Raw genomic sequence first — 41302 nt, forward strand, 5'->3', positions numbered from 1 at the left:
AAACCTTAAACTATAAACTTTAAACCACTGAAGTGCAGCTTGCGAAACTTCAGTTTATTATATTAGAGCAGGATGAAATTTTCAGAATTAGCAATTTGGGGTATGGCAGTGTTGTCGGTGTCATGTATCCGGGAAGAGCCTTTGAATGCGGAATGCGACATCACTTCGGTGACGTTGCCGGGTGACGTGCTCAACCGGCAGCCATTGATAGAGAACGACAAGATTACTCTTATAGTGAAGAACGACGTCTCCGTCATGTCGTTGGCTCCGGAATTTGAATTGACCCCCGGTGCGACAATTGAACCGGCGAGCGGAACGGTGCGTAATTTCCTGTTGCCGCAGACGTATAAGGTTACGTCTGAAGATGGAGAATGGAGCAAGACTTACACCGTCAGTGTGGAACGCAATAATTCCATCAACCTGAACTATAGCTTTGAAAATGTAAGGCAAGTGTCGGCATTGGGTGGAGCGTGCTCCTACGACGTATTTTATGAAACCTCCCCATCGGGTGCGGTATCCCTTGAATGGGCAAGCGCAAACCAGGCGTTTGCAATGTCGTTCCAGGCATCAACACCGAATACGTTCCCTACCTATCAGGGTGAGGATGGCGTGGACGGATGCTGTGCAGTGCTCGTGACAAGAAGCACCGGAAAATGGGGGCAGAATTTAGGAAAGCCTATAGCTTCCGGAAATCTGTTTTTCGGTAAGTTTGATATGACGGATGCAATAAATCATCCGTTGGAGGCAACTCATTTCGGCATACCGTTCACAAATGTGCCCACTCGCTTCAGCGGATACTACAAATATACACCCGGACCGGAGTACTGTGCTCCTGATGCCGATGGTAAGCTGCAGCCGGTAGAGGGTATGGTGGATTTGTTTAGCCTGTATGCGGTATTATATGAGACTACCGAGACTCACGAGTGGCTTGACGGCACGAATGTGCTTGCTCCGGATAATGACCTCATAATATCCACGGCGGAGATTCCCGATCGTCACGCATCTGAGGAATGGGTGGAATTTTCAGTTCCGTTCACGTATCGTCCGGGAAAATCCATCGATCCTGAGAAACTAAAGGCAGGGAAATATAATATTGCCGTAGTGATGGGTTCAAGCAAGGATGGCGACCGTTTCTGTGGTGCTGTCGGCAGCACTCTAAAGGTGGATGAGGTGTCGATATCATGTTCGTCGGATTCTAAAAACTGAAAGTAATGAAATTAAAAAGTATAAAAAGATTATTATTGCTGCAGGTATTCCTGTTTGCTATGTCGCTGGAGTCGTATGCGGGAGATAATGTGTCGGGATTCGTTCAGTTTTTCCGCGACATGGAATATGAGGTGAATGCCGGTACTAATATCGGAGGGGCATCCCCGTTGCCTCTCCCGGCAGAGATACGCAAGATTGATTCCTATAACCCGGATCTAAACCTGCAGATCGGTGCCACTGTGAGGCGTTGGCTTGATGCTGACAGACGTTGGGGCGTCGGTCTCGGTCTGAGATTTGAGACGAAAGGTATGCGCACGAAAGCTACCGTGAAGAACTATGGTATGGAGATAATCGACAATGGTAAGACGCTGAAGGGGCGTTGGACCGGTCGTGTGCAGACAAAATATCATTCGCAGCAGCTCGTCATACCGATCACGGCTCTCTATCGTCTTAACCGTCGTGTGGTTTTCAATGCGGGTCCATATCTGTCGTATGCCTTCACCAATGATTTCGACGGCTTTGTCTCCGACGGCTATCTTCGTGAAGGGGATCCGACGGGGGAGAAAATCAGCTTTGCCGGCGACTCCAAGGCTTCATACGACTTCGGGAGGGACTTGCGTAAATTCCAGTGGGGCGGACAGATAGGCGTGTCATGGCTTGCCTACAAGCGGCTATCCATCAACGCCAATCTTGAATGGGGTTTCAACAGCATCTTCAATTCATCATTCAAGACGATAAGCTTCAGTCTCTACCCGATATATCTTAATTTAGGATTCGGCTACAACTTCTGACGCCAGGTCTATTCCGTCAGAATGTAGTGATGCATACAGGCATCGTCCGGCAATGGAATAAAGTCATTTTTTCAGATTCCATACCGGACGATGCTGTTCTTTTTTCATAAAAATAGGCTAATTTGATAATTTTTAGGAGTTTTTTACGAAAAAGGATAAATTTTGTTGATTTTTTTGTAATTTTGTAACTGTTTAAGAGTCTATAAGATATTGGGGAATTACTAAACTGCATTTGTATTGATGTGTTTTCAAGATAGCCCATATAATACAGAACAATAACAACCTAAAGCTTCATACAATGAAATTATTGCGACATTGCCTTATCTGGGGAGGAATTCCCTTGATTATGGCATCCTGTAGTCAGGAGACTCCTTGGGGATCCGGTACGGATTCCGGAGAGGGGGGTATAAATGTCAGGCTCACGGCGTTGACCGACGTGAAGGCGGCAGTGCCGTCAGTTCGGGCAGAGAATGGAGAGCTTGTTCCTCCCCCCGCAGAAGAGTTTCAGATAAGGCTGACCAAGAACGACGGATCTTATACGAAATCATGGTCTTCTTTGGAGGAATTTGCTAAGGAGGAGAGCTTTTCAGTGGGCGATTACCAATTGTCGGCATTCTATGGCAGTGAGACTTCGCAGGGTATAGCCGGCAACAAGGGGTATGAGACTGCATATTATTATGGCAGTCAGGACGTGACTGTGCGTGAAGGGCAGACCTCCGAAGTGCAGCTGCAGCCCTCACTTGCCAATGCTGTGCTTGTGATTGAATATACTGATGCATTCAAGAATTATTTCCCGTATTATTCCACCACCGTGCAGACCGAGGGTCATGATGCTGTGAATCTCGGAAATCTTGACGGTGCATATAATTATGTGGTGCCGGGAAATCTTGACATCACGATCGAGGCACAGTTGCAGAATGGCAACCGTGTGCATCTGACGCCGGCAAGTTTTCCGACTGAGGCAAAGCACATGTATAAGTTGCGTTTCACCGTCTACGATGGAGAAATTGGCAAGGCGGATCAGTTGGGCATATCGTTTGATGAGTCGTTGACCACTGATGAGGTTCGTGTGGATCTTTCAGATGATGTGTTGAATGGGGAGGCTCCGGTGGTGGCTGCTTCCGGTTTCACAAGTGGAGATGTGATGGACGTGCAGAAGAATATTGATTTCAAGAGGAATTTGAAATTCAATGTGGTGGCACGTGGAGGAATGAAGACTGCGAAGCTGACCATAGAGTCGGATACGTATAGCCCTGCCTATCTCACTAATGGAGTCGTTGATCTTTGTTCGCTGGACGACGCGAAGAGATCGGAGATGGAGGCTGCCGGAATAGTGATGCGAGGATTCCGCGAACCGGAGGGTGAGATGGCGAATCTGGATCTTACGGGTCTTGTGGCAAATCTTCCTGACGGTGTGCATAAGTTTTCGCTTGCTGTGACCGACAAACATACAAATTCCAGTGAACCGGTTGATGTTACGGTCCGTCTTTATGAGCTTCACATGTCGATGGAGGCAAATGGTGAGGCACCCTTTGGCGAGGGTTATGCAGAGGTGGCTGTGACGTATGACGGTCCGGATCCTACAGATCCTGCCAACACGCAATTCTATTTCCGTGCTGAGAATAATTATGGCTCGTATAACGATTGTGAGGTATTATCTGTGACGGCAGAGAATCCTACCCGTGTGTTTGAGAAGAAACGCTATATTTATAAGGTGTCGGTGCCGTTCGTTGACAAGGATGTGTTTAACGTGCGTGCCTATTGGGGATTGTCGGGCATGGAGCCGGATATGGAGGCACCTGTCGCGTTCAGTTATCCCGACTATAAGGTGCAGCTTGACCCCATGTCGCGCAAATTGCGTCTGAAAGTTGATTTTGATGATCCTAAGAAGCAAGATCTGTTCTTCAGAAAGATTCACGTATTCATGAACGGTAAGAAAGTGGATGAGTCAGACCGTGAGAAATTTTCACGTGATGAGCCGACACATTTCATCGCCATATATGAATTGAATCCGGAGGCAGAATATTATGTTCAGACCACATTGCAGTCATCAGCCGAGCCTACAAAGTGGGGCAGCAATGATAATGTAATTATGGAAGCAGCGGAACCGGTGCCCAATGGTGATTTCTCACAGTTGAAGGATAAGGTCTCTGTTACGTTGAATGCCGGCGGTAAGTATAGGGTTTCACCAGTTGATTATCAGCATAAATGTCCTATCAGTTATCAGGAAGCGGAGAGTTGGGCAACCCTGAATGCAAAGACATTCTTTGATAATGGGGATGCAAATAATAATACTTGGTTCAGGGTTCCGTCTGTGACTGTGAGGAATGGAAGTGCGGAGATAAGGACTGTGGCATATAGTAATAAGGGTGGTTCAATTGAACGGTCTGGTACTGCATTTAATACTAAATATTATTGTGAAAATGCACCTTCTACATCTGATATGGTATATGCGCCGGGAGAATTATTCCTTGGCACATACGGCTATAGTTGGAATACTTCAATGGCAAATGGAGAGGGAACGGAAACAAGAGTGTATGGCGTGCCATTCAATTCCCGACCGACATCCTTCACGTTTGATTATACCTACATACCATACGATGCGCCTGACCGTGCTCAGGTGAAGGTGGAGATATTGGCTGCTGATGGGAGTGTGCTTTCAGAAAGGGAGGCTTATCTGTATTCTAAAGAATCTACAGAGAAGTACACCATCATAATGCCGCGTTACTATAACTTCGGGGTGAAAGCTGCGAGTCTTAGAATTCGTTTCGTATCATCAACACAGGCAACAAATTGGGTATATTTCCGTAAAAATACAGAACTTAATGAAGGTCAGGGTCTGGGAAATAAGACTCTTCCGGAGAATAGCACGAAGGCAGTTGCAACCGGCTCGGTGCTCACTGTTTCCAATCTACAATTTCAATATGGTGAAATACAGTAATTTGAAATCATGAAAAGGTTTATTAAGATATTTATGGCGGCGTTGATGGCTGTGGGGGCTGTCTCATGTGGTAAGGAGGCACCCTTCTCCGCCGACACGAGCCAAGATAAGGGACGCCTGTTGGCGACCTCTTTCAAATTGTCGCTCAATATAGCAGAGAATATGGTGCGTTCGAATGCGGATGCTCCAGATGTCAGCGATTTCGATGTCGCATTCTATAAGGATGGTGAGGCTGATCCTGAATTCTCATATAAATATGGGGAGATGCCGGAGATAGTTCTTCTCCCTGTCGGCTCATACGTGGTGCGTGCAAGCTATGGTGGAGAGTATGGCGATGGGGTGAAGGCTGCTTTCGATGCTCCGTTCTATCAGGGAGAGTCGGATACGTTTGAAATAGAGAAGGACAAGGTGACTGACAACATCGGCACCGTTGTATGTCGGCTATCAAATGTGAAGGTTTCAATAATATTTGATCCTGAATTGAAGGCAGTGATGGATGCAGATGCGAAAGTATCGGTCAAGGTCGGGGAGAATGGCACGGCCCTTGATTTCAGGCGCGATAATGAACGGAGCGGTTATTTTGAATTTGCAGAGGGTAGCACTACACTCGCAGCAACTTTCTCAGGAAATGTGGAGGATGAGCCGACTACTGAGACAAAGACTTACGATAATGTCAGTCCGGGCAATCATTACCGTATCACGTTCAAACTTCATCGCGTAGATCCTACTGATCCGGGTGATATTGGCGGTGATATAAAAGTGGATGCCTCAGTGACGATTGATGATAAGGGTGAGATAAGCTCTGATCCGGAAGAGGAACCACTTCCAGATGACCGTTATCCGGAAGAGGATCCGAAAGATCCGGATAATCCCGAAAATCCTGATACACCGGATAATCCTGATGTGCCGAAACCTGGTGCCGGACCCACTGTTGATGGAGGCGATTTGAATCTTGAAGGTGTGAATGAAGTTAATTCCGCTTCTACAGTGAAGCTGACTGTTACCACTGAATCTCAATTCAAAAAATTTGAGGTGACAATCATTTCAGATGCCCTTACTCCGGATGAATTGGCAGGTGTGGGACTTGCACAGCAATTTGATCTAATTGACCCTAAAGACACTGCTGGGAATAGTATTGCCGAAATGCTTAATGGACTTGGATTGCCCACAGGAGATGCTATAACGGGATCAAAGAGCGTGGAATTCGATATAAGCGGATTTATGATGCTTTTGGGTGCATTCGGAGAGATGCAGCATGATTTCAAACTTGCTGTTACGGATGAATCCGGCACCAGAGAAGTGACACTTCAGCTTTTATATAAAGAATAAAGTGCTGACTAATAATTGAAATAGAATGAAGACAATAAGAAAATATATATCGGTTTTAGCTTGTGCTGCGATTATAGCCGGTGCATTCTCTTCCTGTAAGGATGAGACTCCTTTCAGTGAGTCTGATGGGGAGGGACTTGTGAGACTGAGTGTGTCAGTCAATTCCAAGCTTACGCGCAGCATGGCAACCAAAGCGGAAACTCCCGACAATGAGGCAGAGTTGAGAGATAATTGCCGCATCTATATCTCAAATGCCAAAGGTGTGCTTCATAAATGGATAGGGGTGGATGATATGCCGGAAAGCATATATCTCCGCTATGGCAGTTATGTGGCGGAGGCAATGGCTGGCGATTCGGTGAGTGCATCCTTTGATAAGAAATACTTCAAGGGTATGTCGCCTTTTGAGGTGAGTGCCACAAATGCCACAACTCAGGTGAGCGTGGCATGCAAGCTTGCTAATGTTGTGGCTTCGATTGAGCAGTCTACTGTTGATTCAAAATATGTGAGAGACCTTGTACTGACGGTAAGTAACAGCCGTGGAGAATTGGTGTTTGACAATTCCCGATACATGGATAAGGGCTATTTCATGATGCCGAATGGAGACTCTGAACTTAACTATACTGTAGAGGGTAAGAATCTGGCTGGAGATACTTTCAAGGAGACTGGAACGATAGCGAATGTCAAACCGGCTCACGATTATCGCTTCAACTTTGAATTCAATCCCAGTGAATCTGTTGATGGTGGTGCGTTTGTGGACATAATAATAGAGGATGTGCCTCTGATAGAATCTGACGTGGTGATTCAGGCGAAACCCACATTTGTATGGTCAAACAGTGATCTTGCCATAGATGACCAGATTCAGGGTGTAAAAGGGGATTTCTCTGATATGAAACTGCTTATCGGCACTTTCGGCGATGCTAAAACAGTAGTGTTGTCTACGTCTATACCTAATCTGTTGGGCAGCAATATGTCGTTGGATCTGCTGGGTAATCCGGAAGCTATATCCGCAACAGGCATAAGACTGGAGGATCTTGGCAATAAGATGGTGAATGGCGTGCTTACCCATAGATACTCTGTGGATTTTGCCGCCGATTGGTTCAATAATCTTGCTGAGTCTACGGATGAATATGTGGTGAATGTCGCAGTAGAGGATAGCAACGGAAAGACGGCACGTATGGATGTGCGTGTGGCAAATATGAAAGAAGCTTATACTTATAAGGCTCCTGTAATCGTCAATATAGAGCTGCTCCGTAGTGATTTTATGGCGGTGGGTGCGAGATCGATGACAGTGCCTGTAGAGGTGGTAGCTGAGGTCGGCACAAATTACTGTGTGGAATATTGCAAGGATGGCGAGAATGATTGGACTTCTGTGCCGGCACAGTTTGACACCCGTGCTGCCGGAATAGGTTATGCGCGTCTGACTGGTCTGACTCCGGGCACTACTTATAAGTTGCGTACAAGCTATGAGATAAATGGAGCCAAGACAGAATCCTCATCTGTGAATATCATCACAGAATCGGAGTTTGATATTCCGAATGCCGGCTTTGAGGAATGGAGCACTTATTCGGCAAAGACAATGCTCGGGACGAAGAATGTGGTGCTTCCGTTTGCCGGTGGCGATAAAATGACAGCATTCTGGGGGTCCGGCAATGAGGGTGCGGCAACAGCGAATATGACTCTTACGGATAAAAACGCAGAGATGCTACATTCAGGTACCTATTCCGCGCGTCTGGAATCAAAGGCAGCTATGGGTATAATTGCAGCCGGAAATATTTTCGTTGGGCATTATGACAGAACTGATGGAACTAATGGTGTGCTTCAGGTAGGTCGGGAATATAACGGCAGTCATCCGGCGAAACTCCGTGTTTATGCCAACTATCGTCCTGCATCCGGAGCGCAGGTCAAGGATAACGGAGGAGGTGTCGTAGGGATAGAGGCGGGAGGACTTGATCAAGGTCAGATCTACGTGGCTTTGACTACCGCTCCGCGTGAGATTCGCACGAAGGCAACCGATCGTCAGCTATTTGATCGTGATGATGAATCTGTCCTGGCATACGGAGAGGTGACATGGAAAGGTAATTTTGGAGCAGACGGTCAACTTGAGTTGGTGGAGATTCCGCTTGAATATAAGGACAGCGCGAAGACCACAGAGCTGACGCATCTTGTGATTGTATGTTCTGCCTCGAAGTTCGGTGATTACTTCTGTGGTAGTACAGGCTCCGTGATGTATCTTGATGACTTTGAACTTGTTTACGAGTGATGACTTCGCAGCATGGTTCATAAAAAATTTTACAGGGTTATCCTTATATTAATTGCGGCGATTCTTTCAGAAGTGTCGGCTAAGGGAGCTGAGCCGCTCCCTGCCGACACAATCGCAGGGAGTGATGCTCCGGAAGTGAAGGAGTTTGATCGCGATATAGAGTCAGTGGTGTTCATTCCCAAAGGTCAGTGGATCACGGGAGTGAACATATCCTATACCCAATCCAACCAGAATGACTACCAATTCCTGATATTCCAGGGGATTTCAGGCGATACCTACAGTTTCAAGGTGTCGCCTATGCTCATGTATGCCATTGCGCCAGATCTTGCACTTGGTGGACGATTCTCTTATGCCCGACAGCTTACAAAATTGGAGAAAGCTGACATTGTGCTTGATTCAGAGACGGAATACAACGTGGATCATCTCTACAGGTTAAGCCATAATTATTACGGCACCGTGATGATGCGTAATTATTTCTCGATAGGTAATTCCAAGCGTTTCGGATTTTTCAGCGAGCTGCAGCTTCAGATGGGTGGAGGTCAGTCAAAGATTACTACCGGTGTTGGAAAGGATCTGACCGGCACGTATGAGCGTAATCTCTCTTTCGACGTGGGTCTGGCTCCGGGTATATGCGTATTCCTTAGCAATTATTCCGCGCTTGAGGTGAATGTCGGTGTCCTTGGATTCAGCTATGTCCATACTAAGGCGATACGTGATCAGATCTACGTGTCGCACCGTAAGGCAAAGTCTGCAAATTTTCGTATTAATCTGTTTTCCATATCATTCGGTATGGCATTTTATCTGTGACGATTATGAAAAGAATGATTACAACAGCTTTTCTCTGTCTTATGGTTGCCGCAGCCGGATGGTCGGGTAATAGAGAGCCTGACAATGGCGATGGGAAAAAGAGGGCAATCGTGAAGACCGACACCATAATCCGTAAAACCACCATACTGCGCAAGGAGATCATTCTCCGCACGGATTCGGTGATAGAGTCGGATTCAGTGGTGCGTCATGGTGTGTTCAGGATTGTAGACGGAGAGCGTAAGGATCCGGAACGTGTGGATAATCCGGTTCCGAGTATTTCGGCTGTTTCACCTGTTTCACCTGTTTCACCTGTTTCAAGTGTTTCACCTGTTTCATCCGTATCACCCGATACAAGAGTATCGGATGTAAATTTGCCGGAGAATAATGCGGAGAAGCGTGATTCGGTTGCCGGAGATATTGGTGAAAATGAGATACGTGTGCCGGAAAGAATAGGTGGAAACTATTTGTGGGTGCCAGATTCGTTGAAAGATGCAGTATCGGTTCTGCTGAAGGGGCATTCCAAGGTGGTTGACGACGAGAAGAAAATCGACAGCAGTGAGCTTGTCACGTTTCGGGGCGACACCCTGAAGATGATTCTTCGAGACAGGAATCTCGGACGGTTTGACAGGGGACTGTTCAACTATCTTTTCATACCGAAAGGTATATGGCAATTCGGTATCACGGCATCGTATGGCGAGATAGATACAAAAGACCTTGAGGTGTTTGATCTCATGTCGGACATTGACATCAACGGACATATATTCTCGGTGCGGCCATACGTGTCTTATTTCATAAGAAGCAACATGGGTCTTGGATTGCGTCTCGGATATACTTCCGGTAAGGGGAGTGTAGGCTCGTTTAAGATGGATATTGATGATGATATGAATTTCAATCTGAAGGATATCACTTACCGTAGCGAGTCTTATGCCGCAGAATTTATCTTTACCCAGTATTTCGGTATGGCTCGTCGGGGCAGGTTCGGCATATTTAATGAGGTTGCCCTTGCCCTCTCTTCGGGCAATTCGGATTTTATCCGTCCGTATGCCGGCGAATTGAAGCAGACGCATACCAATACGTTGAAGGCGGCTCTTAATTTCTCGCCGGGTGTAAGTATCTTCATCATGAAGGAGGTGTCGTTCAACGTGTCGTTCGGTGTGTTCGGGTTCAGCCTGAAGAATGAGAAACAGACTGAGAATGGTGTCAGCACGGGAAACCGTCTTACCTCAGGCATGAACTTCAGATTCAATATCTTTAATATTAATCTGGGTATTGCGGTAAGTATTTGACATTATTGACAATACTGACAATAATGTCAATGCTGATAATAATGACAGAAATGAAAAAATAGAGTAAATGCGGAAATTAGAGGGATATATATTGATCGTTATCGGGATTCTCTTTTTGCAAGGATGCATAAAGAATGATCTTCCGTATCCTATTATCCAACAGAATATAACATCGCTTGAGGCTGTGGGGGAGATACGTGGTGCCACGATTGACTCAACGGATTTCTCGGCTGTGGTTTATCTTGGAGAGGAGGTTGATATTGAGAATGTGAAGTTCTCCGTATTCACTGTAAGTGAAGGTGGGGTAGCTGTTCCGGATCTGTTGGAGGGGGTATATGACCTGTCGCATCCTATTGTGGTCAATATCGACCGTTATCAGAATTACCAGTGGGTGGTGAAGGCGGAACAGCCGATAGAACGTTATTTTACGATTGAAGGACAGGTGGGTGAGTCGGTTGTGGATTATATAGGTAAACGTGTCATTGTCAATGTGCCTCAGACGGCAGATCTCTCGCAACTCCGTATCACGTCGGTAAAGCTTGGGGCTGCGGGCGTTTCCACCATGACGCCTGATCTGATGGCTGGAGAGGAATATGATTTCTCACGACCGGTGAGGATCAACGTTTCGACATTCGGACGCACCGATGAATGGACCATTTATGTGGAGCGGGTGGAGATGCTTGTGAATACGGATAGGGTTGATGCCTGGAGCCGCGTGATATGGGCTTACGGCAGCTGTCCGTCGGATATGAGCGGAGGTTTCCAGTATCGTAAGGCATCGGATACGGAATGGATTGACGTGCCCACTTCCGACGTGACGCAGACTTCGGGTGCGGTAGTGGGTTGCATAAAGCATCTCTCGCCACTTACGGAGTATGTGGTCAGGGCTGTGGCTGCAACTAATATCGGTAATGAGGTGAAAGTGACTACGGATGCGACAGCTGATATCCCGGATGGATCGTTTGATCAATGGTGGCTTAAGAACAATAAGATATGGTGTCCGTGGAATGAGGATGGCAATCAGTATTGGGATACGGGCAATACCGGTGCGGCTACACTCGGACAAAGCAATGTGGTACCCACGGATCACACGTCGACGGGAAAGGGTCAGGCGGCAGAACTCAATACTAAATTCGTTGGTATCGGTCCGGTCGGGAAGTTGGCGGCTGGGTCGATATATACCGGTTCGTTTGTGAAGGTTGACGGTACGAACGGCATACTTGATTTTGGTCGCCCGTGGTCATTGCGTCCCACCAGATTGAGAGGATATTATCAATATAAGACGGCAGAGATCAATTATGCAAGTTCGGAATTTGCGGATTTGAAAGGTCGTCCGGATTCGTGTCATATTTATGTGGCACTCACTGACTGGACCGCTCCGTTTGAGATACGCACGAATCCGAAGAACAGGCAACTGTTTGACAAGAATGCCGACTACGTCATAGCCTACGGCGAATTAATCTATAGCGGCACGATGGATGATTACCAGCCGTTTGAGATAGAATTGAAATACAGAAGCACCTCAAAGGCACCGTCCTATCTGCTGATCACGAATGCAGCCTCCAAATATGGCGATTACTTCACCGGAGGAGCCGGTGCCGTTCTCTACGTGGATGAATACTCATTCGATTGGGATTACTGACATGGCAAAATTCTGAAGTTGGACATTAATTATATGCTTCAAACAGAATCTGAGTTAAGGTGTTAATTTTTGAAGAAATGAGACGTGTAAAGCCATTTGACTTTTTAAAATGGGAGTCAAGTGGCTTTGTATATCAATAAAAATTTGTAACTTTGCAGCCGAATATCAACGACTTTATATGCAAGACATCCGCAACATCGCGATAATCGCGCATGTCGACCATGGCAAGACTACGCTGGTCGACAAGATGCTTCTCGCCGGACATCTCTTCCGAGACAATCAATCTACCGGCGAACTGATTCTCGACAATAATGACTTGGAACGAGAAAGAGGTATCACAATTCTTTCTAAGAACGTATCAATCAATTATAAGGGTACAAAGATCAATATAATAGACACCCCGGGGCACGCCGATTTCGGTGGCGAAGTGGAGCGTGTGCTTAATATGGCTGACGGATGTCTGCTGCTCGTGGATGCTTTCGAGGGTCCGATGCCTCAGACGAGGTTTGTGCTTCAGAAAGCTATTCAGATGGGTCTGAAGCCGGTGGTGGTGGTCAACAAGGTTGACAAACCCAACTGCCGTCCCGATGAGGTCAATGAGATGGTTTTCGACCTCATGTTTAATCTGAACGCTACGGAAGACCAGCTTGACTTCCCTACAATCTACGGCTCTGCGAAACAGAACTGGATGTCGACTGATTGGCGTAAGCCGACGGAGGATATCACTGCCGTATTGGATGCCATAATCGAATATATCCCTGCTCCGACCCAGATAGAGGGTGATCCGCAGATGCTTATCACGAGCCTTGACTTCAGCAGCTATGTCGGACGTATCGCTGTGGGGCGTGTGCATCGCGGCACTCTGCGTGAGGGTATGGACATTGCGTTGTGCAAGAAAGACGGTAGCGTTGTGAAGCAGCGCATCAAGGAGCTGCACACATTCGAGGGAATGGGACGCAAGAAGGTGCAGGAGGTGAGCAGCGGCGATATCTGCGCAATTGTCGGACTTGACAATTTTGAGATCGGCGACACTGTTTCTGACATCAATAATCCCGAACCACTCCCCAGAATAGCTATCGATGAGCCCACAATGTCGATGACCTTCACGATCAACGATTCACCTTTCTTCGGAAAGGATGGTAAGTTTGTCACTTCCCGTCATATCGCTGACCGTCTGGAGAGAGAGCTCGACAGAAACCTCGCGCTTCGTGTTAAGAAGGGTGATAATGAAGACAAGTGGTCGGTGTTTGGACGTGGTGTGCTTCATCTTTCAATCCTCATAGAGACTATGCGTCGTGAGGGCTACGAGTTGCAGGTGGGTCAGCCGCAGGTAATCATCAAGGAGATCGACGGCAAAAAATGTGAGCCGGTTGAGTCGTTGACCATCAATGTGCCGGAGGAATATAGCTCTAAGGTGATCGATATGGTTACCCGTCGTAAGGGTGATATCCTTTCGATGGAGACTCAGAACGACCGTATCAATATCGAGTTTGTGATTCCGTCACGCGGCATCATCGGACTCCGGAATAATGTGCTGACCGCTACAGCCGGAGAGGCTATCATGGCTCACCGATTCCTGGAGTATCAGCCGTGGAAAGGGGATATAGAGCGCAGAACCAACGGATCGCTTATCGCCATGGAGGCAGGCACAGCCTACGCCTACGCAATCGACAAGCTTCAAGATCGTGGCAAGTTCTTCATCTTCCCGCAGGAAGAGGTGTATGCCGGCCAGGTGGTGGGTGAGAACGCCAAGGATAATGATATCGTTGTCAACGTGACGAAATCAAAGAAACTCACCAATATGCGTGCGTCGGGAGCCGACGATAAGGCGCGTATTGTTCCGCCGATTGTGTTCTCGCTTGAGGAGGCTCTTGAGTATATCAAGGAGGATGAGTATGTGGAGGTTACTCCCAACCATCTGCGTCTGAGAAAGATTATACTCGATGAGAATGAGCGCAAGCGTGCCAACCGCTCGTGAGCCATTGTTAACCAATTATAAGTAGCAGAAAGTGGATCTTACGATCAACATACGGGGGAGACTCATGGATTTCCGTGTGCCGAAGGTGATGGGAATAGTCAATGCCACCCCCGACAGCTTCTATAAGGGAAGCCGCACATCATCAGCCGCCGATATCCGCACAAGAGTTGCGGGTATGGTGGCTGATGGCGTAGATATACTTGATGTCGGGGGGTATTCGTCGCGTCCGGGTGCTACCGACGTTAGTGCCACGGAGGAATATTCCCGTCTGGCAGTCGCGCTTGAAGTGATAAGGGATGTGGCTCCGGATATACCTGTGAGCGTTGACACGTTCCGTGCCTCGGTGGCGAGACGTTGTGTGGAGGAATGGAATGTAGACATAATCAACGATATCGGTGGCGGCACACTTGACCCGGAGATTCAACAGGCAGTGGCTGATATGAGAGTGGCATACGTGCTTATGCATCTGCGCGGCAATCCCTCCACTATGCAGTCGCTGACAGATTACGCCGACGTGACGGCGGAGGTGATAACCGACCTTTCAAAGAAGACATACGAGTTGAGGGGGATGGGTGTAAACGACATTATCATCGACCCCGGTTTCGGATTTGCAAAGACTGTGGAACAGAATTTCCGGCTGCTGGATGAATTGGGGGAATTTGTGAAGATGGGTATGCCTGTGCTTGCGGGAATATCCAGAAAGACCATGATTTGGCGCACTCTCGGCATCACTCCTGACGAGAGCCTTGGCGGAACTGTTGCCCTCGATGCGATTGCCATAGACAGGGGGGCAAATATAATCCGTGTGCATGACGTGCGCCCTGCTGTGCAGACTGTACGTCTGATGACGGCGCTCAGAGAGAGTCGGGGCTGATGCTTCCGGGCATCTTGATTAAAAAGAATTTTCAACTAATTTAGCGACATGATAAATTTCGGAATAAAAGATATAGTCGATATCCTTATAATCGCGTTACTCCTGTTTTACGTCTACAGGATGATGAAAAACAGTGGCACTCTGAGTCTGTTCTACGGAGTGCTGGTGTTTTTCGTTTTGTGGGTACTGGCATCTGAGATTTTCGACATGCGGCTGACCGGCTCTATCCTCGACAAGTTTATGAGCATAGGGGTGATAGTCCTTGTCATTCTTTTTCAGGATCAGATCAAGCGTTTCCTTATCGACATAGGCTCTCACGGGCGTCTGAAATTTATCAAGCGTCTTTTCCGTCATGAGAAGGGGAATGATGAGGCGAGTCATGCACGTGTCATGGCAGTGGTGTATGCCTGCATGAGCATGAGCAAGAGCAAGACGGGCGCGTTGATTGTGTTTCAGCGCAAGATGCCTCTGACTGTCTATGAGAAGACCGGTGATATCATAGATGCCGCCATAAATATGCGTCTCATAGAGAATATATTTTTCAAGAACTCCCCGCTGCATGACGGTGCCATGATAATAGCATCCAACCGGATCACTTCAGTGGGGTGTATCCTTCCTGTAAGTCATGACATGGATATCCCGAAGAATCTCGGTCTGCGCCATAGGGCGGCACTCGGCATGAGCCAGGAGACGGATGCCGTGTGCGTCATCGTAAGCGAGGAGACCGGAGGTATCTCTGTAGCCAAGGATGGAGTGATAACGGTGAGGGTGAGCACACAGGATCTGGAGCATATCCTATCGTCGTCATTGACGGAGTGACGCTCTGTCGCACCAAGATTTTATGATAGGGGCGTAGATTCCGGCGTATTGCAGGGTCAGAAAGGCTTACGGTATTTATCTGCGCCTGCCTCTTCCGAAGCCTCCTCAAGAATGGATAGATATGATGCATATCGGCTTTCGGCGATATAGTGTTCTTCCACGGCGGGAATGACTGCGCATCCCGGTTCGCCCGTATGCTTGCAGTCGCTGTAACGGCAGTCGCGCGAGATGCGGAATATCTCCGGGAAGAAATGCCCCACCTCTTCCGGCTTGAAATCTATTGTGCCGAAACCTCTGACTCCCGGTATGTCGATTAACGCGCCGCCTCCGGAAAGATCTATCATCTCGGAGAATGTCGTTGTGTGTGTGCCGGTGTGATGTATGTCGGATATCTCTCCGGTGCGCAGGTCGGCTCCGGGGACAATGGCATTTATCAACGATGACTTGCCCACGCCGCTGTTGCCTGCCAGCAGAGTGATTTTCCCGGATAGGAATGAGGTTATCTCCGGAATCCCTTTCCCGGAGGATGCCGATGCGAAGAACACCGGATATCCGATTGATTCGTAAAGGTTCTTTAAGGCATCGGCGAGTTCACAGTCGATTTCGTCCCAGAGGTCCTCCTTGTTGATGATGAGTGCGCTTTTCACGGAATATGCTTCCGCAGTGGCGAGAAACCGGTCGATAAAAGTGGTTGTCGTGACGGGTTCGCGCAGAGTCGCCACAAGCACGGCGAGGTCGATGTTGGATGCGAGTATATGGCTCTCCTTCGATAGGTTTGACGCCCGGCGTATGATATAGTTGGAGCGTGGAGCTATCGCCGTGATATAGTCGGCATCGTCAGCCGCCTTTGCTACGGTCACAATGTCGCCTACCGCCACAGGATTTGTGGTGCGTATCCCCTTAATGCGGAAGTTGCCTTTAATGCGGCATTGCAGCTCGTCGCCATTGTCGAGGCGCACGATATAGGAGCTACCCGTATTTCTAATCACCCTTCCTTCGCCTATCACTGCCGACCGGAGAGGTGCAGATGTCTTTTTCTTGCTCATAGAGAAAAATTCCCATTGTTAAAAATTCGCGTGTTGCAAAATTATATAAATGGATTGAGATGCACAATAGACAACAAAATATGATGTAAGATTGTTGAAAGATAAAGGGGGTGTTGTCAGTCATGCCTGGGAATGGCATGGAATGATGCCCTCGCTTGTGTGCATGCCGATTGTGCGTGGGAGTGTAAAGTATAAATTCAGAAGTTATTAACAAAATAAATTATCAAAACTATGGACATTGATTCAATTGGAACATGGGCAGGAGAGGTCTATAAGGCGCTTGAAAAATCAGATACCCGTTCACTTGGTCTCAAACAAATCAAAAAAGCAACAAAATTGAAAAAAGATGAAATCATGGCAGCCTTCGGATGGCTTGGCCGTGAGGGTAAGATTGTCATCACTCAGCTTGACGAGGATATCGTTGCAGCGCTGGTGGAATAATTGCGGATGGATGCGGATGCCGCTACATCTCATTGGAAATAAAAAGGATTGGCCTCACGGTCAATCCTTTTTCTGTGCTAAAAATCAAAACTATTCAATATGATGTTGTAAAAAGCTAACAATTTGCAACTGTCGGAGACATCCGGGGATTCATTTCCTGAATGGCACCGCGCAGATCACTCTTACGGGGACCGCCCGACCCTCGATCTTGCCGGGCACCCAAGCCGGCATCTTTGAGAAGATGCGCATCGCCTCTTTGTTGAGAGAGGGCTCAACCCCGCGTAGAACGGAGACATGGCTGACCTTGCCGTCGGCATTTATGACGAATGCACAAGTCACCCTGCCTTCCACCCCTTTAGAGTATGCTTCCGCAGGATAGCGTCGCGTCTCGTTGATATAATTCAGGAGAGCTGCGCCGCCGCCGGGGAATTTGGGCTTCTCCTCTACATAGTCAAACTCATAAACCTCCTTGAAGGTCATGTAGCCTTCGGAGTTTACTCCGGAAGCAATACGGCACGTCTGGGCTGATGCCATAGATGGAGCGATAGCTCCGAGGGTTGTACCGATTAGGAATAGAAGTGTATGAATTTTCATTTATGTAGTTTGGAAAATTTGATGATGCAAATATAGAACCGCTGTTTTTATTTTCCAAAAAATATGGCATAAGAATTTGGTAATTTAAAATAGTTTTACATTTATTCACAGTTCGGGGGTGTTTTGAGGGGAGATAATGCCAAAAAATGGTCGGGAAGGGGATGAGGTGAGGGTGAGCGACACGGGTGGGGCAATAGGGATGCCGGATGGTACAATAGAATGTGGATGTTGACGTTTTAGAATTAGTCAGATGGTGCAAAATATCTCTTTGATCTGACATTTGCTGAATGAAACTTACGCGAACCAAAACAATGATATTGCTTGCGCTCGCCGCATGCAGCGCGACCGCCCAGACCGGGCGTTCTGCCTACGAATTTCTTGATGTGCCCACTTCAAGCCATGCCTTTGCGCTTGGAGGCGGAGGAATAGCCTTGATAGATGATGACGTGGCGCTTGCCCAGGAGAATCCCGCCTTGCTCGGTCAGGAGGTCGACAGGCAGGTGGCGGTGAGCTACATGCATTATATGGGTAGCGCGAATTTCGCCGGGGTGCGTTTCGGTATGGGAGTGGGAGAGCGTGGTGCATGGGCTGCCGGGGTGAGGTATCTCAACTATGGCGAGATCGCCGGCTATCTTCCCGATGGTACTCCTACGGGGAGTTTCACGCCGACGGATATAGTGTTTGAGGGCACTTATTCCCATGATATCACCGACCGTCTGCGTGGAGGCATCAATCTGAAGATGATCTACAGTGGCTACGAGCAATATTCTGCATTTGCAATGGCTGCGGATGTCGGCATCAACTATTATAATGATGAGCGGGATTTGTCATTGTCGTTTGTCCTGAAAAACATGGGCGGACAGCTAAAGCGTTTTGAGGAGAGCTATGACCGTCTGCCTTTCGACGTGCAGTTCGGATTCATGAAGGGGATAGGGGAGTCGCCATTCTCAATCGGAATCACAGCCCATAATCTCACGAAATGGAATCTCCCTTATTATGGGCATTCCGCTGATGAGGGGGAGGAGGGCGACCTGAAGCCGAAATCAAGCTTCGGAAGCAATCTTTTCCGGCATCTGATATTTGGGGTGCAATACGTGCCGACTGATAGGTTCTACGTGGATCTTGCCTATAATTATAAGACCCGCACCGACATGAGTGCGTATCAGCGCAATTTCCTTTCCGGATTCTCAGCGGGTATAGGGATAAAGGTGCGCACATTCTCCTTAGGCGTGGCATATTCCATGCCCCACAAGAGCGCATCCTCGATAATGCTTAATCTCGGATTGAACATAGGGGAGTTGATTTAGCAGACTTCCCAACCCCCTAAAGGGGGAGTTATGGTAGATAGTTTGACCATAAACTATCCACTATCAACGATAAACTATCACAAACACTTGCATAAGTGAGGGAAAAATAGTAACTTTGCACCGAATTTGTAATCTCTGGCGAGACACGGTGGCTCGTTACATTGCAAGTAATACATAAAATCTCAATAACACAATGGATTTGATCAAAATCGCGGAGGAGGCATTTGCCACTCCCAAAAAGCAGTTTGATGAGTTTGGCCCCGGTGACACTATCACAGTAGCTTACCGTATCAAAGAGGGTAACAAGGAGCGTATCCAGCAGTATCGTGGTGTGGTTATCCGCATCAACGGTAGCGAGGACAAGAAGCGTTTCACAGTGCGTAAGATCTCAGACGGTATCGGCGTGGAGAGAATCTTCCCTATCGAGTCTCCGTTTATCGAGTCAATCACTGTCAACAAATACGGCAAGGTACGTCGTGCGAAACTTTACTACCTCCGCAATCTTACAGGTAAGAAGGCTCGTATCAAAGAGCGTATCGTTAAGAAGGCTGACAAATAATCAGTCGGTCAGGCTTAGACATCATCTCATAAGGCAGTCCCCAAATGTGGGATTGTCTTTTTTTTACATTTTAAACAACTTCAACAACTTTTATCCGCCGAATTTTCGTTGAGATTGAAAAATTATGAGTATTTTTGCAAAACAATTAGTATTGCAGCCCACTTGTCTCAACGGGCGTAAGAAGTAGAAAGATAAAAATTTAGAATAAACAATAAAGTTATGTCAAACAAAGCATTACTTATCATCCTCGATGGATATGGTCTGGGCGACCATGCCAAGGATGATGCGATTTTTAACACCCCGACACCTTATATGGACAGCCTGTTTGCCAACTATCCCAATTCAAAGCTTCAGGCAAGCGGCGAGAATGTAGGTCTGCCCGACGGACAGATGGGTAACTCTGAGGTGGGTCACTTGAATATCGGTGCCGGACGTGTGGTATATCAGGATCTTGTGAAGATCAACCGTGCCATCGCCGACGGGTCATTTGCCGAGAATCCTGAGATTAAGGCTGCATTCTCTTACGCACGTCGGCACAACGTGCCTATCCATTTCATGGGTCTTGCATCTGCTGGTGGTGTACACTCCAGCCTTGACCATCTCTATGCCCTTTGCGACACTGCCAAGGCTTACGATCTCCAGAGAGTGTTCCTGCACTGTTTCATGGATGGCCGTGACACCGACCCCAAGAGCGGTGCCGGATTCCTTAAGGAGATAAAGGAGCATTGCGACAAGAGCGCGGGCACTATCGCATCTGTGATTGGACGCTACTATGCCATGGACCGCGACCATCGTTGGGAGCGTCTGAAAGAGGCATATAATCTTCTCGTGTATGGTGAGGGTAAGCATACGGAAAACGTGATAGAGGCAGTAGAGGAATCATACGCTGAAGGCGTGACCGACGAATTCCTCAAACCTATCGTCAACGACAATGTGGATGGCAGAATCGGTGCCGGACACGTTGTGATCTTCTTCAACTATCGCAACGACCGTGCGAAAGAGCTGACTACTGTGCTCACCCAGCATTCAGAAGACGGGATGAACCCGATTCCTGACCTGCAGTATTATTGCATGACTCCGTATGATGACTCATTCAAGGGCGTGCATATACTGTTCTCCAAATCCGATGTGCCCGACACTCTTGCAGAGGTGCTTTCACGCGATGGCAAGAAGCAGCTCCACATCGCTGAGACTGAGAAATATGCTCATGTGACATTCTTCTTCAATGGTGGACGTGAAGCTCCGTTTGAGGGTGAAGACCGTATACTCGTACCTTCTCCGAAGGTTGCCACATACGATCTTCAGCCGGAGATGAGCGCACCCGAGGTGACTGAGAAACTTGTTGAGGCAATCGATAGCGATAAGTATGACTTCATCGTTGTGAACTTCGCAAACGGTGACATGGTGGGTCATACCGGTGTATATCCCGCCATACAGAAGGCTGTGGAGACTCTCGACAAATGCGTGGAGAAAGTGGTAGAGGCTGCCAAGGCTCATGGCTACGGCACAATCATCATCGCTGACCACGGCAATGCTGATCACGCACTCAACGAGGATGGCACTCCCAACACTGCCCACTCCCTGAATCCCGTGCCGTTCATCTATATCGGCAATAAGGATGCCAAGGTGAAGGATGGGCGTCTTGCCGACGTGGCTCCCTCGTTGCTCCATATAATGGGCGTGGCAAAGCCTGCTGACATGACAGGTGAGGATCTGATTGAAGATTGATGTCATGGTGTCCGGCTGTTTCGGAGAGCCGGTCACAGTGGATAAATATTACTGACAGAATAATGATAGATTCAATACTTAGAAAGGCGGCGGTCTCTTTGTTGGGACTTGCCGCCTTGAGTTTTCCGACTAGTGCCGAGAAACTCGTGATACTTCACACAAATGACACGCACTCCTCGATAGAACCGGCTAAGGATGGCATGGGTGGAATGTTGCAGCTTAAGGCAGTGGTCGATTCCGTGAGAAAGGCGGAGAGGAATGTGCTGATGGTGAATGCCGGCGATGTGGTGCAGGGTTCGCTTTATTTCAAATATTTCAGGGGTGAAGTGGAATATCCTCTCCTCAACATGATAGGGTATGACATAAACATTCTCGGAAATCATGAGTTTGACAACGGAATGAAAGACCTTGCGGAGAAATACAGGACTCTTAAAGGAGCACGCCTGTCGGCAAACTATGATTTCTCCGGCACGTATATGGATGGCATCATGCAGCCGTATGTCATAAAGAAGATAGGGGGGAAGAAGATAGGTTTCTTCGGGATAAATATCGATCCGCGAAGTCTGATATCAGAGAAAAGTATCGACGTAAATTTCAAGGATGTGATAAAGACTGCCAATGAGACCGCCGCTTTTCTGAAGAATAAGAAGAAGTGCGATCTTGTGGTGGCGGTGACTCATATCGGTTATGTCACGTCGAATGATAAGCCGGGCGACGTGAATCTTGCGAAGTCAAGCCGCGACATAGACATAATCATCGGCGGACATTCCCACACTCTTATTGACCCTGCCAATCCAAAGAAGTATCCCTCGTTGGTGGATAACGCAGAAGGACGACCGGTGAGAATCGTCCAGACCGGTAAGTATGGTAAATATGTGGGTAAACTGACTGTGGATCTTGACGGGCTGAAGGGTATCGATGGCTCGAAGGTGGATTATGAGTTGATTCCGGTCACGTCTCGTTTCCCTGAATCGGACTATGACCAACGTATCATCTCGTTTCTTGCACCGTATAAACATGTGGTGGATTCCGTCAATTCTCATGTAGTGTCAACCTCGTTGTATGACATGCGTAACAATTCATGCGGAATGGCGAATCTTACTGCTGATTTCGGATTGTGGTATGCCAACCATAAGGCAGATTCTTTGCGTCAGACAGGTATGGATATACCGAGAGTCGATATGTCGATAATGAACATCGGTGGTATACGTCAGGATATGAGTGCAGGCGACGTGACTGAAGGTCAGATTCTCTCCACGTATCCCTTCTCGAATCATTTCGTCATCATGAGCATAAAGGGTAAGGATATCATAGAGGCGATGCGTGTGGCGGCGCGTAAGGGTGGCGAGGCTATCAGCGGCAACACTCGCGTGGTCACTGACGGAGAGGGGAATTTCATACGTCTTGTCATTGACAATACAGAGATGGACCCGGAGAAGACTTATCTTGTAGGCACGATAGATTACGTAGCTGAAGGTAACGATGATATGGTCACTCTTGCCAATCACCAAAAGGTGTGGGTTGACGATCGTGAGGTGAGTGCCCCGATATTGGAGTGGTTTGTCAACTGTCGTGATCTGGGTCTGCCGATAGCACCATCGCAGGATTGCCGATTTGTAAAGACTGTATGGTTATGATGGTTGGAGGATTATGATCATGAGAGCGACGAGATGGTGCATGGCGGTCATGTTCTGGTTGGTATCAGCCGGATGCAGCGGCAATCGCGTGGCGTCGGATGCGGATGATTCCGTGTCTGTCGGAAGTGATGAGCCGGTGGCATCTGACATTACATCACGGATAGACCACCTTGCCGATTCCATCGTGGCGACCATGACGCTTGAGCAGCGTGTGGGGCAATGTTTTATGCCGACCGTCTATGCCAGTGATGATAAGGAGACGATACTACGTCTGAAAAGATATATGTCTGATTATCATGTGGGTGGTATTGTATTGCTGAAAGGGAATCTGAGGTCGGCGGCAGAGATGACAAGGGTGGCGGCAATGGCGGAGATTCCGCTTTTTATCGCTATTGATGCGGAATGGGGGCTCGGTATGCGTCTTACCGATGCCCCCGGTTTCCCACGCAACGGACGTCTTGGCGATGAGGCTGATGAGCCGTTGCTGTTTGATTATGGTGCTGAGGTGGCGAGGGAGTGCCGGCGGGTAGGTATAAATATGGTTCTCGGTCCGGTGGTTGACGTGGTTGAGAATCCGAATGGGGTCATAGGTAGCCGTTCGTTTGGGAGTGATCCCAAGAGGGTCGCGGATTTGGGAGTGGCGTATGCCCGCGGACTTGAATCGGGGCGAGTCATCAGTGTGGCGAAGCATTTTCCCGGTCATGGTAGTCCGGCGGTGGATAGCCATAAGTCGTTGCCTGTGATAAGTCGTTCGCTCCATCTTTTGGACAGTATTGACCTCTATCCCTTCCGTAGCTATATAGATGCAGGTTTGTCGGGGGTCATGGCGGGTCATCTTGCAGTTCCGGCGATAGATCCGCAGTCATTGCCGGCGGCGGTGTCGTCTGTCGTTATAGGCGACCTGTTGCGTGACGATATGGGATTTTCGGGTCTCGTACTTACGGATGCCCTCAATATGGGAGGGGTTGCCGGGTATCATGCTGCGGATGCGCTGAAGGCGGGAGCGGATATAGTGGTGGCTCCGGCAGATACGGGCGAAGAGATAAATCGCGTGCTGGATATGGTTGAGAACGGGGAGTTGCCCATAGAGACGATTGACGACAGATGCCGCCGTATAATATTCCATAAATATCTTGTCGGCGCATTTGAAGCCGACAGTATAAGCCTGCACCATCTCCGCGAGGAGGTAAGGAGTGGCGCCGACACCCTCTACAATCGCCTCGCCGGCTCCTAATCTTATAACTTTTTAGATTTTGCCGTTGTCCATGTAGCTGTAGTAGTCGTTGCTTGTGACGATCACGTGGTCGAGCATACGGAGCTGGAGGTATTCACACCCTTTCTTGAGGTCTTGTGTGATTCTGTCGTCCTGCGGACTGGGGCGTGTACCGCCTGAGGGATGGTTGTGCACCATTATTATCCCTTCCGCATTTTCCGTAAGGGCGAATTTCAGAGCTTTCTTGAGGTCAAATAGGGAAGCTACGCTCGTGCCGGTGGTGAGCGTGTATTGCTTGATTATCTGGTTACGGCGGTTGAGCAGGAGAATCCAGATCTGTTCATGGTCAAGATTACCGATGCTGTTGCGCATACGTTGGAAAATCATGGAGGAATTAGTGATGGGATCCTCTATCGGAATCTCTTCCGTGCAATATCGTTTGATCAACTCCATGACAGCTTCCACCTGTATGCTCTTCGTTGTACCGATGCCTTTGATCTTACGCAGTTCGGCACGTGTGCGACGTTCGAGTTTGTGAAGCGAACCATCGTTGTCGTGCATGATGTTGCGGCATAGGTCGGTGATAGGCATTCCTGGAGTGCCTACTCGCAATATCAATGCCCAAAGTTCCGGAATAGACAGAACACCGCATCCATATTTCTCAGCCTTTTCGCGAGGTTGCTGGTCGGGATCCATCTCTTTTACAGTACGGGTTGTTATTTGAGAACTGATTTCAGGGTAAGAATTGAGAGGTGGGAGGTCGTTCATGGCTTTGCAGTAAGTTATTTCCCGCGTCGCCGTTCAATCTCGTCATCAATGTCGCGTCCGTGTCGCAGCAGAATCTTCCATACGTATGCCCGGATGAAACCGGTGCCGTATCCTGACAGCTGCACCATTGCAGCACCTACGCCCATCGTGCCGATCTTTAGGCTGCGGGTGGAGATTATGCCCCAGATCCAAAGGGCAAGGATATATATGATAAGTGGGAGTATCAGCCATTTGCAGAAGCAGGCTCCAATCAACATTGCCAATGCGCCCACTACGAAAAGCGCAGGCAGCCAATGCACGGCTTTCATGGAGCCGGGATACAGAAGCTGCAAAGTGATTCTCGACATGCCGAATACGTGCACCTGACGCCAGAATTTCTTGAAATTAACCCTGCGTTTGTGAAACACCGCCACGTCGGGATATAGTGTTATTGAGAATCCGGCAAGACGGATGCGTGTGCTCATGTCGATATCCTCGCTGAACATCTCACGGAATCCGCCTACTTTCTCCCACACCTTGCGTGAGAATCCCATGTTGAACGTGCGCGGAGTGAATTTCTCCATCGACATCTTACCGCCACGTATCCCTCCGGTGGTCAGGAATGATGTCATTGCGTAGTTTATGGCTTTCTGTGTGTCGGAGAAGGATTCGTGGGCTGCATCCGGACCGCCGAAGCAATCGGCAGGTTTCTCGGCAATAGCCTTCTTCAGCGATGCGATATAGTCAGGGGGCAGAATGCAGTCAGAGTCGACGAAGATGAAGAAATCTCCGTCGGCTCTGTCCATGCCGTAATTCCGGGCGATGCTTCGCCCTTCGTTGTCTTTGTAGAAATATTTTATGCGTATGCTTTTCTTGAAAGATTCGCATTGCTTCCCGCATCTTACTGTCGAGCCGTCTTCAACGATGACAATTTCAAAATCTTTGTCGGTCTGTTGGTCAAGACTTTTTAGCAGATCGTTAATCTCATCCGGTCGGTTGTAGACCGGTACGATGATTGAAAAGGATGGGGAAGCAGTGGCAGACATATATGTCGGTATTGAGTGTGACGATGCAGATTATGCCTTTACACGGCCAACGTATTCGCCTGTGCGGGTGTCAACCTCAATAAGCTCGCCCTCGTTGACGAAGAGAGGTACGCGTACAGTTGCGCCGGTCTCCACGGTAGCGGGTTTGAGAGTGTTGGTTGCAGTGTCGCCTTTGAGTCCCGGCTCAGTGTAAGTGATCTTGAGGACTGTCTTGATAGGCATCTCGGCATAGAGCACAGTGTCGGTAGAGGCATCGCTTACCACTTCCACCACATCGCCCTCTTTCATGAAGGCTGCACCGGTGACGAGTTCCTTATTGATGGGCACCTGGTCGAAAGTCTCGTTGTTCATGAAGATGTCGTCGCCACCCTCAGCATATAGATACTGGTAGGGACGACGCTCCACGCGCACGTCTTCAAGTTTCTCACCGATGTTGAAGCGGCGTTCGAGCACTCTGCCGTCGACCACATCCTTGAGCTTTGTGCGCATGAATGTGTTGCCCTTGCCCGGTTTCACGTGAAGGAATTCAACACAGAAATAGAGACGGCCATCCATGCGGATGCAGGTGCCGTTTTTGATGTCTTGAGCGTTCATCATATCCTTAAAAGTGTAGTTGTAATGTTCTTATTATTGGAGAGGAATCGGGAGACTCCCCCGTATTTTGTTGCAAAATTAATAAAAAAATGGGAAAAACGAAAGAGAAAATAGGGGTGTAGACAGTGATAAATGATTGATGAACATAAAAAAGTGGTGCGAAATTTGTGAAAATGAAAGATATTTCCTAATTTTGCACTCCGAAAATCAGTAGGGAAATCAGAAATTAAACAATCAATATACAATGAAAAGAACATTTCAGCCCTCCAACCGCAGAAGGGTAAACAAACATGGATTCCGTGAAAGAATGGCGACAAAAGATGGTCGCAAAGTGTTGTCTCGTCGTCGCGCAAAAGGTCGCGCTTCGTTAACAGTATCTGACCATATCGCCGGTAAGTAATTCCGGATGTAGAAGAGACTGATGAGGACGATTCCGTTAAAGGAGTCGTCCTCTCGTCGTTTTTTTGGGGTATCGATTTGCGGATGGACGATTATTATTTTGATACAAGCAATATTTGCTTATGGATGATTATTAAGATGGTGTGGGGTATGAAAAAAGCCCCCGGAGTGTGTACTCTGGGGGCAGGTTCCCGGTCTTGTCTGATCTGGTGATAAGCCCTTTGATAGGACTATGAATGGCCGGGTGTTGGTTTGCCGTTATCAGCCGTTGAATACTCCGGCAAGACTTTCCATAATACCTATGCTGAATAGCCAGTATAGAAGAATGGCAATCAAGATAAGTACTCCAAGCCATAGCCACAGGCTGTTGATTTTACGTGTGCTTTCACGTTTGCGGTTTCGTGCTTCTGCTCTCATAGAATTTTCTATAATATCGGCGTTGGCCGATTCGTTTGTGTGTTTTTCCTTGCTATCCATAACCTTTGATTTTTTAATGTTTTGTAAATAAAACAAAAGGAGGTGGGGAGAGGTTCACTAAAATGTTTAGAAATGTGAATCCATCCTATTTTTTAATCCGATACGGATTGGATAGGATGGATTCTGTGGGATGGATTGTAATGGTATATGTTCAGATCCGGTCAGAAAGGTATGTCGGCATCTCCCGGACCCGGCATGATGTCGGGCATTCCTCCGGATTGCAAGGGTGAGCCGAGGGAGAATGGGGAAGGTGGCATCGGCGAGTCGAGCTGGGCATTGTTCATTTTGGAGCCAAGTTTCAGGGGAGTTTCGGAAAGGGTCTCCTGAAGCACGTTGTAACCCTGTTCCCAATTCTCAAATTTGGCATACTTTGATACGAACCGTAGCTTTACGTCGCCGACGGCACCGGAACGGTGTTTTGCCACGATGAGCTGAGCAAGTCCGCGAATGTCGTTACCCTCAGCGTCTTCCGAACTTTTGGTGTAGTATTCCGGTCGATGGATAAAGCATACGATATCGGCATCCTGCTCTATGGCTCCCGATTCACGGAGATCGGAGAGGACAGGGCGTTTGTCCTCACGCGTCTCTGTGCTTCGGTTCAGCTGGGAGAGGGCGATGATGGGTATGTTGAGTTCCTTTGCGAGAGCCTTCAGCGATCGGGAGATGGTGCTGACCTCCTGTTCGCGGCTGCCGAGCTTGAGTCCGGTGGCATTCATCAGCTGAAGGTAGTCGATCATTATCATCCTTACCCCTTTCTCTCTTACGAGTCGGCGAGCTTTCGTGCGGAGTTCGGTTATCGACAATCCGGGGGTCTCGTCGAGATATAGGGGAGCACTGTATACTGTGCGTATTCTGGAGTTCAGTCGGTCCCATTCCTCATTTGTGAGCTGTCCGCTCTTGATTTTCTCACCCTCCAGGTCGGCAACGTTGCTTATAAGTCGTTTCACAAGTTGCACGTTTGCCATCTCAAGGGTGAAAATTGCTATGGGTATGTTGTAGTCTACCGCCATATTCTTTGCCATTGACAGCACGAAGGCGGTCTTACCCATGGCAGGACGTGCGGCGATGATAATAAGGTCGGAACTCTGCCATCCGGAGGTCATCCGGTCAAGATCAGTATAGCCTGTCTGGAGACCCGACAGACCGCTCTCATTGTTGGCGGCAGTCTGTATCTGTTCAAGCGCAAGATTTATCACCGGGTCAATCTGAGTCACTTCCCGCTTGAGCTGGGTCTGCGATATGTCGAACAGTTGCCCTTCGGCTTCCTGCAGGAGATCGTCGACGTCGTTGCTCTCGTCGAAAGCCTTTGTCTCGATTGTGGAGGCGTAGGCTATAAGGCGTCGTGCAAGATATTTCTGAGCGATTATTCGGGCGTGATATTCCACGTTGGCTGCGGAATATACGCGGGCGGTGAGTTCGGTGATGTGTATCGCGCCGCCTACTTCTTCGAGGGTGCCGTCCTGACGCAATTGTTCGGTGACGGTCATCATGTCGATGGGGCGTTGATTGAAACCCAAGGTCGTTATTGCCTGGAAAATCTTCTGGTTAACCGGGTCGTAGAAACTGTCGGGCACAAGAATGTCGCATACGTTCATGTAGGCATCTTTCTCAAGCATGCATGCGCCGAGCACCACCTCTTCAAGATCGGTGTCGCGAGGAGGTAGTTTCCCTGTTGCGTCAGTCAGTGGTGGGCGGAAGTCCGGTTTTTTTGCCATTGTCGTTTTGTATGAATGAAATGTATTGCGGAATATTGGATAGCTTCAGCAATGCGGGTTGTCTGTTTTGAGGTGAGGAAGGAGAGTGGTGATACGTCGGGAGAGACAAGACTGTCATCGGCATACGGAGAGGGTGAAAAGGATGTATACCGATACAAAGAAGAGGAGAAGAGAAGTGTATTTCAGCAGTGCGTTAAGTTCCTTTCCATGCATCTTGAGCATTTTCTGGAAGAATACGATATGGCATGACAGATAGACAATCCATCCTTCCGACGCCCAGAGGGGGTGTAGTTTGGATGTGGCGATAGCAATGCACATTGATGCAATTATACCGTTGAAGAGATATACGTATGCCATTGTCTTGCGTCCGAAGATCACGACTGTAGTGTGCTTGCCTACACCCTTGTCGTCATCATGGTCGCGATAATTGTTAACTATCAAGACGTTGGCTGCCATTAGTCCTACGGCTGTCGCTACGCAGATGGATACGTAGTCGGTAATGAATACACCGGTCTGCACATATTCTGTAAACAGGACCGGTACGAATCCGAAGAATATTATTACTGCAATGTCGCCAAGTCCGTGATGCGAGAGTGGGTATGGACCTGCGCTGTATGCCACTGCGAATATTGCTATTGCTATGCCGACGGGCACGAGCCACCATCCTCCCCAGATTATGAGGGTACATCCGAGCAACGCGTCGATTGCGAGAAGCGAATATGTGGCTCTCTTCATGGCGGCGGGAGATATGTCGCCCTCCGTCACTCCGCGCCGGAATCCCTCGCGCCCCTTTTTATCGAATCCGTTCTTGAAATCATAGTATTCATTTGCGAAATTAGAGGCGATCTGTGCTATGATTGCAAAAAAAAGGCATATTAGCATGGGGATTGCAGAGAATCCGTTGTGGTGTGCCGCACAAGCTGTGCCGGCAAGCACGCCTGCCACACTTACCGGGAGGGTACGCAGCCTCATTGCTTCAATCCATGGAGTCATTGTAGTGTTGTTTATAGACATCTTATCCCGTAGACGGACGTGATGTCTGTCTACGGGATGAGGTTATACATTTGGTATTGCCTATATATATACGAAAAAAAGTATTCCCTATTGTGTAGGGCGACTTATTCCTGAGATTCGATTGTGGAAATTAATTTATCCGCGAGCTCAAAAAGGCGATCCTTGTCTATGAGGTGGTCGATATATTTTTTTGGTATGGATGAGTAGCCATATTTCAGACCCATCAATGCTACTGCCAAAGATGCGTTGGTGTCGGCATCGCCCCCCTCTGCTACTATGGTGAGTAATGCCTCTTCGATGCTGTCGCAATGCCATACGCACCATAATGCAGCCCCCATTGCTTTCCTTACATCCCAGTATTTATCCGGATCATCGAGCCTGAATTCGTCTATGTTGCCGAAGAATGCCTGCTCCACGTATTTTGCCACGTTTTCATTCATTTCGTTGGCAACTCCCAGAATTGTCTCGTAAGAAGCCGGTTTGTTAAAGCTGAAAAGGGAGTGGGTCATTGATGCTATGACACGGCTTGCCATGGTGGATCGTCCCTGCGGATGGGAAAGACGACAGAGATTTACAGCGGTGGAAAGCGGGTCGGAGGAGAGGAATGCAAACAATGTCTTGCCGAGACATTCGCTTGAATTCTCGGTTAGTCCGATTTTCTGCCATGATTTTGAGACGGATTCGAAAGGATCGGAGGCGTAATCCTCTCTTGAAAGAAGAATACGCTGGTGGCGTGTTAGGTCTACCGGATTACTTAAATACCATTCCCTAAGTCGGCAGGCAATGTCTTTATAATCAAATTTCCCGAGAGCCACGTAGCTTTCGAGAACTTTGATAACGATTTCCGTGTCATTGGTCCAGCTTCCTCTTTTCCATTGGGCGCGGTGGGCATCTCGGATGATCTGTTGGTAATCCTGCAATCCGTTGGGATATCGTCGGGATACTTCCTTTTGGGTCATGAACTCAGTGCCAAGACCGAGAGAATCTCCTATTGCGTATCCGAATAGGGCACCTAAGATTTTTTCTTTTAAAGATATGTCCATAAGTTTAATCGATATGATGTTTAAGTGTAGTTAAATTCCTACATATCGGCATTTGCCGATTGTAGAAGGGAAATGAAAAAGTAAATGAATAAATTCCAGCTCTATCCGAGGAAGAGATGAAAAATAATGCAGGTTGAATATTGCAAAATTAATAAAAATTTTGAAAAAATTATGTCTTCGGAGATTTTTTTGTGATGAAATTTATGGTATCCTGTCTAAATGGGTTGGGTTTGACTGTCAGCGACCGTAACACATAGATGTCAATTCTTTCTTTTTCTTTTTTTGCGGAAGAAGGTGGTCATCAATGCTGCGGCTTCCTCGGCGAGGATGCCTGTAGTCACTATGGTGGAGGGATGGAGAGGGGTGATGGAGTCGTGGCATAGGCGGGAGAATCCGCGTTTTGGGTCGGAGGCTCCATATACTATTCGTCCGATCTGGCTCCAGCCAAGTGCTCCGGCACACATGGGGCATGGCTCCACGGTGACGTAGAGCGTGCAGTCGGTAAGGTATTTGCCTCCGAGGGCATCGGCGGCAGCGGTGATTGCCATCATTTCGGCGTGTGCAGTGACGTCGGTGAGTGTCTCCGTGAGGTTGTGGCAACGGGCTATGATACGGTTGCCCGACACGATGACCGCCCCAACGGGGACTTCATCATGTCGGGCTGCTTCTCTTGCCTCTTCAATAGCGATGCGCATGTAATGCTCATCTGCCTGCAGAGGGGTGCTTGAATGGTCAAAGGGTAGCATGGGTGGATCGGATTTTGTCTGCAACTTTCTCCATCAGCCAAAGAGGGGTGGATGTGGCTCCGCAGATGCCAACGGTCTCTGCCCCGGAGGTCCATGACGGATCAAGCTCTGATTCATCTGAAATGAGATAGGTGTGGGGATTCACCTCCTTGCATTTCGCGTAGAGCACCTTGCCATTGGAGCTTTTTGCACCACTGACGAATATGACCACCTCATGGTTGCGTGCAAATTCCCTCATCTTCTCCATGCGGTTGGCTACCTGACGGCAGATCGTGTCGAAATATTCGAACTTGCCGTGCGTCTTGCGGCGTTTGATCTCCTCCACCACCTGACGGAATCCTTCAAGTGATTTCGTGGTCTGGGAATAGAGCATTATGTCGCGGTCAAGGTCAAGTTTGTCAATCTCTTCCACGTTTTGTATTACTACAGCTTCGCCGTTGGTCTGTCCGACAAGCCCGTTGACTTCTGCATGTCCATTTTTGCCGTAAATGACAATCAGTGGTTTAGCACCTCCATTCAGTTCTGCCTCCACACCTTCGTGATATGCCTTCTTTATGCGTCGTTGGAGCTGAAGCACCACAGGACATGTGGCATCGATTATGTCGATGTTGTTTGACGTGGCTGTAAGATAGGTCTGTGGAGGTTCTCCATGCGCCCGGAGCAGCACCTTCACGTTGTTTAGCCGACTCAGTTCCTGATGGGTGATAGTGACGAGTCCTTTCTCACATAGACGTTCCACCTCACCGGCATTATGCACGATGTCGCCCAGACAATATAATTGTCCGCTGTTGTCAAGTTCCTCCTCGGCTTTCTTTATGGCTGTCACCACTCCGAAGCAGAATCCGGAGTTGCTGTCAATCTCTACAATCATGCTTGCTGTAGTTTTTTAATGAAGTTCAGACAACTTCAATCTCACTTTTTGTTTAAACTCGCTACCTTGCTGTTGAACTTATCGAGGAGCCATTCCATCTGTTCATCGCGGGTCATGTTGCCGTTGTCAAGCTCTATCGCATCAGATGCTTTTTTAAGAGGGGATACGGCACGGGTAGTGTCGATGTGGTCGCGTTCCACCACATTCTTATATACCTCGTCGAAGCTGACTTTTTCACCTTTCTCCGTCATCTCCTTCAGGCGGCGGCGGGCACGTTCCTCAGCACTTGCACATACAAATATCTTCAGTTCCGCATTGGGGAATACGGTGGTGCCGATGTCGCGTCCGTCCATCACAATCCCTTTATCTTTGCCGAATGACTGCTGCATGGCGGTGAGACGGCTGCGCACCTCCGGAATGGCGGCTACGGGGCTGACGAGGTTGCTCACCTCCATATCGTGTATTTCATTCTCCACATCCTCCCCGTTGAGGAGCGTGTGCTGAACCCCGTCTTCTCCGGGAGCTTCAAAAGATATTCTGATTTCGGGAAGGGCAGCAATCAGCCTCTCCTTATTTATAGTATGGTCAGGGTTGACCATGACGTTGCGGATAGCATATAGGGTCACTGCCCGGTACATTGCTCCGGAATCTACATAGACGTATCCGATGCGGGCTGCTAAGGCGCGGGCCATGGTGCTTTTCCCTGATGAGGAATAGCCGTCGATGGCTACTATTATTTTATTTGTGTGAGCACTCTGTTCCATATACGTTGCTTATTACATTAGTAATTGTTTAGACGGGCGAGATATTTGCCGATTATGTCAAACTCGATATTCACACGGGTGCCTTTCTCAATACGATGGAAGTTGGTGTTGTCGTGAGTATAGGGGATAATGGCCACTCGGAATGAATCTTTCTCGGAGTCGCACACAGTCAGGCTTACGCCGTTCACTGTCACAGATCCTTTTTCTACCGTGACGTATCCTTTTTTTGCCAGCTCACGATCAACGTCATATTTGAAGGAGTAATACCAGCTGCCGTCGGCGGTTTCCACACCTTGGCATATCGCGGTGGTGTCGACGTGCCCTTGCACGATGTGTCCGTCAAGACGTCCGTCTATTTTCATTGAGCGTTCCACATTTACAAGGTCTCCCACCTTCAGGTCGCCGAGATTTGACCGGTCGAGAGTTTCCTTGATGGCAGTGACTGTATATGTGCCGTCGCCCGGGAGCGACACGACGGTGAGACATACGCCGTTGTGAGCGATGCTTTGGTCAATGCGGAGTTCATCGGCAAACGGACAACGGAGTGTGAGATGTATGTTGCCTTCGTCCTGACGTATGGATACTACCTCGATAGCTGCTTCTACAATTCCTGAAAACATGGTTTAATGCTTTGATGATTAATATTAAGAGAGTGTGGCGGATTCGGTTGCCGGAGAATCTTGTGGAGACTGCCCGGCAGAAATCCGACAGGAGGATTTAAGCCTTCCTTCCATTACTCACAACGCAAAATTACTCATATTTTTTGTAGCTGGCAAAAATAATTGCATTGGCATGGTGTGGAAACCGTTAAAAATGATTATATTTGAGGTCGGAAATAATAACGGGGGCAATCTCCCTAAAAAACGCATTTATGAATAAGCTCGTACTTCCCCGTATTTCAGGGACTCGGGAAATGCCCGTGATGCCCGAAGCAAGCCAGCTGACAGTCATCGGTGGCAGTGGTGTCGGTAAGACAAAATTCATAGAGGAGCTGATACGCCTCAACAGCGATCGGGCATATTGCATCTCGGTGCTCAGTGCCCCATTCCCGGAGCGTGAGGAGTCTACCCGTCCTGGAAGCATTGACGTGCTGTATCGGGAAGCTGCCGAACGGCGGTCGTATATGCGTAGGGATGCCGTCAGCGAGCTTGATAAGTTGTCGTATCTGATTTTTACGGATGAGTTTGAGTATCTCTTGTCGCTTAAGCAGAATAGCAGGAAAGGTGTGCCGGTCAAATTGGCGCCGACGCGTCTTGATAGGCTTGTGATGCTTTGGGAGAGAGTGTTTCCATCAAATAGGATAATACGCACGGAAGGCACCCTGATGTTTTCCACAGCTTCCGGTTCAGATCTGATCTCATTAGGGAAGCTGAGTAAGGGTGAACAGACCGTACTGTATTATGCTGCGGCTGTGCTCTATGCAATGCCGGGAGCCGTGATTTTTGTAGATTCACCATCTCTGTTCATTCATCCATCGTTGCTCGGCAATCTATGGAATGCCATAGAGGAGCTGCGTCCGGACTGCACGTTTGTATATGATTCGGTGGATGTGGGTTTCGTTAATTCCCGCACGAGCAATGTCTCCATCTGGGTGAAGAGCTATGACGTTGAGATGCGATCCTGGGATTATGAGGTGATTCTACCCGGCGATCTCAATGAGGATATGTTTGTCGATCTTGTCGGCACGCGTAAACCGGTGCTCTTCATAGAGGGGGACGCACGTCATAGCATCGATTCGAAATTATATCCTCTGGTATTTGCCGATTGGACGGTGAAACCGCTTGGCTCGTGCGACAAGGTGATTGAGACAACCCGCACGTTTAACGACCTCAAGAATATGCACCATCTTAAAAGCAAGGGTATCGTTGATCGTGACCGTCGCACGGATAATGAAGTGGATTATCTGAGGCGTAAGTCGGTGATGGTGCCGGAAGTGGCGGAGGTTGAGAACCTTTTTCTGCTTGAGGGGGTTGTGAAGGCAATGGCGCGTAGACGGGGACGTAATCCGGAGAAGGTGTTCGGACGTGTTTCGGCAGCTGTAATGGATGAGTTCCGGCGAAGGTTTGACGAGCAGGCGCTTCAGCACGTGCGTCATCGCGTGAAGAGGGAGGTGGAATGTCGGATAGATGCACGGTTCCCTTGTATCACGGCGATGGAGCTGCATATAGGCAATATGGTGAGTATGCTACGTCCGCGTGAGAAATATAATGAGGTGAGGGCATCTTTCCAGAAGCTGATAGATGAGCGTGATTACAATGGCATATTGAAGGTGTTCAACCATAAGCCTATCCTTGGCGACTGCGGCGTGGCTCACATGCTTGGGTATAAGACCAAGGATGAATACGTGGCAGGCGTGATTGGGGCGTTGAAGGAGGATGGCGTGATTGCCGAGGCTATACGGGAGTCTATCAGGTATTGTTTCCGTGTGGATGAGCCGGTGCCGGAGAAGAAAAGGCATGTGCAGGATCATAAGCCTGAGCCTCCCCGTCAGAATAAGAATCATGCGAAGCCCACTTCAGCGCGTAATCCAAAGTCGCATAATAACAAAAAACGCCGTAAGAACGTTAATTAGATAGTGAGGAGTATATTCTCCTCATGTATAGTTGACGTGATTATGTGCCCGGATGTTTCAAGTGGTTAATTATCCGCTTGATACGTTGGTGGCGTGAGAGTTTTTATAAGATTCCCAAATGAACCGTAACCGCTTTGAAACATCATATCGAATTTGAAAACCAAAATTTAGAGAATATTACATGAAAAAAAAATTAGCAATTTTGCGCAATGACCCATGGCTTGAGCCGTTTGCTCCGGCTATTGAAGGACGCCATGAGGACGTGGAAAGAAAACTTGAGGAACTGAAAGGAGCAGACGGTTCCTTGTCAGACTTTGCCAACGCTTATAAATATTTCGGTCTTCATCATCTGCCGGAAGGCGGATGGGTTTTCCGCGAATATGCTCCGAATGCTACCGGAATATGGCTCATGGGCACATTCTCCGACTGGAAGACAAAAGAGGAGTATTCCCTTTCCCGATTGGAGAATGGCGTGTGGGAAGTGTCGCTCCCGGAAGATGCCTTGCACAACGGCGATCTGTATAAGATGCTTGTGACTTGGGACGGCGGTCAGGGCGAACGTATTCCGGCTTATGCCACACGTGTGGTGCAGGATCCTGACACTAAGATATTCTCTGCTGAGGTTTATGACCCGGAGAATCCGTATAAATTCAAGGTTAAGAAATTTGTCCCTGATGTCAAGCCACTCCTTATATATGAATGTCATATTGGAATGGCTCAGGATAGTGAGAGCGTGGGTTCTTATAATGAGTTTCGAGAGAAGACTCTGCCGCGTATAGCTGCCGATGGATATAATGCCATACAGATAATGGCTATTCAGGAGCATCCGTACTATGGCTCTTTCGGGTATCATGTCAGCAGCTTCTATGCATGTAGCTCGCGTTTCGGGACTCCCGATGATCTGAAGCGTCTTATTGATGAGGCACATAAGCTTGGTATTGCGGTGATCATGGATATCGTGCATTCTCATGCCGTGAAGAATGAGGTGGAGGGTCTCGGTCGTCTTGACGGGTCATACGACCTCTATTTCTATGGCGATGGAAGACGTGAGCACCCGGCTTGGGATTCTTTGCTTTTTGACTATGGCAAGAACACGGTGTTACATTTCCTCCTCTCCAACTGTAAGTATTGGCTTGAGGAGTTTAAGTTTGACGGATTCCGTTTCGATGGAGTGACCTCCATGCTATATTATGACCACGGTCTTGGGAAGGCATTCGGTTCGTATGCCGACTATTATGATGGCAATGAGGACACTAATGCCATAACTTATCTTACCCTTGCCAATATGCTTATCCATGAGGTGAATCCTAACGCTATAACCATCGCTGAAGAGATGAGCGGTATGCCCGGTCTGGCTGCGAAATATGCTGATGGTGGCATTGGTTTCGACTACCGTATGGCTATGGGTATACCTGATTATTGGATTAAGATGATCAAGGAGAAGAAGGATGAGGATTGGCATCCCACTTCTATATTCTGGGAGCTGACAAACCGACGTGCCGATGAGAAGACTATCTCTTATTGCGAAAGCCATGACCAGGCTCTTGTGGGCGATAAGACTATAATCTTCCGACTTATAGATAAGGAGATGTATTGGCACATGATGGTTGACGACAATAACTTTACTGTGGAACGAGGCATGGCTCTCCATAAGATGATTCGTCTGGTGACGTTGGCAACCATCAATGGCGGCTATCTCAATTTTATGGGTAATGAGTTCGGTCATCCGGAATGGATTGATTTCCCGCGCGAAGGTAACGGTTGGAGCTATAAGTATGCGCGTCGTCAGTGGGATTTGGTGGATCGTGAGGATCTGAAGTATAAGTTCCTGAATGCTTTCGACAATGCAATGGTGGAAGTGGTATCAGGTATGTATGATTTCCAATCTCTTCCTGTAGATAAGCTGTGGGAAAAAGATGATGATCAGGTTCTTGCGTTCAGAAGAGGTGACCTGATATTTGTATTCAACTGGAATCCGATTGATAGTTTCACTGACTATGGCTTCCTTGCGCCTGCCGGCGAATATGAGGTAGTGCTTGATAGTGACTCTTCATCATTTGGAGGTCATGACCTGTTGGATAGAAGCGTACATCATTTTACTATGCCGGATCCTCTTTATTCACCTTCAGGAAAGGGCTGGCTTAAGCTTTATCTCCCTGCAAGGACTGCTCAGGTGCTCCGTATGGTTAAACCTGCCCCTAAAAAGCGTGTCAAAAAGGAAGAGGATAAGTCTGAGAAACCAGTGAAGGCAAAGGCTGCAAAGGCTACCAAGGAGGAGAAACCCGCCAAGGCGAAGGCTACAAAGGCAGCTAAGGAGGAGAAACCTGTCAAAGCAAAGGCTACAAAGGCAGCTAAGGAGGAGAAACCTGCCAAGGCAAAGGTTGCAAAGGCAGCTAAGGAGGAGAAACCAGCCAAGGCAAAGGTTGCAAAGGCAGCTAAGGAGGAGAAACCTGCCAAGGCTAAGGTTGCTAAGTCAGCTAAGGAGGAGAAACCCGCCAAAGCAAAGGTTGCAAAGGCAGCTAAGGAGGAGAAACCTGCCAAAGCAAAGGCTGCAAAGGCAACCAAGGAGGAGAAACCCGCCAAGGCAAAGGCTGCAAAGGCAACCAAGGAGGAGAAACCTGCTAAGGCTAAACCTGGAAGAAAGAAGGTTAAGGCTGATCCTTCAAATGATTAAACTGTAATAAAATGAATAGACTTAAAGTAATGTGTATGACGGTGGCACTCTTATTGGGTGCCACTGCTTATGCTCAGTCTTCATCAAAGACTGTATCGTCGAAGAAAAGTTCGATAACTTCCACAATCGGTAATATGTTGGAAGGTATTTTTACGAAAACAAATCTTGAAATAGCAGATCTTGTTGGAGAGTATGAATCGGCAGGACCGGCTGTTTCTTTCAAAAGCGACAATTTCTTGCAGAAGGCGGGTGGTATTGCCGGGGCTGCTGCACTTGAAACAAAACTTCAGCCGTATTATGAGCAATACGGATTGATCGGGATGCCGTTTACTGTTGATAAGGATGGAAATTTCGTTCTTACGGTAAAGGGTCTGAAGGTAAAAGGTATTTTGGAGAAGAACGACAACGATGGTACGTTTATCTTCAATATTATGCTTGGCACGATACGTGTGGGCAAGTTTCTTGCATACGTGGAGAAATCTGGAAGGAATATCAACCTTATGTTTGATGCCACGAAACTTAAGGAATTGATTTCTACTATCGGAAGCGTCACCGGGATACAGATGGCTAAGACTATGGCTACTCTTCTTGATAGCTATGATGGCGCATGTATCGGTTTCAAGATGAATAATACAGGTAGTGGGAATGCTGCTGCGGGTGGTTCTGTCGGGACGGATACTGATTCCACTAATTCCACACAAGGTCTTGATGGCATAGGCACTCTCCTTGACCGTCTGAAGAGAAGGTAGGGACAGCATTATATTATGAGTGGTAATTTTTGGAAAAAGAGAGCTAAGGCGTTTGTGTATGCGTGGCATGGATTGAAATCTCTGATAAAGGAGGAGCATAACGCCCGTATACATGTTGTGGCGGCTATTGTTGCAATTGTGGTAGGTTGCTGTGTGGACTTGTCTCCGATGGAGTGGTGCGTTATACTTATATGTATAGGTATGGTGGTGTCGGCTGAGGCAATGAATAGTGCTGTCGAGGCTCTTGCAGATAGAATCACCAGGGATTTTGACCCTATTATTGGCAAGGCTAAGGATTATGGCGCAGCGGCTGTGACCATTCTTGCTGTAGTGGCGGTAGCCGTAGGTCTGATTATATTTATTCCGAAAATCATAAATCTCTTTATTTGTTGATGGAGTCTGAGTGTTGACGCGTATATACATATATAGTGGATTGGATAACTTCGATTTCGGGAAATACGATGAGATTGATTAAGGAAATAATTGCGAGTGTGGCGTTGTTGGTATTCTCCTCATTACCGGTAATGGGGGAGGAGAGTTTCAGAAGAACGTCGTCACAGAAAGGTGTGGGAGTCTCTACGGATGTAGTCGTTGTGGCGATGCCTGTGGCGGCACTTACCGGAATCCTCGTGGAAAAGGATTGGAAAGGTCTTAAGCAAGGGGCTCTGACAGCAGTCACCTCTGTAGGAGCTTCCCTTATATTAAAGTATGCGATAAAGGAGGAGCGTCCCGACTTTAGCAATAACCATTCATTCCCAAGTGGACACACATCCACAGCATTTGCCACGGCAGCTTTCCTTCAACGTAGATACGGATGGAAATTTGGTGTGCCGGCATTCGCATTGGCTACCTATGTGGGATGGGGTAGGGTATATGCCAAGAAGCATCATTGGTGGGATGTGGTGGCAGGAGCTGCAATAGGAGCAGGAGCTGCGTTCATATATACTACTCCACTGGCTCGGGATCATGACATCTCAATCTCTCCATGCGTATCATCGGATGCTGTATCTGTGACAGCTTGCATATCTTTCTGAATTTTTAGACTTAATCTCATAAAAATGGGGCGCATTCCAAAAATGCGCCCCATTTTTTAATAGTCGAGCCAAAACGGCGATTAGAGAATTTGATATTTTAACACTATTGAAGAGGTTTTAGTTCAAATTATTTGCAAAATAAACAGGTGTTAGGGAGTATTTTTGATGAAAAAACAGCTTTCTGTGCCTTCCCCATTGATAAAACGGTTTTATTATAACGTCAGAATCCCGAGTAAAGTTTTATTGTTAACATTCCTAAATAGAATTTAACATATATTGATTTAATTTAATATCAATATTTTATGAATAAAATTTTAGAATAATATGTCTTTTAAGATGGAATTATTTGCAAAACGCCGGAAAGGGTTGTAATTTTGCATCCGCAATCGGGAACGGAGC

Annotated in this window: 35 protein-coding genes and 1 pseudogene; 23 read left to right on the forward strand and 13 right to left on the reverse strand. The window is 48.0% G+C overall.

Annotated features, from left to right (window positions below):
* The first annotated feature begins 72 nt into the window (after window positions 1-72).
* From E5331_RS18520 to cdaA, 11 genes are all read left to right on the forward strand, one after another.
* Window positions 73-1206: a PCMD domain-containing protein gene (locus E5331_RS18520; RefSeq protein ID WP_123483528.1), complete on the forward strand. Its 1134-nt coding sequence runs from the start codon at window positions 73-75 to the stop codon at window positions 1204-1206.
* 5 nt (window positions 1207-1211) lie between these two features.
* The gene (locus E5331_RS18525) at window positions 1212-1997 is read left to right on the forward strand and encodes a porin family protein (RefSeq protein ID WP_135984158.1); all 786 of its coding nucleotides are present in this window, start codon (window positions 1212-1214) and stop codon (window positions 1995-1997) included.
* A 298-nt stretch (window positions 1998-2295) separates the two neighbouring features.
* The gene (locus E5331_RS18530; protein WP_135984160.1) at window positions 2296-4938 is read left to right on the forward strand and encodes a DUF4493 domain-containing protein; all 2643 of its coding nucleotides are present in this window, start codon (window positions 2296-2298) and stop codon (window positions 4936-4938) included.
* 9 nt (window positions 4939-4947) lie between these two features.
* Complete coding sequence (locus tag E5331_RS18535; protein WP_135984162.1) at window positions 4948-6267, forward strand: DUF4493 domain-containing protein; 1320 nt, start codon at window positions 4948-4950, stop codon at window positions 6265-6267.
* Between the two features lie 25 nt (window positions 6268-6292).
* Complete coding sequence (locus E5331_RS18540; RefSeq protein WP_135984164.1) at window positions 6293-8527, forward strand: DUF4493 domain-containing protein; 2235 nt, start codon at window positions 6293-6295, stop codon at window positions 8525-8527.
* A gap of 12 nt (window positions 8528-8539) precedes the next feature.
* Complete coding sequence (locus tag E5331_RS18545; RefSeq protein ID WP_275441301.1) at window positions 8540-9334, forward strand: hypothetical protein; 795 nt, start codon at window positions 8540-8542, stop codon at window positions 9332-9334.
* Between the two features lie 5 nt (window positions 9335-9339).
* Window positions 9340-10620 (forward strand): autotransporter outer membrane beta-barrel domain-containing protein, encoded by a 1281-nt coding sequence (locus E5331_RS18550; protein ID WP_135984165.1) that lies wholly within the window; start codon window positions 9340-9342, stop codon window positions 10618-10620.
* A 67-nt stretch (window positions 10621-10687) separates the two neighbouring features.
* Window positions 10688-12262 (forward strand): PCMD domain-containing protein, encoded by a 1575-nt coding sequence (locus E5331_RS18555; RefSeq protein WP_135984167.1) that lies wholly within the window; start codon window positions 10688-10690, stop codon window positions 12260-12262.
* A 178-nt stretch (window positions 12263-12440) separates the two neighbouring features.
* Entirely contained in the window at window positions 12441-14240 is a 1800-nt protein-coding gene (typA, locus tag E5331_RS18560; protein WP_123483586.1) for a translational GTPase TypA, read from the forward strand.
* 64 nt (window positions 14241-14304) lie between these two features.
* On the forward strand, window positions 14305-15114 hold the full coding sequence (gene folP / locus E5331_RS18565; RefSeq protein WP_123483521.1) for a dihydropteroate synthase: 810 nt from the start codon (window positions 14305-14307) through the stop codon (window positions 15112-15114).
* Window positions 15115-15162: 48 nt separating this feature from the next.
* Window positions 15163-15933, forward strand: a complete 771-nt coding sequence (gene cdaA, locus E5331_RS18570) for a diadenylate cyclase CdaA (RefSeq protein WP_123483520.1) — start codon at window positions 15163-15165, stop codon at window positions 15931-15933.
* Window positions 15934-15989: 56 nt separating this feature from the next.
* Here the strand turns inward: cdaA and rsgA are convergent, their stop codons facing one another.
* Window positions 15990-16979 carry a ribosome small subunit-dependent GTPase A gene (rsgA, locus tag E5331_RS18575; RefSeq protein WP_123483519.1) on the reverse strand — a complete coding sequence of 330 codons (990 nt, stop codon included), beginning with the start codon at window positions 16977-16979 and terminating at the stop codon, window positions 15990-15992.
* A 231-nt stretch (window positions 16980-17210) separates the two neighbouring features.
* Here rsgA and E5331_RS18580 point away from each other — a divergent pair, with 231 nt between their 5' ends.
* Complete coding sequence (locus E5331_RS18580) at window positions 17211-17420, forward strand: winged helix-turn-helix domain-containing protein (protein ID WP_123483518.1); 210 nt, start codon at window positions 17211-17213, stop codon at window positions 17418-17420.
* Between the two features lie 150 nt (window positions 17421-17570).
* Here E5331_RS18580 and E5331_RS18585 read toward each other — a convergent pair whose 3' ends face one another.
* Window positions 17571-18014 carry an energy transducer TonB gene (locus tag E5331_RS18585; RefSeq protein ID WP_123483517.1) on the reverse strand — a complete coding sequence of 148 codons (444 nt, stop codon included), beginning with the start codon at window positions 18012-18014 and terminating at the stop codon, window positions 17571-17573.
* Between the two features lie 287 nt (window positions 18015-18301).
* On the opposite strand from E5331_RS18585, the gene porQ reads away from it, so the two are divergent.
* From porQ to E5331_RS18610, 5 genes are all read left to right on the forward strand, one after another.
* On the forward strand, window positions 18302-19321 hold the full coding sequence (gene porQ, locus E5331_RS18590) for a type IX secretion system protein PorQ (RefSeq protein ID WP_135984169.1): 1020 nt from the start codon (window positions 18302-18304) through the stop codon (window positions 19319-19321).
* A gap of 193 nt (window positions 19322-19514) precedes the next feature.
* A complete protein-coding gene (gene rplS, locus E5331_RS18595) occupies window positions 19515-19880 on the forward strand; it encodes a 50S ribosomal protein L19 (RefSeq protein WP_123483515.1) in 366 nt (121 codons plus the stop codon).
* A gap of 219 nt (window positions 19881-20099) precedes the next feature.
* Complete coding sequence (gpmI, locus tag E5331_RS18600) at window positions 20100-21608, forward strand: 2,3-bisphosphoglycerate-independent phosphoglycerate mutase (protein WP_123483514.1); 1509 nt, start codon at window positions 20100-20102, stop codon at window positions 21606-21608.
* 62 nt (window positions 21609-21670) lie between these two features.
* Window positions 21671-23245: a bifunctional metallophosphatase/5'-nucleotidase gene (locus E5331_RS18605; protein ID WP_168355302.1), complete on the forward strand. Its 1575-nt coding sequence runs from the start codon at window positions 21671-21673 to the stop codon at window positions 23243-23245.
* A 19-nt stretch (window positions 23246-23264) separates the two neighbouring features.
* Window positions 23265-24479, forward strand: a complete 1215-nt coding sequence (locus E5331_RS18610; protein WP_168355303.1) for a glycoside hydrolase family 3 protein — start codon at window positions 23265-23267, stop codon at window positions 24477-24479.
* Window positions 24480-24491: 12 nt separating this feature from the next.
* Here E5331_RS18610 and radC read toward each other — a convergent pair whose 3' ends face one another.
* The 3 genes from radC to efp are packed head-to-tail and all read right to left on the reverse strand — an operon-like array spanning window position 24492 to window position 26848.
* Window positions 24492-25226, reverse strand: a complete 735-nt coding sequence (radC, locus tag E5331_RS18615) for a RadC family protein (protein WP_135984171.1) — start codon at window positions 25224-25226, stop codon at window positions 24492-24494.
* A 14-nt stretch (window positions 25227-25240) separates the two neighbouring features.
* Window positions 25241-26251 (reverse strand): glycosyltransferase, encoded by a 1011-nt coding sequence (locus E5331_RS18620; RefSeq protein ID WP_123483510.1) that lies wholly within the window; start codon window positions 26249-26251, stop codon window positions 25241-25243.
* A 30-nt stretch (window positions 26252-26281) separates the two neighbouring features.
* The gene (gene efp, locus E5331_RS18625; RefSeq protein WP_123483509.1) at window positions 26282-26848 is read right to left on the reverse strand and encodes an elongation factor P; all 567 of its coding nucleotides are present in this window, start codon (window positions 26846-26848) and stop codon (window positions 26282-26284) included.
* A 241-nt stretch (window positions 26849-27089) separates the two neighbouring features.
* On the opposite strand from efp, the gene rpmH reads away from it, so the two are divergent.
* Complete coding sequence (rpmH, locus tag E5331_RS18630) at window positions 27090-27245, forward strand: 50S ribosomal protein L34 (protein ID WP_123483508.1); 156 nt, start codon at window positions 27090-27092, stop codon at window positions 27243-27245.
* A 260-nt stretch (window positions 27246-27505) separates the two neighbouring features.
* Here rpmH and E5331_RS20495 read toward each other — a convergent pair whose 3' ends face one another.
* From E5331_RS20495 to E5331_RS18665, 8 genes are all read right to left on the reverse strand, one after another.
* Window positions 27506-27661 carry a hypothetical protein gene (locus E5331_RS20495; RefSeq protein ID WP_168355304.1) on the reverse strand — a complete coding sequence of 52 codons (156 nt, stop codon included), beginning with the start codon at window positions 27659-27661 and terminating at the stop codon, window positions 27506-27508.
* 221 nt (window positions 27662-27882) lie between these two features.
* Window positions 27883-29436, reverse strand: coding sequence for a replicative DNA helicase (gene dnaB / locus E5331_RS18635; RefSeq protein WP_123483506.1), 1554 nt, complete (start codon window positions 29434-29436; stop codon window positions 27883-27885).
* A 114-nt stretch (window positions 29437-29550) separates the two neighbouring features.
* Window positions 29551-30429 carry a 1,4-dihydroxy-2-naphthoate octaprenyltransferase gene (gene menA, locus E5331_RS18640; protein WP_168355305.1) on the reverse strand — a complete coding sequence of 293 codons (879 nt, stop codon included), beginning with the start codon at window positions 30427-30429 and terminating at the stop codon, window positions 29551-29553.
* A 125-nt stretch (window positions 30430-30554) separates the two neighbouring features.
* Entirely contained in the window at window positions 30555-31493 is a 939-nt protein-coding gene (locus E5331_RS18645; RefSeq protein WP_123483504.1) for an ADP-ribosylglycohydrolase family protein, read from the reverse strand.
* A gap of 260 nt (window positions 31494-31753) precedes the next feature.
* The gene (locus E5331_RS18650; protein ID WP_123483503.1) at window positions 31754-32239 is read right to left on the reverse strand and encodes a nucleoside deaminase; all 486 of its coding nucleotides are present in this window, start codon (window positions 32237-32239) and stop codon (window positions 31754-31756) included.
* A complete protein-coding gene (locus tag E5331_RS18655) occupies window positions 32226-33110 on the reverse strand; it encodes a 4-hydroxy-3-methylbut-2-enyl diphosphate reductase (protein WP_123483502.1) in 885 nt (294 codons plus the stop codon). Before E5331_RS18655 ends, E5331_RS18650 begins: the two co-directional genes overlap by 14 nt.
* Window positions 33111-33151: 41 nt before the next feature.
* Window positions 33152-33874 carry a (d)CMP kinase gene (cmk, locus tag E5331_RS18660; protein WP_123483501.1) on the reverse strand — a complete coding sequence of 241 codons (723 nt, stop codon included), beginning with the start codon at window positions 33872-33874 and terminating at the stop codon, window positions 33152-33154.
* A gap of 17 nt (window positions 33875-33891) precedes the next feature.
* Entirely contained in the window at window positions 33892-34494 is a 603-nt protein-coding gene (locus E5331_RS18665; protein WP_123483500.1) for a riboflavin synthase, read from the reverse strand.
* 251 nt (window positions 34495-34745) lie between these two features.
* Here E5331_RS18665 and E5331_RS18670 point away from each other — a divergent pair, with 251 nt between their 5' ends.
* From E5331_RS18670 to E5331_RS18690, 5 genes and pseudogenes are all read left to right on the forward strand, one after another.
* On the forward strand, window positions 34746-36446 hold the full coding sequence (locus E5331_RS18670; protein ID WP_123483499.1) for a DUF4435 domain-containing protein: 1701 nt from the start codon (window positions 34746-34748) through the stop codon (window positions 36444-36446).
* A gap of 181 nt (window positions 36447-36627) precedes the next feature.
* Window positions 36628-38637: pseudogene (locus E5331_RS18675) on the forward strand (alpha-amylase family glycosyl hydrolase); the annotation flags it as partial.
* A 494-nt stretch (window positions 38638-39131) separates the two neighbouring features.
* Window positions 39132-39869: a lipocalin-like domain-containing protein gene (locus tag E5331_RS18680; protein ID WP_123483497.1), complete on the forward strand. Its 738-nt coding sequence runs from the start codon at window positions 39132-39134 to the stop codon at window positions 39867-39869.
* A gap of 15 nt (window positions 39870-39884) precedes the next feature.
* Window positions 39885-40262: a diacylglycerol kinase gene (locus E5331_RS18685; protein WP_123483496.1), complete on the forward strand. Its 378-nt coding sequence runs from the start codon at window positions 39885-39887 to the stop codon at window positions 40260-40262.
* Between the two features lie 77 nt (window positions 40263-40339).
* On the forward strand, window positions 40340-40903 hold the full coding sequence (locus tag E5331_RS18690; protein ID WP_275441302.1) for a phosphatase PAP2 family protein: 564 nt from the start codon (window positions 40340-40342) through the stop codon (window positions 40901-40903).
* Window positions 40904-41302: the final 399 nt, after the last annotated feature.

Source organism: Lepagella muris (assembly GCF_004793975.1).
Classification (GTDB): Bacteria; Bacteroidota; Bacteroidia; order Bacteroidales; family Muribaculaceae; genus Lepagella; species Lepagella muris.

Bases quoted from the DNA above. Each gene is read 5' to 3' on its own strand.
- E5331_RS18520 (WP_123483528.1), top strand. From the start codon at position 73: ATGAAATTTTCAGAATTAGCAATTTGGGGTATGGCAGTGTTGTCGGTG.
- E5331_RS18525 (WP_135984158.1), top strand. From the start codon at position 1,212: ATGAAATTAAAAAGTATAAAAAGATTATTATTGCTGCAGGTATTCCTG.
- E5331_RS18530 (WP_135984160.1), top strand. From the start codon at position 2,296: ATGAAATTATTGCGACATTGCCTTATCTGGGGAGGAATTCCCTTGATT.
- E5331_RS18535 (WP_135984162.1), top strand. From the start codon at position 4,948: ATGAAAAGGTTTATTAAGATATTTATGGCGGCGTTGATGGCTGTGGGG.
- E5331_RS18540 (WP_135984164.1), top strand. From the start codon at position 6,293: ATGAAGACAATAAGAAAATATATATCGGTTTTAGCTTGTGCTGCGATT.
- E5331_RS18545 (WP_275441301.1), top strand. From the start codon at position 8,540: ATGGTTCATAAAAAATTTTACAGGGTTATCCTTATATTAATTGCGGCG.
- E5331_RS18550 (WP_135984165.1), top strand. From the start codon at position 9,340: ATGAAAAGAATGATTACAACAGCTTTTCTCTGTCTTATGGTTGCCGCA.
- E5331_RS18555 (WP_135984167.1), top strand. From the start codon at position 10,688: ATGCGGAAATTAGAGGGATATATATTGATCGTTATCGGGATTCTCTTT.
- typA (WP_123483586.1), top strand. From the start codon at position 12,441: ATGCAAGACATCCGCAACATCGCGATAATCGCGCATGTCGACCATGGC.
- folP (WP_123483521.1), top strand. From the start codon at position 14,305: ATGGATTTCCGTGTGCCGAAGGTGATGGGAATAGTCAATGCCACCCCC.
- cdaA (WP_123483520.1), top strand. From the start codon at position 15,163: ATGATAAATTTCGGAATAAAAGATATAGTCGATATCCTTATAATCGCG.
- rsgA (WP_123483519.1), bottom strand. From the start codon at position 16,979: ATGAGCAAGAAAAAGACATCTGCACCTCTCCGGTCGGCAGTGATAGGC.
- E5331_RS18580 (WP_123483518.1), top strand. From the start codon at position 17,211: ATGGACATTGATTCAATTGGAACATGGGCAGGAGAGGTCTATAAGGCG.
- E5331_RS18585 (WP_123483517.1), bottom strand. From the start codon at position 18,014: ATGAAAATTCATACACTTCTATTCCTAATCGGTACAACCCTCGGAGCT.
- porQ (WP_135984169.1), top strand. From the start codon at position 18,302: ATGAAACTTACGCGAACCAAAACAATGATATTGCTTGCGCTCGCCGCA.
- rplS (WP_123483515.1), top strand. From the start codon at position 19,515: ATGGATTTGATCAAAATCGCGGAGGAGGCATTTGCCACTCCCAAAAAG.
- gpmI (WP_123483514.1), top strand. From the start codon at position 20,100: ATGTCAAACAAAGCATTACTTATCATCCTCGATGGATATGGTCTGGGC.
- E5331_RS18605 (WP_168355302.1), top strand. From the start codon at position 21,671: ATGATAGATTCAATACTTAGAAAGGCGGCGGTCTCTTTGTTGGGACTT.
- E5331_RS18610 (WP_168355303.1), top strand. From the start codon at position 23,265: ATGAGAGCGACGAGATGGTGCATGGCGGTCATGTTCTGGTTGGTATCA.
- radC (WP_135984171.1), bottom strand. From the start codon at position 25,226: ATGAACGACCTCCCACCTCTCAATTCTTACCCTGAAATCAGTTCTCAA.
- E5331_RS18620 (WP_123483510.1), bottom strand. From the start codon at position 26,251: ATGTCTGCCACTGCTTCCCCATCCTTTTCAATCATCGTACCGGTCTAC.
- efp (WP_123483509.1), bottom strand. From the start codon at position 26,848: ATGATGAACGCTCAAGACATCAAAAACGGCACCTGCATCCGCATGGAT.
- rpmH (WP_123483508.1), top strand. From the start codon at position 27,090: ATGAAAAGAACATTTCAGCCCTCCAACCGCAGAAGGGTAAACAAACAT.
- E5331_RS20495 (WP_168355304.1), bottom strand. From the start codon at position 27,661: ATGAGAGCAGAAGCACGAAACCGCAAACGTGAAAGCACACGTAAAATC.
- dnaB (WP_123483506.1), bottom strand. From the start codon at position 29,436: ATGGCAAAAAAACCGGACTTCCGCCCACCACTGACTGACGCAACAGGG.
- menA (WP_168355305.1), bottom strand. From the start codon at position 30,429: ATGACTCCATGGATTGAAGCAATGAGGCTGCGTACCCTCCCGGTAAGT.
- E5331_RS18645 (WP_123483504.1), bottom strand. From the start codon at position 31,493: ATGGACATATCTTTAAAAGAAAAAATCTTAGGTGCCCTATTCGGATAC.
- E5331_RS18650 (WP_123483503.1), bottom strand. From the start codon at position 32,239: ATGCTACCCTTTGACCATTCAAGCACCCCTCTGCAGGCAGATGAGCAT.
- E5331_RS18655 (WP_123483502.1), bottom strand. From the start codon at position 33,110: ATGATTGTAGAGATTGACAGCAACTCCGGATTCTGCTTCGGAGTGGTG.
- cmk (WP_123483501.1), bottom strand. From the start codon at position 33,874: ATGGAACAGAGTGCTCACACAAATAAAATAATAGTAGCCATCGACGGC.
- E5331_RS18665 (WP_123483500.1), bottom strand. From the start codon at position 34,494: ATGTTTTCAGGAATTGTAGAAGCAGCTATCGAGGTAGTATCCATACGT.
- E5331_RS18670 (WP_123483499.1), top strand. From the start codon at position 34,746: ATGAATAAGCTCGTACTTCCCCGTATTTCAGGGACTCGGGAAATGCCC.
- E5331_RS18680 (WP_123483497.1), top strand. From the start codon at position 39,132: ATGAATAGACTTAAAGTAATGTGTATGACGGTGGCACTCTTATTGGGT.
- E5331_RS18685 (WP_123483496.1), top strand. From the start codon at position 39,885: ATGAGTGGTAATTTTTGGAAAAAGAGAGCTAAGGCGTTTGTGTATGCG.